Source organism: Streptomyces tateyamensis (assembly GCF_003205575.1).
GTDB lineage: Bacteria > Actinomycetota > Actinomycetes > Streptomycetales > Streptomycetaceae > Kitasatospora > Kitasatospora tateyamensis.
This window is the reverse complement of the sequence record NZ_PYBW01000094.1, coordinates 1-44470: the sequence shown is the minus strand read 5'-3', so window position 1 is coordinate 44470 and position 44470 is coordinate 1. Positions and strand designations below refer to the sequence as shown.

General features: G+C 71.5%; 34 protein-coding genes. 13 read left to right on the top strand and 21 right to left on the bottom strand.

Annotated features, from left to right (window positions below; translation table 11 throughout):
* Positions 1–600: 600 nt before the first annotated feature.
* Positions 601–1866, bottom strand: a complete 1266-nt coding sequence (tyrS, locus tag C7C46_RS23915; RefSeq protein WP_110671973.1) for a tyrosine--tRNA ligase — start codon at positions 1864–1866, stop codon at positions 601–603.
* A 107-nt stretch (positions 1867–1973) separates the two neighbouring features.
* Entirely contained in the window at positions 1974–2606 is a 633-nt protein-coding gene (locus C7C46_RS23910; protein ID WP_110671969.1) for a DNA-3-methyladenine glycosylase, read from the bottom strand.
* 131 nt (positions 2607–2737) lie between these two features.
* On the opposite strand from C7C46_RS23910, the gene C7C46_RS23905 reads away from it, so the two are divergent.
* Positions 2738–3250, top strand: coding sequence for an HNH endonuclease (locus C7C46_RS23905; protein ID WP_110671968.1), 513 nt, complete (start codon positions 2738–2740; stop codon positions 3248–3250).
* Between the two features lie 39 nt (positions 3251–3289).
* Here C7C46_RS23905 and C7C46_RS23900 read toward each other — a convergent pair whose 3' ends face one another.
* From C7C46_RS23900 to C7C46_RS23875, 6 genes are all read right to left on the bottom strand, one after another.
* Positions 3290–5152 (bottom strand): outer membrane protein assembly factor BamB family protein, encoded by a 1863-nt coding sequence (locus tag C7C46_RS23900; RefSeq protein ID WP_110671967.1) that lies wholly within the window; start codon positions 5150–5152, stop codon positions 3290–3292.
* Positions 5153–5230: 78 nt separating this feature from the next.
* Entirely contained in the window at positions 5231–5527 is a 297-nt protein-coding gene (locus C7C46_RS23895) for a 4a-hydroxytetrahydrobiopterin dehydratase (protein WP_110671966.1), read from the bottom strand.
* A gap of 119 nt (positions 5528–5646) precedes the next feature.
* Positions 5647–6405, bottom strand: a complete 759-nt coding sequence (locus C7C46_RS23890; protein ID WP_110671965.1) for a sulfite exporter TauE/SafE family protein — start codon at positions 6403–6405, stop codon at positions 5647–5649.
* Between the two features lie 202 nt (positions 6406–6607).
* Positions 6608–7660, bottom strand: coding sequence for an SPFH domain-containing protein (locus C7C46_RS23885; protein ID WP_110671964.1), 1053 nt, complete (start codon positions 7658–7660; stop codon positions 6608–6610).
* A gap of 79 nt (positions 7661–7739) precedes the next feature.
* Positions 7740–8162 carry an NfeD family protein gene (locus tag C7C46_RS23880; protein WP_245984771.1) on the bottom strand — a complete coding sequence of 141 codons (423 nt, stop codon included), beginning with the start codon at positions 8160–8162 and terminating at the stop codon, positions 7740–7742.
* A 99-nt stretch (positions 8163–8261) separates the two neighbouring features.
* Complete coding sequence (locus tag C7C46_RS23875) at positions 8262–9053, bottom strand: ABC transporter ATP-binding protein (protein WP_110671963.1); 792 nt, start codon at positions 9051–9053, stop codon at positions 8262–8264.
* 169 nt (positions 9054–9222) lie between these two features.
* Between C7C46_RS23875 and C7C46_RS23870 the strand changes: the two genes are divergently transcribed.
* The gene (locus C7C46_RS23870; RefSeq protein ID WP_181442492.1) at positions 9223–10032 is read left to right on the top strand and encodes a hypothetical protein; all 810 of its coding nucleotides are present in this window, start codon (positions 9223–9225) and stop codon (positions 10030–10032) included.
* A 28-nt stretch (positions 10033–10060) separates the two neighbouring features.
* On the opposite strand, the gene C7C46_RS23865 is transcribed toward C7C46_RS23870, so the two are convergent.
* From C7C46_RS23865 to C7C46_RS23840, 6 genes are all read right to left on the bottom strand, one after another.
* Positions 10061–10711, bottom strand: a complete 651-nt coding sequence (locus C7C46_RS23865) for a response regulator (RefSeq protein WP_110671961.1) — start codon at positions 10709–10711, stop codon at positions 10061–10063.
* A complete protein-coding gene (locus C7C46_RS23860; RefSeq protein WP_110671960.1) occupies positions 10704–11864 on the bottom strand; it encodes a GAF domain-containing sensor histidine kinase in 1161 nt (386 codons plus the stop codon). The genes C7C46_RS23865 and C7C46_RS23860 overlap by 8 nt, the downstream gene beginning before the upstream one ends.
* Positions 11865–12014: 150 nt before the next feature.
* Positions 12015–12341: a hypothetical protein gene (locus C7C46_RS23855; RefSeq protein WP_110671959.1), complete on the bottom strand. Its 327-nt coding sequence runs from the start codon at positions 12339–12341 to the stop codon at positions 12015–12017.
* Between the two features lie 141 nt (positions 12342–12482).
* The gene (locus C7C46_RS23850; protein WP_110671958.1) at positions 12483–12677 is read right to left on the bottom strand and encodes a hypothetical protein; all 195 of its coding nucleotides are present in this window, start codon (positions 12675–12677) and stop codon (positions 12483–12485) included.
* A gap of 109 nt (positions 12678–12786) precedes the next feature.
* Positions 12787–13464, bottom strand: a complete 678-nt coding sequence (locus tag C7C46_RS23845) for a hypothetical protein (RefSeq protein ID WP_146259192.1) — start codon at positions 13462–13464, stop codon at positions 12787–12789.
* Between the two features lie 11 nt (positions 13465–13475).
* The gene (locus C7C46_RS23840; RefSeq protein WP_110671956.1) at positions 13476–19742 is read right to left on the bottom strand and encodes an RHS repeat-associated core domain-containing protein; all 6267 of its coding nucleotides are present in this window, start codon (positions 19740–19742) and stop codon (positions 13476–13478) included.
* Between the two features lie 1005 nt (positions 19743–20747).
* Here C7C46_RS23840 and C7C46_RS23835 point away from each other — a divergent pair.
* The 3 genes from C7C46_RS23835 (at position 20748) to C7C46_RS23825 (ending at position 28264) form a co-directional block, all read left to right on the top strand.
* Entirely contained in the window at positions 20748–25607 is a 4860-nt protein-coding gene (locus C7C46_RS23835; protein ID WP_146259190.1) for a ricin-type beta-trefoil lectin domain protein, read from the top strand.
* Between the two features lie 268 nt (positions 25608–25875).
* Positions 25876–27402: an MFS transporter gene (locus tag C7C46_RS23830; RefSeq protein WP_110671954.1), complete on the top strand. Its 1527-nt coding sequence runs from the start codon at positions 25876–25878 to the stop codon at positions 27400–27402.
* Between the two features lie 100 nt (positions 27403–27502).
* Entirely contained in the window at positions 27503–28264 is a 762-nt protein-coding gene (locus C7C46_RS23825; RefSeq protein WP_110671953.1) for a TetR/AcrR family transcriptional regulator, read from the top strand.
* Between the two features lie 2 nt (positions 28265–28266).
* On the opposite strand, the gene C7C46_RS23820 is transcribed toward C7C46_RS23825, so the two are convergent.
* Positions 28267–29796 (bottom strand): helix-turn-helix domain-containing protein, encoded by a 1530-nt coding sequence (locus tag C7C46_RS23820; protein WP_110671952.1) that lies wholly within the window; start codon positions 29794–29796, stop codon positions 28267–28269.
* An 89-nt stretch (positions 29797–29885) separates the two neighbouring features.
* The gene (locus tag C7C46_RS23815) at positions 29886–32444 is read right to left on the bottom strand and encodes an FHA domain-containing protein (RefSeq protein ID WP_245984769.1); all 2559 of its coding nucleotides are present in this window, start codon (positions 32442–32444) and stop codon (positions 29886–29888) included.
* Positions 32445–32678: 234 nt separating this feature from the next.
* Between C7C46_RS23815 and serB the strand changes: the two genes are divergently transcribed.
* The gene (gene serB, locus C7C46_RS23810) at positions 32679–33923 is read left to right on the top strand and encodes a phosphoserine phosphatase SerB (protein WP_110671971.1); all 1245 of its coding nucleotides are present in this window, start codon (positions 32679–32681) and stop codon (positions 33921–33923) included.
* Positions 33924–33957: 34 nt separating this feature from the next.
* Here the strand turns inward: serB and C7C46_RS23805 are convergent, their stop codons facing one another.
* From C7C46_RS23805 to C7C46_RS23800, 3 genes are read right to left on the bottom strand one after another with little or no spacing between them, the layout of a single operon-like run.
* The gene (locus tag C7C46_RS23805; protein WP_110671950.1) at positions 33958–34482 is read right to left on the bottom strand and encodes a SixA phosphatase family protein; all 525 of its coding nucleotides are present in this window, start codon (positions 34480–34482) and stop codon (positions 33958–33960) included.
* 48 nt (positions 34483–34530) lie between these two features.
* On the bottom strand, positions 34531–34653 hold the full coding sequence (locus tag C7C46_RS37395) for an SGM_5486 family transporter-associated protein (RefSeq protein ID WP_281278581.1): 123 nt from the start codon (positions 34651–34653) through the stop codon (positions 34531–34533).
* A 26-nt stretch (positions 34654–34679) separates the two neighbouring features.
* Positions 34680–35975 (bottom strand): MFS transporter, encoded by a 1296-nt coding sequence (locus C7C46_RS23800; RefSeq protein ID WP_181442491.1) that lies wholly within the window; start codon positions 35973–35975, stop codon positions 34680–34682.
* A 77-nt stretch (positions 35976–36052) separates the two neighbouring features.
* Between C7C46_RS23800 and C7C46_RS23795 the strand changes: the two genes are divergently transcribed.
* The gene (locus C7C46_RS23795) at positions 36053–36727 is read left to right on the top strand and encodes a FadR/GntR family transcriptional regulator (protein ID WP_110671948.1); all 675 of its coding nucleotides are present in this window, start codon (positions 36053–36055) and stop codon (positions 36725–36727) included.
* Between the two features lie 107 nt (positions 36728–36834).
* On the opposite strand, the gene fabI is transcribed toward C7C46_RS23795, so the two are convergent.
* Positions 36835–37602: an enoyl-ACP reductase FabI gene (fabI, locus tag C7C46_RS23790; protein WP_110671947.1), complete on the bottom strand. Its 768-nt coding sequence runs from the start codon at positions 37600–37602 to the stop codon at positions 36835–36837.
* A gap of 5 nt (positions 37603–37607) precedes the next feature.
* Positions 37608–38327: a 3-oxoacyl-[acyl-carrier-protein] reductase gene (fabG, locus tag C7C46_RS23785; RefSeq protein ID WP_110671946.1), complete on the bottom strand. Its 720-nt coding sequence runs from the start codon at positions 38325–38327 to the stop codon at positions 37608–37610.
* A 256-nt stretch (positions 38328–38583) separates the two neighbouring features.
* Here fabG and C7C46_RS23780 point away from each other — a divergent pair, with 256 nt between their 5' ends.
* From C7C46_RS23780 to C7C46_RS23755, 6 genes are all read left to right on the top strand, one after another.
* A complete protein-coding gene (locus C7C46_RS23780) occupies positions 38584–39732 on the top strand; it encodes an MBL fold metallo-hydrolase (RefSeq protein WP_110671945.1) in 1149 nt (382 codons plus the stop codon).
* Positions 39733–39848: 116 nt separating this feature from the next.
* On the top strand, positions 39849–41435 hold the full coding sequence (locus C7C46_RS23775) for a TldD/PmbA family protein (RefSeq protein WP_110671944.1): 1587 nt from the start codon (positions 39849–39851) through the stop codon (positions 41433–41435).
* A complete protein-coding gene (locus C7C46_RS23770) occupies positions 41435–42850 on the top strand; it encodes a metallopeptidase TldD-related protein (protein ID WP_110671943.1) in 1416 nt (471 codons plus the stop codon). The genes C7C46_RS23775 and C7C46_RS23770 overlap by 1 nt, the downstream gene beginning before the upstream one ends.
* Positions 42851–42864: 14 nt before the next feature.
* A complete protein-coding gene (locus tag C7C46_RS23765) occupies positions 42865–43422 on the top strand; it encodes an RNA 2'-phosphotransferase (RefSeq protein ID WP_110671942.1) in 558 nt (185 codons plus the stop codon).
* 145 nt (positions 43423–43567) lie between these two features.
* Entirely contained in the window at positions 43568–43915 is a 348-nt protein-coding gene (locus C7C46_RS23760; protein ID WP_425470111.1) for a DUF3099 domain-containing protein, read from the top strand.
* A 287-nt stretch (positions 43916–44202) separates the two neighbouring features.
* Complete coding sequence (locus tag C7C46_RS23755) at positions 44203–44454, top strand: hypothetical protein (RefSeq protein WP_110671940.1); 252 nt, start codon at positions 44203–44205, stop codon at positions 44452–44454.
* The last annotated feature ends 16 nt before the right edge of the window (positions 44455–44470 follow it).

Genomic DNA, 44470 nt, shown 5'->3' with positions numbered 1-44470 from the left:
CCCCGGAATAAGGCGGCCCCGTGCACTGCGTCCTCGCTAGTGTTTTACTTCAAAAGGAATCTCCAACCCCAATCAAAAGACTGAGGCCGGGGATGTCAACATATCTGGCGTTGACTTTTGGCACGCTGTTGAGTTCTCAAGGAACGGACGCTTCCTTTGCGCTGATCTCTCAGCTCTCCGGGCGCTTCGTTCTTTCGTGTTTCCAGCTTATCAGATCCGAGCGTCGTGCTCTTTCCCGACTTCCTGAGCTGGTCAGGGCCGCCATTTCTGCTTTGCGACGACCGCCACTCTACCGTATTTCCGGACCAGGTCCGGACCATGCTGATTCCAAAAAGAATGAGCGAGGCTTGAAAATCAGTAAATGTGATGGTCGCACCACTCGGGTTCCGGGACGATCTCTCGTTGACCCTGCTGCCCGTGCGGTTCAGGCGACTCGGTCAACACTAGGCCAGCTCGGCGAGCACGTCAAACACGACGGGGCCAGATCTGTCCAGATCTGGCCCCGTAGGGGTATTCTCCCAGCTCACGGCCGGTACGTTTCAAGCCACCTGATGACCCCTCAGCAACCCTCGGCGTGAGTCGCCATCAGTTCTCGATCCGTCAGCCGCGGACCAGCTCCACCGCGGCCAGGTTCCGCTTGCCGCGGCGCAACACCAGCCACCGGCCGTGCAGCAGGTCAGCCTCGGTCGCGACCGCGTCCTCGTCGGTGACCTTGGCGTTGTTCAGGTAGGCGCCGCCCTCCTTGAGGGTGCGGCGGGCGGCCGAGCGGCTCGGGGCCAGTCCGACGGCGACCAGCAGGTCGGCCATCGGGGCCAGCTCCGCGACCTCGGCCCGCGGGAGCTCGGCCAGCGCCGAGGCCAGCGTGGCCGGCTCCAGCTCGGTCAGCTCGCCCTGGCCGAACAGCGCCTTGGAGGCGGCCACCGCGCGCTCGTACTGGTCGGCGCCGTGCACCAGCGTGGTGAGCTCCTCGGCCAGCGCGCGCTGGGCGAGCCGGGCCTGCGGACGCTCGGCGGTCTCCCGCACCAGCTCCTCGATCTCCTCCCGCGAGCGGAACGAGAAGATCCGCAGGAAGTTGGCCACGTCGCGGTCGTCGGCGTTCAGCCAGAACTGGTAGAACGCGTACGGCGTGGTGAGCTCCGGGTCGAGCCAGATGGTGCCGGACTCGGTCTTGCCGAACTTGGTGCCGTCAGCCTTGACGATCAGCGGGGTCGCCAGCGCGTGCACCGAAGCGCCCTCGGCCTTGCGGATCAGGTCGGTGCCGGCGGTCAGGTTGCCCCACTGGTCGCTGCCGCCGGTCTGCAGGGTGCAGCCGTAACGGCGGTTCAGCTCCAGGAAGTCCATGCCCTGCAGGATCTGGTAGCTGAACTCGGTGTAGCTGATGCCCGCGTCGGAGTTGAGCCGACGGGCCACCGCCTCCTTGGCGATCATGTTGTTGACCCGGAAGAACTTGCCGATGTCGCGCAGCAGGTTGATCGCGGACAGGTCGGCGGTCCAGTCCAGGTTGTTGACCATGCGGGCCGCGAACGGACCGTCGAAGTCGAGGAACCTCTCGATCTGGCCGCGCAGCCGCAGTACCCAGTTGGCCACCGTCTCGGGGTCGTTGAGCACCCGCTCGGCGGTGGGCTTGGGGTCGCCGATCAGACCGGTGGCGCCGCCGACCAGGCCCAGCGGCAGGTTCCCGGCCTGCTGGATCCGGCGCATCGTGAGGATCTGCACCAGGTTGCCCAGGTGCAGGCTCGGCGCGGTCGGGTCGAAGCCGCAATAGAACGTGACCGGGCCGTCCGCGAACGCCTTGCGCAGTGCGTCCTCGTCCGTGGAGAGGGCGATCAGCCCGCGCCACTTCAGCTCGTCGACGATGTCCGTCACGGTCACGGTTCTCCTTGGTCCGACCGGGCCGCCCGGCAGCGGCCCGCTGTTTCAGATGAGTGCTGGGTACAGCGTGTCCGAGAGTACGCGGTCCGCGCCAGCGCGTTTCATTTAGCCGCCCGGCGGCGCGGGGCGTGGGCGCGGTAGGGGCTGACCGTGGGATCGCCCTCGATCCAGAACCGCCAAGGCGTGTCGGCGGCGGCGGCGACTCCGGTGCGCGGACCGGTGCGGATCTGCCCGGGGGCCGGCGGGGTCCCGGGCAGCAGCCGGAAGACGGGGCCGGCCACCACGTCCTCGCCGTCCTGGGTGCGGTCCACGCCGAGCGCGACGGTGAGCCGGGCGGGGCCCTGCGCCAGGTCGTGGTCCCGGCGGCTGCCGGGCCGGCGGCGCCGGGCCGAGTCGATGCCCTCGGTCACCCGGCCGGCCCTCAGCAGCACCCCGCCGGGGTGCAGGGCCGGGCCGCAGACCAGGTTGAGGCAGAAGTGCATGCCGTAGGTGAAGTACACGTACGCGTGCCCGGGCGGGCCGAACATCACCGCGTTGCGGGCGGTGCGGCCGCGGTAGGCGTGCGAGGCGGGGTCGTCCGGGCCGGTGTAGGCCTCCACCTCGGTCAGGCGCAGCTCGACGGTGCCGGTGGGCAGCGTGCAGCGCAGCAGCCGGCCGAGCAGGTCGGGTGCCACCTCGGGGGACGGGCGGTCGAAGAAGGCGCGGTCGAGTGCGGCAGCGGGGTCCTCGGTCACGGGGCGAGCGTAGCCGCGGGGCCGGACAACCGGGCTGAGCGGCGGAAATTCCGTTGTCCGGCACGCGCTTCGACGGTCACAGTGGTCGGGTCCGCCAGGGCGGCGGCCAAGGCCTGGGAGGTGCCCCCGAGATGCGCAACACGCTGGTGCTGAACGCGAGCTACGAGCCGCTGTCCACGGTGTCGCTGCAGCGAGCGGTGGTACTGGTACTGCAGGACAAGGCCGTGGTCGAGCAGGCCCATCCGCTGCGCGTGATGCGGGCGACGGGCCTGGCGGTACCGGTGCCCCGGGTGATCAGACTGCGGACATACGTCCGGGTGCCGTTCCGACAACGGGCGCCGTGGTCGCGACGGGGCGTCCTGGTGCGTGACCAGCACACCTGCGCCTACTGCGGCCGGCGGGCCACCACGGTGGACCACCTGGTGCCGAAGTCGCGCGGCGGCGCCGACAGTTGGCTGAACACCGTGGCCGCCTGCGCGGAGGACAACCAGCGCAAGGCCGACCGGACGCCGGAGCAGGCCCAGATGGTGCTGCGGCGGCGTCCGTTCGAGCCGACCCCGGAGGCCTCGCTGCTGCTGGCGCTGGGCCTGCGGGCGGGCGAGGCCGCCGAGCTGGCGGACTGGCTGCAGCCGATCTCGGCCTGACCGTGGCCTGACCGGGCGCGGCCCTGGGCCGGCAGTGGGTCAGCCCTTGGCCTGGAAGGCGGTCGCGGTGCCGAAGTGCGTCGAGTGCTCCGGTACCGCGACCACCCGGCCACCGCCGATCAGCACCCGGCCCGCGGTGAGCAGCGAGCCGGTGTCGCGGGGGAAGCCGCCGCCGATGCTCTCCTGACCGTTCGTCAGGGCGAACCGGCTCAGGTGGGCGGGCAGGCCGACCCGCTCCTCGGTGGCCAGCACCAGCGCACCGCCGTCCAGCGCGACGGCCCGCACGCCGCCCTTCTCGCTCACCGGGCTGCGCCACAGCGCCTTGCCGCCGGCCAGGTCGAAGGCGGCGGCCGAGGTGGCGCCGTCGCTGCCGGTGAGCGTGGTCACCAGGCTGTGGTCCTGGAAGAAGACGCCGGGGGTCGGGTCGAAGCTGCCGTGGCCGACGTCCAGTTGGCCGCCGCCGTCCTGGGCCAGCGGGATGCTGCCGGTCGCATCGCCGTTGGCCGCGAAGCCGAGCACCTTGGAGTCGGCGGGCTGGTCGCCGGTGGTGAGCACCGCGGCGGGTTCGGCCGAGAGCACGGTGACGGTCTTGGGCTGGCCGTCCAGGCCCTTGGCCCAGAGCACCTTGCCGTCGGCGGCGCCGAGCGCGACCAGTTGGTTGCCGGGGTTGCTGTCGGCGCAGTTGCTGTCCACCAGCACGGTGGCGCCGGTGGCGCTGCCGGTCAGCGTGCAGAACTTGCCCTGGCCGCCGTACTGCCAGGCGTCCTTGCCGTCGGCGCCGGCCCATGCCTGCACCTTGTCGTCGCCGACCGCGATCACCTTGTCCTCGGTGACCGCGACGTGCGCGGCGTAGGAGTTGGCGGTGTCGGAGAGCTTCTTGGTCCAGGCGGTCTTGCCGGCCTTGGTGTCCACGGCGGCGAGCAGGGTGCAGGGGCTCTTGGGGTCGGCCTGGGTGCGGAACAGCGCGCCGCCTAGCCCGGCGCCGTTGACGGTGGGCGACAGGCCGCAGGGCACGGCGCCCTGGGCGGGCGCGTCGATGCTCCAGCCGGGCTTGCCGTCGGCGAGCTGGTAGGCGTGCACGCCGGTGCTGTCGGCGCGCACCACGGCGTCGCCGAGCAGCCAGCTGCCCACCAGGGTGTCGTCGGTGCCCTGTTGGGCAGCTGGCTGGGCGACCCAGATCCGGTTGTGCGCGACCGCGAAGTTGGTGTCGCCGCTCGGGGTGCCGGCGACCGGGGCCGGGTGGTCGGAGTGACCGCTGGTGGCGACGATGCCGGCGGTGATCAGCACGCCGAGGGCCGCGACGCCGGCGCCGGCCCGGATCAGCAGGGCCCGCCGGCCGGGGCCGCCCTCGGTGTTTAGCACGCCCTGGGCGGCGGCCTTGGCGGAGTCGCGGGCCCGGTCGATCAGCGAGCCGCCGGCGGCGGTGCGCGGCGCGGCTCGGCGCGAGCGGGGGGCGGTGGGAGCCTGCTCGGCGTCAGTGCCGGCCGCCGGGGCTCGCGGGTCTGCCGGGTCGGCGGGGTCGGCCACGTCCACCGGGTTGACGGCGGGCTCGGCCTCCTGCTGGACCCCGGTAGCCTGCTCGGCCGGCAACTGCTGGTACTGGTCGGAGGCGTACTGCTCCGGGATGTGCTGCCGGGCGTACTCGGGGCGGTGCTGGTCCGGGCTGTACTGCTCCGGGCTGTACTGCTCCGAGTTGTACTGCCCCGGGTTGTACTGCTCCGCGCCGGGCTGCTCCCCCGCGGCGGGCGCGTACGGGTCCACGTACGTGGCGGGCTGGTACTGCTGCTCCTGGTAGCCGCCCTGGGGGTACTCCTGCCACTGCCAGGGCTGCTCCCCAGGCTGCGGCTGCTGGTCGGTCCCGGGGTACCAGGAGTGCTGGTATCCGTACCCGTCCTGAGTCATGCGTCCCCTTTGTCCCGACTGCGGCTGGCAGCGGCCAGCATCTCACGCCGCCCGGGACGGCTCGCCGGCTTCGCCGGATCAGGCCTCGCGCAGTGACCGGTCGATCCGTGCCGCCATCGTCAGGTCCAGGCCGGTCAACCCGCCCGCGCTGTGGGTGGACAGGACGAAGGTGAGGGTCCGCCAGCGGATGTCGATGTCCGGGTGGTGGTCGAGCTCCTCGGCCGCCTCGGCCACCTGGTCCACCACCCGGATCGCGGTGCGGAAGTCGGCGGTCTCGGCGGTGCGGCGGATGGCGCCGCCCTCACGCTGCCAGTCGGGCAGCGCGGCCAGGCCGGCGGCGATCTCGTCCTCGGTCAACAGGGTCCGCTTGCTCATGGCGTCCAGCGTAGGGCGGGTCCGGCCGATCTTGGCGGATCAGCGCGCGGCGCCGGGCAAGATCGGCCGGACTGGCCTGGGCGAGCGGCAGGGGAACTGACGCAGGCTCAGGCTCAGGCTCAGGCGAGCAGCAGCTTGACCACCGCGACCAGTCCGACCACCACGATCAGGGCACGCAGCGCGCTCGGCGGCAGCCGGCGGCCGATCTTCGCGCCGAGCAGGCCGCCGAGCGCCGAGCCGACCGCGATCAGCAGCGCCACCAGCCAGTCGATGTGCGCGGTGAACATGAAGAAGACCGCCGCCACCGCATTCACGATCAGCGCCAGCACGTTCTTGACCGCGTTCATCCGCTGCAGGTCGTCACGGAGCAGCATCCCCATCAGGGCCAGCAGCAGGACGCCCTGGGCAGCCCCGAAGTAGCCGCCGTAGACACCGGTGGCGAAGACGCCGGCGATCAGGCCCCAGCCGCCGTCGGGGTGGGCGGCCGGGCCGCCGCGGGCGGCCACCGCGCGGGCCACCCGGGGCTGAACGACCACCAGCACCAGGGCGAGCAGGATCAGCGCCGGGACGATGGCGGCGAAGGCGGAGCCGGGCAGCTTGATGAGCAGCACCGCGCCGAGCAGGCCGCCGAACAGCGAGGCGGTGCCCAGCCGCAGCAGCCGTCCGCGCTGGTCGGCCAGTTCCCGCCGGTAGCCGATCACGCCGCTGAACGAACCGGGCACCAGGCCCAGCGTGTTGGACACGTTGGCCGTCACCGGCGGCAGTCCGATCGCCAGCAGGACCGGGAACGTGATCAGCGTCCCCGATCCCACGATGACGTTGATGGTGCCGGCACCCGCACCGGCGGCGAAGACCGCCAGCCCTTCCCAAGGAGTCATCGACCCGTCCCTACGTCTCGCGTGTCCGCCCCCGCCCGCTGCGGGTGGCGGCAAAAGCGATCATCCTGGACGACGCTGCTTGCTGACAGCGTCATCCAGGATGAGAGACATGGATCGCACCCGACCTGCGGGCACTTCCCCGCGGACCACCGTCCGCGAGGAAGTGCCCGCGGACCGGTACCCGCAGCTCAGTGTCGGCTGATCACTCCGGGTCGATCTGCGGGTACTCCCGGGTCGGGTTGACCCGGGGCCGGGCCGCGCCCGTCTCGTCGGTGTCCAGCGGGCGCGGGCCGCCCGCGGCGCCGACCGGGCGGGCGCCGTTGCCGTCGGCCGGAACCTGCTTGGGCAGGTCGGCGACGGTGGGGGCGGGGCCGCCGCTCTGACCGGTCAGACCGCCGAAGGCACCGCCCAGGCCCTTGAGGGCGTCGCCCACCTCGCTGGGGATGATCCACAGCTTGTTGGCGTCGCCCTTGGCCAGCTCGGGCAGCGTCTGCAGGTACTGGTAGGCGAGCAGCTTCTGGTCGGCGTCGCCGTCGTGGATCGCCTCGAAGACCGTACGGATCGCGGCAGCCTCACCGTCGGCGCGCAGCACGGCGGCCTGCGCCTCACCCTCGGCGCTGAGCACCGCGGCCTGCTTCTCGCCCTCGGCACGCAGGATCGCGGCCTGTCGCTGGCCCTCGGCGGTGAGCACCGCGGCGCGCTTGTCCCGCTCGGCCCGCATCTGCTTCTCCATCGAGTCCTGGATGGAGGTCGGCGGCTCGATCGCCTTCAGCTCCACCCGGTTGACCCGGATGCCCCAGCGGCCGGTGGCCTCGTCCAGCACCCCGCGCAGGCCGGCGTTGATCACCTCACGGGAGGTCAGGGTGGACTCCAGGTCCATCGAGCCGATGATGTTGCGCAGCGTGGTGACGGTGAGCTGCTCGATCGCCTGGATGAAGCTGGCCACCTCGTAGGTGGCGGCCCGGGCGTCGGTGACCTGGTAGTAGATGACGGTGTCGATGTTGACCACCAGGTTGTCCTGGGTGATCACCGGCTGCGGCGGGAACGGGACCACCTGCTCGCGCAGGTCGATCCGGTTGCGGATGGTGTCCACGAAGGGCACGACGATGTTGAGGCCGGCGTTGAGCGTGCGCGTGTAGCGGCCGAACCGCTCCACGATCGCCGCGCTGCCCTGCGGGATCACCTGGATCGTCCGGATCAGTGCGACTAGCGCCAGCACGACCAGAATGATCAGCACGATGAGGACGGGTTCCACGGTGTCTCCCCTGGACAGCTCGGACGCTGGGACTACTCGGACTGACTGCTCGTACGACTGTGCCGGCCGGTTCGGCCGGCTAGTCGACCAGGGCGGTGGCGCCCTGGATTTCGATCACATCCACCTGCTGGCCGGGCTCGTAGACACGGTCGGGGTGCAGCGCGCGGGCCGACCAGATCTCGCCGTTGAGCTTGATCCGGCCGCCGTGCTCGTCGACCCGTTCCTGCACCAGGGCGCGGGAGCCGGGCAGGGCGTCGATCCCCATCCGGACCTGCGGTCCCTTGCGCAACTTCCGATAGGCGAGCGGGCGCACCGCCCCCAGCATGGCGATCGAGACCACCAGGAAGACGGCGAACTGCCAGACCACGCCCGCCCCCAGCCCGGCCGTGATCGAGGCACCCACCGCGCCGACCGCGAACAGCCCGAACTCCGGCAACGCGGTGGCCACCAGCGGTACGCCCAGTCCGACGGCGAGCAGGAGCCACCACAACCAGCTGTCCACAGACCCATCCTAGGGAGGAAACGACATCCGGTGTGGTGGGTTCCCGCAGGTGGACGGAGGGAAACCGGTCAACTGTGCGCGCCTGCGCACCAGGAGCGGTCAGCCGAACGGCAGACCCTGCGCCGACCAGCGGTCGCCGTGCCGCTCCAGGGTCAGCGGCAGGCCAAAGCAGAGCGAGAGGTTGCGCGCGGTCAGTTCGGTGTCGATCGGTCCGGCGGTGAGCACCTTGCCCTGACGGATCATCAGCACGTGGGTGAAGCCGGGGGCGATCTCCTCGACGTGGTGGGTGACCATCGCCATGGCCGGCGCGTACTGGTCCTGGGCCAGCGCGCCGAGCCGGCGGACCAGGTCCTCGCGGCCGCCCAGGTCCAGGCCGGCGGCCGGCTCGTCGAGCAGCAGCAGCTCGGGGTCGGTCATCAGGGCGCGGGCGATCAGGGTGCGCTTGCGCTCGCCCTCGGACAGCGTGCCGAAGGCCCGCTCCTCGTAGCCGCCCATGCCGAGCCGGTCCAGCAGCAGCAGGGCGCGCGCGGTGTCGGTGGTCTCGTAGGTCTCGTGCCAGGTGGCGGTCATCCCGTAGGCGGCGGTCAGCACGGTCTGCAGCACGGTCTGCTCGCGCGGGATCCGGTCCAGCAGCGAGACGCCGGCCAGGCCGATCCGCTGGCGCAGCTCGAAGACGTCCACCTCGCCGAGCTTCTCGCCCAGCACCGCCACCTGCCCGGCGGTCGGGTGCAGGTAGGTCGCCGCCACCTGGAGCAGGGTGGTCTTGCCGGCGCCGTTCGGTCCGAGGATGACCCAGCGCTCGCCCTCGGCCACCGACCAGGAGACCTGGTTGATCAGCGCGCGCCCATCGCGGACAACGGAAACGTCAACCAGCTCCAGCACGTCGCTCATGCCTACGCTTCTCCCAATCCAATGCAGCTACTCGTGCAGTTCTCGGCCGTCGGTGCGGGCGGGCAGCCTACCGGGTGTGCCTTGTGGGCGGTCGGGGAGCGGCTGGCACGCACAGCGTCAGGGCAAACCTACGCCACGCGGGTGGCCGCCTTGTCCGTAGGCTGGCTGGATGCCGCCGACTCCTGCCGAGATGCCCGCTGCCGATCCGTTCGCCGAACCCCGTTCGGCCCGTCTGACCGCCTGGGGGAACTCCCTGCTGGCCGGTTTCGCCCCGCCGGACCAGGCGGCGGACGAGATCGTCGGCGCGGACGAGCGGCACCGGGTGGCCGGACTGCCGGGCGACGCGGCGGGCGACCAGCACGGCTGGAGCTGGGCGCTGGGCCGGCTGCGGGTGCTGGGGGTGCAGGGGCTGCGGCTGGCGCTGCCCACCGAGGGGCACCCGCTGGGGCTGACCGGGCCGGCCGGCTTCAACACGGCGGCGCTCGCGGCCGGCGAGGCGGTGCTGGCGGTCGGGCTGCCGCTCGGCTTCGTGCCCGAGGTGACGGTCTACGGGCCGCCCGGGGACCAGTCGGCCACCGTGCTGTGGCGCTGCACCGAGGTGCGCGAGGCGCCGCCGGCCGACGTGCCCTTGCTGCACGAGGCCGAGCGGGAACTGGCCGAGGGGCTGCGCGAGGCCACCGCGCTGCTCTCCCGGCTGGACGTGGCCGGGGCCGGGCCGCAGGCGCTGCGCGCCCTGGAGCAGTACCGCCGGCGGGCGCACAGTCAGCTGCTGGCCCCGGGCTACCCGCCGCGCGCGGTGCGGGTGCTGGAGTCGGCCCGGCAGGTCTCGGCGCTGCTGGCGATCGCGGCCGACGGGCACGGCGCGGCGGTCAGCGCGGGCGAGATGGCCGCCCGCGACGCGGCGCTGGCGCCGCTGCGGCGCACCGCCCGGCGGGCCCAGGTGGCCGCCTACAACGCGCTGGTGGACGAGCGGGTCTGACGGGGGTTCAGCCGGGGGTGGCCGGGCTTCAGCCGGCGCCGTGGCGGACCGCCCACAGGGCGGCCTGGGTGCGGTCGGCCAGGTCCAGCTTCATCAGGATGTTGGAGACGTGCGTCTTCACCGTCTTCTCGGAGAGGTTGAGCGCACGGGCGATCTCCCGGTTGGACTGCCCGTCGGCGATGTGGCCTAGCACCTCGCGCTCGCGCTCCGTCAGGGTGCCGCCGCGGCCCTGCGCGGCCCGTGGCGAGTCGTCGGCCAGCAGCGCCCCGGCCAGCTCGGGCTGGAGCAGCACGTGCCCGGCGTGCACCGAGCGGATCGCCCCGGCCAGCGCCTCCGGGTCCACGTCCTTGTAGACGTAGCCGGCCGCGCCCGCGCGCAGCGCCGGCACCACGGTGCGGTGCTCGGTGAAGCTGGTGACGATCAGCACCCGGGCCGGGTTGCCCTCCTCCTTGAGCCGGCGCAGCGCCTCGATGCCGTCCACGCCCGGCATCTTGAGGTCCATCAGCACCACGTGCGGGTGCAGCTCCTGGGCCTTGGCCACGCCCTCGGCGCCGTCGGCGGCCTCGCCGACCACCTCGATGTCGTCCTGCACCTCCAGGAAGGTGCGCAGGCCACGGCGGACCACCTGATGGTCGTCGACCAGCAGGACGCGGATGGGTGCTGTCGTCCCGTCAGGCACCGGGGACCTCCAGTTCGATGACGGTCCCTCTGCCGGGGGCCGAGGTCAGGGTGAGGTGGCCGCCCACGGTCTGGGCGCGGTCGCGCATCGAGACCAGACCCAGGTGGCGGCCGGCCCGGCGCACCGACTCGGGGTCGAAGCCGCACCCGTCGTCGGTGACGCGCAGCAGCGCGCCGCGGTTGCGGGTGCCGCGCAGGGTGACCTCGACCCGGCGGGGCCGGGCGTGCCGCAGCGCGTTGTGCAGCGCCTCCTGGGCGATCCGCAGCACCGCCGCCTCCTGGGCCGGCGGCAGGGTGCGCACCCCGCCGTCCTCGTCGAAGACCACGGTGGCGGTGTGCGCCCGGTCCAGCACCTGGACCTGGGAGGCGAGGGTGGCGACCAGGCCGTCCTCGTCGAGCGCGGCGGGGCGCAGCTCGATCACCACGGCGCGCAGCTCGTCGGCGGCCTCGGCGGCCAGCCTGGCCACCTCGTGCAGCTCCTGGCGGGCCCGGGCCGGGTCGCGGTCGACCAGCGTGGCGGCGGCCTTGGCGGTCAGCCGCAGGCTGAACAGCTTCTGCGAGACCGCGTCGTGCAGGTCATGCGCGATCCGGGCCCGCTCGCCGGCCAGGGTCAGTTCGCGGCTGCGCTCGTAGAGGTTGGCGTTGGCCAGCGCGAGCGAGGCGTGGGCGGCCAGCATCCGCAGCAGTCGCTCGTCGTGGTCGGTGAAGCCGCCCGGTTTGTTGGCCAGGAAGACCGCCCCGAGGATCTCCTCGCCGTCCAGGATCGGCATCCCGAGGAAGTCCTTGAGCTCCGGGTGAGCCTCCGGCCAGCCCCCGAAGGCCGGCGCCTGGCGGACATCGGCGAGCCGGGTGGGGGTGTACTCGTGCAACATCGTGGCCAGCACCCCGTGCTGACGCGGCAGCGGCCCGATCGCCCGCCACTGCTCGTCGGTCACCCCGTCCACCACGAACTGCGCGAACCCGCCGTGGTCGTCCGGCACCCCGAGCGCGGCGTACTCGGCCCCGAGCAGGCTGCGCGCCGACGCGGTGATCCGCCGCAGCACCTCGCGCACCTCCAGGTGCCCGCTCATCGCGAGCACGGCGGCACTGACGGCTTCGAGCCCGTCGAGGGCGGCGGCGTCGAGCGCCGGTGGTGGGGTGGAACCGCTGGTCATGGGGCCACCGTACCGCCGGGCGACCGGTCCGGCGTGGGGCCCTGGGCGGGGCGGGCGTGAGGCGGGGGGCTTAGGACTGAGGACGGAGGACCTCGGGCTCGGGCCCCGCCGTGGGGAACCCGAGCCCGAGGTGTTCGTACCGGTCGAGGGCTAACCGAGGCTGTTCACTGCCCTGGCCGTGGTGCGGTCCCAGAACTCGGTCATCCCAGCCCGCTCGACGCGCTCCAGGAGCACCTCGGCCAGTGCGGCATCCGGATACCCGGTGTCGGCGCCGAAGGTGTCGGCACGCAACTGGTTCAGGATCACCATGCGCAGCTCATTGAGAAAGCCGACGGTACGAAGCGCTGATTCCGCCTCCTCGGTGCGGTCCCGGTAGCTGCCACGCTCCGCCATGGTCAGCTCGTGGACGAGGCTGACCAGGAATGGAATCCGCCGGTTGGAGGCCAGGGCCTGGGTGAATTCGGACTCTCCTGACATGTGTGTGCACTCCTCGGATCTGGTGGAGAACCGGGCGTGGACACCATCCAGATTCCGGGCGAGCTCTACCAGAAGATTGGCACCACGCTGCCGCCCACTGCGGCAGAGGACGCCGACCCGATGTGGTTCATCAAGTAGTCGTCACTTCTTGGTGTCCTGGCCCTCCCAGTACTTCATCGATGCCTTTGAGAACGAAGTCTCGTCGTGGATGAAGTACTTGGCGAAGACCGCCGACATGCTCCTGTCGACGTTCTGCCAGTGGCAGCCGTCCGGCAGCAGCCCGCGGGCCCACCCTCCCTGAACGTCATCGATCTTCTTGCTGAGCTCGCCGACCATCTTTGCGAACGAGTCGCTGCAGGGGCGGTCGATCCGAAGACGGGGCCGCCACAGGAAGTGGCGGCCCCGTTGATGCCCCTGGGTGGGAGTCGATCGACGCGGGACTGCGTCAGCAGGACCCGTGCGCTTCGGCGTAGAGCAGCAGGCTGTCGGCCGCCGCCGCGCCGGCACGCTGCACCCGGGCCGTGTAACTGCCCCCGGTGTGACGGTCGATCGCAGCGAGGTAGAAGGTGCGGCGCACCCCGTTCACCTCGAATTCGGCGACCTGCTGCGGCACGACCGTGGCCGGGCCGCAGGAGAGCCGGGCCACGGTCTCCCCGTCAGCCCGGAAGAGCACCTCCAGCAGCTGACCGTCGGCGGTCGGCAGGGCGTCCCCGAAGACGTGCAGCCCTGGCGCGGTGCCCGCGCCGAGGTCCGCCGCCTTCAGGCACCCGCTGGCCACCGAGCCCCCGGACGGTTCGGCCCAGCAGACGTCTCCGGTCTGCTCCGCCTGCCAGAGCAGGCGTGCCGTGTTCCCGGGCGCCGACTGCACGACGACCGCCTGGTCCGCCCGCGGGCTCTCGCCCGCGTGCGCGGCCCAGTCCATGGCCGCCTGCCGCTGGGCCGCGGGGATACCGGCCACCGGGGAGGCCGACGGAGTCGCGGAGTTCACGGCTGACGGGGAGCTGATCGGGGTCGCGGTTCCGGCTGCGTGCCCGGCAGAGCCGGTCGCCCCGGGCGAGCAGGCCGCCAGTGCGGCGAGCAGCCCGGCGGGCAGCAGCACTGCGGCTGCCCGCCGGAGTGACATGTCGCGCCGCGTCACGGAGCGATGGCCGGTGGCGGCGAGTTGTCACTGTAGGTGACGGGATCCCAGCTGGTGATCTCGAAGGTTCCCCAGTCCTTGGTGGTCGTCGAGCCGTCGGCGTGCTCGTAAGTGGTCCGGTACTTGGTGACGATGCCGGTGGGCGAGTAACCCCAGTGCTGGCCGGCCTTCACCGTCAGCTTCTCGGTGAAGCTCTGACCGTGGGTGACGGTGCTCTGGTCGGTGTCGGTCCAGCCGAAACTGCCGGTCACGCCGACGGTCAGGTCCACACTGCCCTCCGCGACGAACGGGATGTCAGCCTTGCCACTCGCCTTGACCGTGACGCTGGCACCGAACTGCTTGGTGAACTGGTGGGTCTTCTGGTCCGAATCGGTGGTGGAGATGGTGAGCGAGAGATCCTGCGCGTTCTCCGCCATCCGGTACTCCTTCGAGATCTGGTAGTCGGTCCAGGAGTCCCGGCTCTCGGTCACCGTATAGGACGTGACCACATCGTCGCCCCCGCTCGGCACCTTGGAGGACACAGCCTGCGGCAGCAGATCGCCACAGCCGTCGCAGATGTGGTGCTTGACCGAGTTCGCGTTGGCCTCGGCTTCGTCGGCGGCCTGCTTGTCGATCGCCCGCTGCTGCGACTGGATCGCCTCCGGGATCGCCGCCGGGTGCTCGGTGTAGTACTGCTCGACCTGCTTCGCGGTGCCGAAACCGAGCCCGGTGATGTCGTCATGGATCATCTTGCCGTCGGCATCCATGGTGTTGGTGGGCTTGTTGTTCGCGTAGGCGTAGCCGTTCCACTGCTGCGGGTCGTCGTTGGCCAGCAACGGGTCGGGGCTGATGAAGCGTCCGGTGCTGGGCTGGTACTCGCGGGCCCCCAGGTTGGTCAGTTCGCTGGTGGTGTCCTTGGTACCGCCGACGAAGCCGTGATCGCCCGCCCAGCCACCGGTCGCGGTGGTGGTGGTCCGCTGATTGCCGAACGGGTCGACCGGGTTGCGCGTCTCTGTCAGCGAACTGGCGTCCAGCGAGAGAGTGTTGGTGCCGTGTGGGTCACCGACCTGGTAGGTCTTGGTGCTCGCGGTGGCGACCAGGGACAGCCCGTCCGGCATCGCGTAGTAGCGGGTGCCGGTCACCGCCTTGCTGGTCTTGTTGTAGGTGAGCTCGTCGCCGGTGGCGCCGATGGCGATGGTGTTCTGGGTGGGGTTGCTGCGCTCCAGCAGGTTGCCGTCGGCGTCGTAGACGTAGGTCGTGGTGACCCCGCCGCGGGTGGTGCTGGCGAGCTTGCCCTCGGCGTCCCAGGTCAGGACCGAGGTGTTGCCCGCGTCGATCCCGTTCCAGGTCTGGGTGCTCCAGATCGGGTTCTGGTTCGGCGCGGAGGCGCTCTTGTAGACGACCAGGTTGCCGTCGTCCTGCAGGGCCAGGTAGGCACCGGAGTTCGGGTAGGTGCCGGCGGCCCAGAGCGGGTTGCGGTTGGTGTCGTAGACGACGAAGTTGCCGTCGGTCTGCATGGTCGCGTACGCGCCGTTGTGGCCGTAGGTGTGGCTGGACCAGGTCACCGCACCCGTGCGGAGCGAAACCAGGACCAGGTTGCCGTCCGCCTGCATCGACAGGCGGCTGCTGTTGGAGGTGATGCTCTGCCCCGACGGCAGCACCCAGCCGCCGTTAAGGCTCCGCGTACCGGCCGGATCCACGATCTTCGTCGTGTTGCCCGCCGCGTCGTACTGGTCGCTCCCGGCCGCGCTCCACCCACCAGTACCGGAGTTCTGGGTGGCGGTCAGGGCGTGGGGGCCGCCGTTGCCGTTGCCGTTGTTGACCGTGCCGGCAGCCGGGAAGGTCTGCGTGGTCGTCAGGTCGTTGGCGGTGTTGCCTCCCGCGTCGTGCTGGACCAGCTGGGTGCGGTTGCCCGTCAGGTCGTAGGAGTAGGACTGCCAGTACGCAGCCGGACCACCCACCGTGGTCTTCGCCGGGGCGACCGCGCCACTGGTGGGAGTGCTGTTGGCGCAGTTGCCGATCGCGCCCACGCTGGGCTGCGGGGCCATGGTCACCGCACCGGTGTCGCTCCACGCGGTGGTCAGGCGGCCCAGGTAGTCGTAGCTGAAGCACTGCCGGTCGGTGCTGCCCGGGGTGTTGTCCGGGATGCTCGTGACCGCAGTGACCTGGCCGGCCTGGTTGTAGGCGTACTTCGTCTGCTGGACCGCGCCGGTCTGCGAGGTCTGCTTGTCCACGAACTGCGAGACCTGACGGCCGGTCGGCTCGTCGAAGGTGTCCGTGAGCACGATCTGCGTGCCCCACGGGTTGGTGGTGGTGCGGATCGCTCGACCGTAGGCGTCGTAACCCGTCGCCTGGTCGTACATCCACTGCGACCCGAACTGCTGGCCGTAACTGGTCATCAGACCGCGCGAGTCGTACGAGTACTGCAGCATTTCGCTCGGCAGGTCACCCAGACCACCGCGGTTCGTCCACTGCACCGAACCCGTGATCGGGTAGTACGCCGACTGCTCGCTGTAGCTGTACGGCGTCGTCTGGTTGACGTCCGCCCCGGGGAGCGTCTGGGTCACCGAGGTCGCGTGGTACGCGGCGTCGTACGACCCGACAGCCTTGGTGTACGCCGAACCGCTGGTCCCGCCGACGTACCGGGTGGAGCTGGCCGGCTGGCCCTTGCCGCCGGCGACGGTGTCGTAGGTGTAACCGGTCAGCTGCTTGGTCGGGTCGGCCGCAGTGCCCGCGTACTCGGCGGTCTTGCGGCCCAGCAGGTCGTAGCCGAAGGTCAGCACCTGACCGCGAGCGTCGGTACTGCTCGCGAGCCGGCCCGCGGCGTCGTACACCGAGGTCGCGGTGCCGGCGTCGGGGTCGGTGGCGGTGGTCTGACGACCGCGCAGGTCGTAGCCGTAGGACCAGGTGTTGCCCGCCGCGTCCACCCGGGTGGCCGGCTTGTCGGTCGGGTTGAAGGTGTATTTGGTGACGTCCGCGTCACCGGCGTTGCCGGTCGCGGTGGCGGTGCGGTACTGCCACAGCTGGACGCTGCGACCACGCGCGTCCTTGACCGTGCTGGTCGGCGTGCCACCACTGGGCGGGGTCACGTCGGTGCGGTCCGCGCCTGGGTAACTGGTCGTGCTGCTGCTCTGGTGAACGTCGTACGCCCGGAACTCGCTGGTGATCTCCCGGCCCAGACCGTCGAAGGTCTTCAGCGTGGACGACGGGACGTGCGTGGTGTCCGCGTCGAACCAGGTCGTGCTCGGCGCGCTGGTGCTCTCGTAGTAGGTCGCATTGGTCCGGGAGACGTGACCCGCGGCGTCGTAGAAGGTGTCGGTGACCAGTCGGCCGTTGTACCCGGCGAAGGCCGGCGTGGCCTGGGTCTGAACCGTCCGGCCGAGGCCGTCCATGACCGCGACCGAGGTGCTGTACCCGTTGTCGTCGTAGTGCAGCGTGTTCGTCGTGACCGAGGACGAACCGCTGGTGCCGTTGACCGCGTAGCTGAACGTCTGCGACGCGTGCTGGCTCGTGCTGCGCCCGGCGGGCCAGGCAGCAGTCAGGCGGCCCAGCGCGTCGTAGGACTTGGTGACCGTGTTGTTGTTTGCGTCCGTCACCGTCAGCGGCAGCGCCCGGGCGATGTCCAACGCGGTGGTGGTTGTCCGGCCGCCGGCCGCGTCCGCGGCACCGGCCGGGGCCGGGGTGGTGACGGTGGTGCTGTTGGGCAGCTCACCGGCGTTCGCCGACGCGTACGCCGTCGTGGTGGTCGCACCGTTCGGGTGCGCGCTGTCCGTCGCGTTCGGGTCGGTGCTGGTGACGGCGCGACCGTACTTGTCGTAGGTGGTCACTGCCGTGGTGACGTAGACCGGGTTGCCGCTCGCATCGTAGTGGTCGAGCGCCTGACGGCTGGTCGTGTCGCCGACGGCGCCGGCGTTGCCGTAGCCCTGACCGTCGAACAGGTTCCGGCTGCCGGAGACCGTGTTGGCCGCCGTCGGGGTCGCCGTGCAGGCACCGGGGCCGGAGACCACCAGCGACTGGGCGCCCAGGGTGACCATCTGCGCGTTGGTGCTGGTCGCGTAGGAGGCCCGGGTGCAGACGTCCGGGGTGTTGTCAGCGGTGCTGAGCGAGGTCAGCATCCGGTTGGCGTGCGCGAGGTCGGAGTCCGTGGTGACGACCGTGCCGGCCGACTGCCAGGAACCGTCCGCCTTCAGCGTCTTGGTCACCGTGGTGCTGGTGGTGGAGGTGAAACGGGCCACCAGGTCGGGCAGGCCGCTGCGCGGGTGGTCGGCCGTGGTGACCGGGCCGGCGGCGGTGTGCACCAGGTAGGACGCGAGCGGGCCGTTGACGCCGTTGTAGGTGTCGGTCTCCAGCGTGGTGCCGGAGAGCCAGTCGTCGTCGCTGACCGCTCCGCTGCGGTCGCCGGCCACAGTGGCGCCCATGCCCTGGTAGTACGAGGTCTTGGTCTGGGTCTGGGCACTCGTGTCGTTGGGCGAGCCGGCCACCGTGGTGACGGAAGCGTAGCCGCGGAACTGGTCCCAGGTCCGCGACTGCGGGTCCGCGACCGAGCTGTCGTTGTGGTGGTACGCCGGCAGGCCGTACGTGTAGCTCGTGACCTGCGGCTTGTCACCCAGCGCCAGCTTCGGGTCCACCGTCACGGTGGCCACCGGGTAGCGCTGGAACCAGTCGTCGATCGGGGCGGTGCCTCGCGTCTGGTTCGGCTGGTACCACTTGACGTTGTAGCAGTCCTTGGTGTCACCGTTGGCCTGGGCCGGCAGCGAGCTGGAGGTGCAGCGCTGGGAGCCGGTGGTCTGGTAGACCACGCCGATGGTGCCGCCGGTCTCGGTGGTGACCACCGTCAGCCGCGGGCGGTTGTAGTCCGGGCGGGTGAGCAGCGCCGGCACCCGGTTCGGGTAAAGCATCCACCCGAACGAGACGGCCGGCAGGGTAATCGCACTCTGGCCGTTCTGGTTGTCCTGGCCGGTGCGCTGCACCGAGGCCAGCCACGGGACCTGGGTGTTCTCCGTCTGGTTCTGCACGTTCACGAACACGTGGGTCAGCGCGTAGTTGTCCACTGTCCGGTAGCTGCCGTTCGAGCGGACCTGGGAGGCGATCGAGTTCAGCCACCGCGAGGTCCAGAATGACGGCGAGGCATTCGCGCAGTTCGTGGTCGTCTGGTCGCACTGCTGGTCCAGCGGCACGTCCGGCCAGTTGCCCGCGTTCGCCACCGTGCGCTGTGACGGGTCACAGGCAGCGGTGGAGGTCACGCACCGCTCACCGGCGGAGAACACGACGCGAGCCGCGCTCTGGTAGGTGCCGCCGGCGGCGATCTGGTCGGACAGCAGCTGACCGTAGTCGATCTCGGCCGGCGTGCCGCCACGGGTGTAGGAGCCGGTGGTCGCCGGATTGCCGCCACGTGCGTACCAGTTGGCCTCGGCGTTGTACTTGTACGTGGTCAGGTTGCCGTGGGTGTCCACCACCGCATCCAGGTTCCACCGCCAGGCCATCTGGCACCAGGACTGCTGACCGGTCGAGGAGCTGTAGCACGGGTCGCCCGAGTTCGGCGAGAACACCGGCACCGTCCACGCCGACTGCGCGTCCGGGCCGAGGCTGCTCGCCTTGCCGTCGGCACCCGGCAAGTGGCTGGCGCCGAAGTAGAAGACCATCCCCGAGGGGTCGGTCATGCGCAGGTAGGAACCGTTCCAGGTGCCGTTGCTGGCACCGGTCAGGAACTCGATCTTCGAACCGTCGTCGTTCTTCAGGTGCCAGGCGCAGGCCGACTGCTCCGTGTTCCCGGAGGAGTTGCTGCAGGAGGAGTCCACCGGCACCAGCTCACCCGAGTGGCCCGCCAGCGACATCGTCAGGTTCGCACCCGCCCAGCAGTCGTCCACGGAGCTGGCCATCCCGTCCCGGGCGCACGGCTGGAAGGACCGCTCTACGTACCCGGTGTTCAGGTCCCAGCCGTCACCGATCCACGACGCCTGCGAGTTCGTCGACGAGGTCTTGCCGTCCACGGTGGATGAGTCGTACGACAGGCCGACGTTCGGCACGCCGCCGCCCAGGGTCGGGGGCACCGAGACCGGGTAGTTGTAGGTGAACGAGCCCGCTGAGCCACCGCCGGTCCAGTTGGTGCTCGGGTTGAGCGAGCTGGCGCTGTAGGTGCCCGCACCGGAACTCGTGCCCGAGACCACACCCAGCGTCATCGGCGCCGCCGCAGCCTGGACGGCCATCGCCGCCGGGTGCGCCCCGCCGGGTACCGTGACGTCCGCGACCAGCCGCTTCGCCGCCGCGTCGTAGTGCGAAGCCACCGGCGTCGACTTCTGGCACTCCGCCAACTTCGGCGTCGTCAACGCACACGCGGGAAGCGACACCAGGCGCGCCCGCCCGGCGAAGTCACCACCAATACCGCTCAACTGCGACAGGTCCAGACCCACCCGCAGCGTCGATCCCGGCTTCGCACCATCACCGGACAGCGCCACCGCACCACCCGGAGCACCCGCCGCAACAGCAGCCCCCGAGTCCGCCACCGACACCGACACCGAACCACCGGCAACCGGAACCGGCGCCGCGTCACTCTGCGCCTGCGCCTTCGCGCCGCCATCCGCAGCAGGCACCACCGCGCTCAACCACACCGGCAGCGAACCCGCCTGCACCGAAGCACCCACAGCCGCGGCCGGCACCGCATCAGCCGCAGCCGCAGCCGCAGCCGCGCCAGCCTGCGGCACCACACCACCGGTCGAAGCCGCCGGCACCGTCACCGTCGCCCGGCCGCCCTTCACCCCCTTCGCACCAGGCGGCGACCACACCTGTCCCGCCGGGAACGACGGCTTGGTCGCCGCCAGCACCTGCCTGCCCTTCCCCGACACCGAAGGCGTCTTCGGCAACGGCGTGCCCGGCGACCAGATCCGATGATCCCCGCCGGCCGTCAATGCGAAAGCGGGGGTGGACAGCATCGCCGTCACCACCCCCAACGCCCCCACCACCGCCACTGAGCGCAACCCTCTTCGTCGCCCGGCCCCCGACCGGCCGACAGTGCGATCTACCACCAAATCCCCCAAGTGTGACGGAGCATCAAACGTTCTTCACGAACGTGAACCCATCGATAGGTCGGCCCGAAACTAGCGCCCCGCCGCCTACCTGCGGGATCATCTGAGCATTATCTGATGGTGATTCAAATCACATGAGGGCAATGTCCGCCAATGTCCTGAAGGTGCATCAAATTCGCTTGCCATAACCCTCCGGGTCCCCGAGCGTGTGCGCGTGCTGTGCACCACACGTGCCTACAGCACACGGATCCACCCGGGAGGGGAGTCATGTTCCGAACACCGTCGGTCACAGGCCGACGCAAAACCCGCACCACACCGACCCGTTGGCCGGCCGCGGCGAGCATCCTGGCGCTGACCGCAGGCATGCTCGTCACCCAGGCCGGCCTCGCCGCGCAGCCCGGTGTGGCCGCTGACCAGGCGACGCTGCCGACTGCCGCGCAGGCGGCGGCGATCGACGCCCAGCACGCCAAGGACCAGAGCCCGCCGAGCCGCTACGCCAAGCAGTTCGCGCAGGCGAAGAAGACCAACCAGAACGTGCTGGTCGACGAGCTGAGCACGGAGTTCAGCGAGACCTACGCGACGCCGCAGGGACACCTGCAGCTGACCAGCCACCCGGACCAGCAGCGGATGAAGTCCGGCGGCCAGTGGAAGAACCTGGACCCGAGCCTCAAGCAGCAGCCGGGCGGCGGGTTCGCCCCTGCGCAGACCCCCTCCGGTGTGGTGCTGTCCCCGGGCGGGTCGGGCCCGCTCGCCACGCTGACCTCGGCGGACGGCAAGAAGCTGGCGATCAGCGCGCCGTTCGCGCTGCCCGCCCCGCAGGTCGACGGCAGCAGCCTGCTCTACCCGTCGGTGCTGCCCGACACCGACCTGAAGGTCACTGTCGGCAAGAGCGGCAGCGTCAGCACCGTCCTGGTCGTCAAGACCGCGGCGGCCGCGGCCAACCCGGCCCTGAAGACGCTGCACTTCGGCACCGGCGCCGACGGCGTGACCATCAAGGCGGACGCCGACCACAAGCTGAGCGCCGACGCCGCCGACGGCCCGCGCTGGACCGCGCCCGCCCCCACCATGTGGGACAGCAGCGCGACGCCGGCCAAGTCGGTGGCCCGGGTGGCTGGTTCGGAGACCGGCGCCGACCTCGCCGGCTCGCCCGCGACAATCGCGGGGGCCAGCAAGTCGCAGGGCCAGGTGCGCAGTTCCACCGAGGGCCCGGGGGACGGGGCGAAGGTCGCCACCATGCCGGTGACCGCCGCCAAGGACGGCTTCGACCTGGTCCCGGACCAGAAGCTGCTGGCCGGCGCCCAGTTCCCGGCCTACATCGACCCGGCCTGGATCCCGTACCAGACCGGCAGCAACGGCAACACCTTCGTCCAGTCCGCCTACCCGAACGACACGCACTACAACGTCAACGGCTCCGCGGACCGCGACCACCTGGGCGTCGGCTACTGCGACAACAGCTACGCCAACGGCGGCGGTTGCTCGCCCTCCAGCCTGTACCGCGCGTTCTACCAGTTCGACACCAGCGCGCTGGCCGGGACGATCATCAACTCGGCCCGGATCGACCTGTCCGAGTACCTGTCGGCCGACTGGAGCTGCTCCACCACGTACGGTGTGGACCTGTTCTGGGAGAACGGTCCGATCGGTCCGGGCACCAACTGGGGCAACCAGCCGCAGCCCGGCAGCAGGCTCGACAGCACCCAGGTCGGCGGCTCGGGCCACACCAACTGCTACAACAACGTGCCGGTCGCCTACTGGAACATGGGCTCCGGTTTCAGCAGCGGCATCGGCAGCAACAACGCGGTGACCATCGGTCTGCGCGCCAGCAACGAGGGCCAGGCGATGGCCTTCAAGCGCTTCGATTACGGCGCCACGCTGTCGGTGACCTACGATCGGGTGCCGAACCCGCCGAACGACCCGGCGCTGCACCCCGTGCCGTCCAGCGTCACCGGCGGTGACAACCAGGGCTGCGGCGCCGGCTGGGGCCAGTGGAGCTGGATCGGTGCCGGCAGCGACGCGCCCGGTGCGGTGACCCTGGCCGCCACGGTCTCCAGCCCGGCCCCGCAGGACCAGTTGCAGACCCGCACGCTGATGTGGGACTACACCAACAACAACGCCGGCCTGCCCGGCGACGGCATGTCGCCCTGGGCGCCGAACGGCCAGAAGGCCACCTACACCGTCCCCGGCGGCTACATCCAGAACGGCCACATCTACGGCTACCACCAGCAGACCACCGACCTGCTCTCCGGCTCGTCCTGGTCCGGCTTCGGTCCGCAGTGCCTGTTCGCGGTCGACCAGACCCCGCCGCAGGTCAGCCTGCCGGGCTGGGTCGGCGACCTCGCGCACGAGTTCCCGCCCTCCGGCAACGGCCAGAACACCGGCCTCTTCGCCGGCCAGCAGGGCTACATCGTGGCCACCGCCACCGACCCCGCGCCGGGCAACGGCCTGGCCTCCTCCGGCATCGCCTGCCTGCGCTGGAGCTTCGACCCGCAGCTGAACAACGCCCAGTGGCAGTGCGGTGGTTCGCTGCCGGCCACCGAGTCGGCCAACAACTACAAGCTGGCGGTCACCCCAGGCCACTGGGGCACCAACATCGTCTACGTCCAGTCGATGGACAACGCCAAGAACCTCTCGCCCATCGCGCAGTACCCGTTCTACGCGCCCTGGAACCCGAACGGTCCGCCGCCGGTCTTCGGCGACGTCACCGGTGACGGCGCGCCCGACATGGTGACCGCCGGCACCGACGGCAACCTGCACGCCTACAACGTGCCGGGCAACGCCACCGCGACCAGCCCGTCCACCTCGGTGCTCTCCTACGGCGCCGACAGCCCGGACGGAAAGAGCTGGGCCGACGTCCACCAGCTGACCCACCGCGGCTCGACCCGCGGCGGCACCAACGCGGACGACGTCATCGCCCACGGCGACAACTCGCCGAACCTGTACGTCTACCCGAACGGCACCACGGCGGACGGCATCATCGGCCACTTCGCGCCGAAGGTCAGCCTCACCAAGCCGGGCTGCCAGACCACCAACGTCACCACCGCCGCGACCTGCGCCACCTACTACGGCGGCAGCACCGGCGGCGGCAGCCTCGGTGACTGGTCCAAGGTCGTGCAGATCGCTTCCCTGGGCGACATCTCCACCACCAACCTGGACCCGACCCACAAGTTCAAGAACGCCGCCAGCCTGGTCACCGAGGAGGTCGGCGCCGACGGCGCCCTGGGCCTGTGGTTCTACCCGGCGGCCGGCAGCAACACCTTCGCCGCGCCGATCAAGCTCAGCAGCAGCGGCTGGAGCGGCCTGCACCTGATGTCGCCCGGCGACTGGGCCAAGCAGGGCCACCCGGGCCTGTGGGCCGTCGACGCCGGCGGCAACCTCAGCGGCTACACGCTGACCCTGGGCCAGGACGCCTCCTTCTTCCCGACCACCCCGCCCGCCCCCACCGGCAACTACCCGGTGGTCACCGCGATCAGCGCACCGGTCGCGATCGGCTGGGTCGACCCGAACAAGTACAACGTCGCGACCATGCAGTCCGACGGCGACCTCAGCGGCCGCGGCAACGGCGGCTCCGCACTCTGGGACACCGACAAGGGCAACCCGGTCTCGTCCAAACTGACCACCTGGTTCGGCACCCCGTACCTGGACGGCAACGGCAACCCGACCGGCTACAACTGGGACATCCAGCAGTACGGCGCCGGCAACATCTCGGCCCCGGGCGAGCAGTGGCCGATCGGTGTGATGGACCGCACCGACAAGACCAAGATCACCGTTGACGGCAGCGACACCCTGGGCATCAACCCGATGACGGCGGTCGGCTCCGGTGTCAGCTTCAGCAACGACCACCCGCCGGCCACCCCGGAGCTCGGCTCGGTCAACTTCACCGGCAACGGCCTGCTCACCAGCCTCCCGCAGGGCGGCGGAACGCCGTTCAACCTGACCACCGGCACCACGCTGGCCTCCGGTCAGCAGGTCTCCTCGCAGAACAGCACGCTGCTCATGCAGGCCGACGGGAACCTGGTGCTCACCGCGAAGAACTCCGGCCGGCCGCTGTGGAGCGCGGGCACCTGGGGCCACCCGGGTGCTACCGCGACCATGCAGGCCGACGGCAACTTCGTCATCCACGACACCAGCAACACCGCGCTCTGGTCCACCAACACCGGCGGCAACAGCGGTGCGCTGCTCAGCCTGCAGAACGACCGCAACGTGGTGGTCTACAAGGGCTCCACCCCGCTGTGGAGCAGCCAGACCTACCAGGCGGATCCGCCCGGTGTGGCGACCGACGCCAGCTGGTCGGCCTCGGCCTGGGTCAAGCTCAACGGCGGTACCGGCACCGACCAGACGGTGCTGTGCCAGCAGGGCAACAACGTCCCGTCGATGAACCTGCTCTACCGCGACTCCACGCACTCGTGGGGCGTCTACACCCCGACCCAGGACTCCACCACCAGCGCCAACTGGGTCTTCACCGGCTCGGCGGGCTGGTCCGGCTACGCGGGGGCCTGGACGCACATCGCGGCCACCTACTCCGCGGACGCCCAGGTGCTGGCGTTCTACGTCAACGGCACCGAGGTGAGCTCCACCCAGATGTCGCCGGCCTGGGCCGCCAACCGCGAGACCACCATCGGCGGCTGCTACTTCAACAACGACCACAGCAAGATCGTCAACCAGCTCAACGGCGAGGTCTCCGACGCCCGCAGCTACCCGTACGAGCTGACCAGCCAGCAGGTCGCCGGGCTCTACAACGTGCCCAAGCAGGCCCTGGTCAACACCGCCGCCAACAAGTGCCTGGACGACTACCAGAGCAGCACCACCGACGGCACCCCGATCGAGATCTTCGACTGCAACGGCACCGCCGCGCAGCAGGTCTCGGTCACCGGTGACGGCAACCTGCACATGGTCGGCAAGTGCGTCGACGGCAGCACCGGCACCCAGGGCACCCTGCTCAAGCTCTGGGACTGCAACGGCACCGGACCGCAGAAGTTCAGCCTGTTCGCCGACGGCTCGCTGCACTACGAGCCCAACGGCACCGACTCCGGGCTCTGCGTGGACGACCCGAACGGCAGCACCAGCAACACCACCCAGTTGCAGCTGTACGGCTGCAACAGCTCCAACCCGCAGAAGTGGACGCTCCAGTAGCGTCCGGCGCGGGATGACCGCCGAGCCCCGGCCCGAGGCGAGTGCCTCGGGCCGGGGCTCGGCCCGTTCCGGGCGTGCAGCTGTCCGAGGCTGCGTCAGGTGGTCGGCGACCGGAGTTGACCGGCCGTCAGCCCCGGCCTCTGGACGGGGAAACCGGCTTGCCGCGACTCGCCTGTACGGTGTAGAACTCCTCTACGCCGTACAGTCATGTGCCCAGGCGCCCTCGCCGGCCAGCCAGAGGCGCCCAACCCGTCCAGGGGGAACCCGCATGTCCGACACCGCACCACCCCCCGCACCGACCCGCCGGCCCGACCGGTGGCTGGTGCTCGCCGTGATCTGCCTGGCGCAGCTCGTGGTGATCCTCGACAACACGATCCTCAACGTCGCCGTCCCCTCGCTCACCACCGAGCTGGGCGCGACCACCTCCCAGACCCAGTGGGTGGTCGGCGCCTACTCGCTCGCCCAGGCCGGCCTGCTGATCGCGGCCGGCGGCATGGGCGACCGCTACGGGCGCAAGAAGGTCCAACTCCTGGGCCTGGCGCTGTTCGGCGTCGGCTCGCTGGGTGCCTCGCTGGCCGCCGGCCCGGGCCAGTTGATCGCGGCCCGGGCGGGCATGGGCGTGGGCGGCAGCCTGCTGCTGGCCACCAGCCTGGCCATCGTGGTGCGCACCTTCGACCAGGAGGAGCAGCCGCGGGCGATCGCCGTCTGGACCGCGATCGCCTCACTCGGCGTCGCGCTCGGCCCGGTGATCGGCGGCGCGCTGCTGGCGCACTTCTGGTGGGGCTCGGTCTTCCTGGTCAACCTGCCGGTGGCCGCGCTGGGCCTGGTCGCGGTGGCCCGTCTGGTGCCCGAGTCCAAGGACCCGCGCGGCGAGCGCCCGGACCTGCTGGGCTCGCTGCTGTCCACCGCCGGCCTGGTCGGCCTGGTCTACGCGATCATCCAGGGCCCCGGCGCCGGCTGGACCGCCCCGCGCACCCTGCTGGCCGGGGGCCTGGGCCTGCTCTTCCTGCTCGGCTTCGTGCTCTGGGAGCGCCGGATCGAGCACCCGCTGCTGGACCTGGCGTTCTTCCGCAACGCCCGGTTCCGCGGGGCGGTCTCCGGGGGTGTGCTGGTCAGCTTCGGCATGGGCGGCTCGCTCTACCTGCTCACCCAGCACCTGCAGTTCGTGCTCGGGTACGGCCCGCTGAAGGCGGGTCTGGCCACCGCGCCGATGGCGCTGACCGTGGTCGCGCTCAACCTGACCGGGGTCGGCATGCGGCTGACCATGAGGCTCAGGCCGCCGGCCGCGATCGCGCTGGGGCTCTCCCTGCTGGCCGCCGGGCTGGCCGCGATCGCCGAGTTCGGACACGGCGGCTCCTACCCGGGGATCCTGCTGGGCCTGGTGCTGATCGGGGCCGGGGCGGCCTGCGCCCAGCCGGCCATGGCCGGCTCGATCATGAGCTCGATCCCGCCGGAGAAGGCGGGCGTCGGGTCCGGCCTGATGGGCACCCTGAGCGAGCTGGGCAACTCGCTGGGCGTCGCGGTGCTCGGGGCGGTGCTCACCGCCGGGTTCGCCGGGGCGCTGCCGGCCGACCTGCCGGGCTCGGCGGCCCGCTCGCTGCCCGGCGCGCTGGCCGCGGCCGGCCCGGACCGGGCCCACCAGGTGCGCTCGGCGTTCGCCGACAGCCTGACGGACAGCCAGCTGATCGGCGCGGTCGCGGTGCTGGCCGGCGGACTGCTGGCGGCCTGGCTGCTCGGCCGTGCCGCGGCCCGGCCGGCGCCGGCCACCGAGCCCGCACCGGCCCGGGCGGCCTGATCCGCCAGCCCGGTCCAGGCTCTACGATCACTGCACGGCCGCCCGCCGCCCGCGGGCCGGCCGTGCAGCGGTACCCGGACCCGAAGGACAGTTGACCGCCATGGCAGGCAAGGCCGAGCAGCCCCACGACCCCGCTGTCAGCGTCTGGCTCGCTCCGCCCAGGCCCCCCAGGCGCGGCAGCGCACCCACCGGGCTGAGCCGGGAGAAGATCACCGCCGCCACGCTCGAACTGCTGGACGCCGAGGGGCTGCCCGCCTTCTCGATGCGCCGGCTGGCCGCCGAGCTCGAGGTCACCGCGATGTCGGTGTACTGGTACGTCGACAACAAGGACCAGTTGCTCGAACTGGCGCTGGACGCGGCCTTCGCCGACCTGGCCGTGCCGCCGCTGGAGGACCACGGCGACTGGCGCCGGCACGTCTACGTGATGGCCCACCAGTACCGCCAGTGCTTCCTGCGCCACCCCTGGGCGACCGAGCTGATCGGCCGCTTCCTGGCGATCGGCCCGAACGCGATGCTGATGTCCAACAGCGCGGTGGGCGCGCTGGCCCGCGCCGGGCTGAGCGGCGACGCGCTCGGCGGCGCGATCGCGCTGATCTTCCAGTACACCTACGGCTTCGCGCTGTCCGAGGTGCAGTGGGGCCGCCGGGTCAAGCTCGCCGGAGCCGGCCCCGAGGAGCTGTACCGGCAGATGATGGGCGTGCTGACGGCCAGTGACTCCCGGCACGCCGAATGGGAGAAGCTGCTCGGCCACGACCGCGAGGAGAAGCTGGAGGCGGCCGGCAACCGGCAGTTCGACGCCGGCCTGGAGATGGCGATGGCGGGCATCGAGGCCGCCATCGCCGCTCTCCCCCCGCAGCCATAGGACTAGATGTCGCGGAAGGTCTCGATCTTCGCGCCGACCGAGTTCAGCCGGTCCGCCAGGTCCTCGTAGCCGCGGTTGATCACGTAGACGTTGCGCAGCACCGAAGTGCCCTCGCTGGCCAGCATCGCCAGCAGCACCACCACGGCCGGCCGCAGGGCCGGCGGGCACATCATCTCGGCCGCCCGCCACCGGGTCGGGCCCTCCACCAGCACCCGGTGCGGGTCCATCAGCTGCACCTTGGCGCCCAGCCGGGTCAGCTCGGTCAGGTAGATCGCCCGGTTGTCGTAGACCCAGTCGTGGATCAGCGTGGAGCCCTGGGCGGTGGCCGCGATGGCCGCGAAGAACGGCACGTTGTCGATGTTGATGCCGGGGAACGGCATCGGGTGGATCTTGTCTATCGGCGAGCGCAGCTTGGACGGACGCACCGTCAGGTCGACCAGCCGGGTGCGGCCGTTGTCCGCGTGGTACTCCGGGCTCCGGTCGTAGTCCAGGCCCATCTCCTCCAGCACCGCGAGCTCGATCTCCAGGAACTCCACCGGCGCCCGGCGCACCGTCAGCTCCGAGCCGGTGACCACGGCCGCGGCCAGCAGGCTCATCGCCTCCACCGGGTCCTCGCTGGGCGCGTAGTCCACGTCGCAGCCGATCTCGGCCAGGCCGTGCACGGTGAGCGTGGTGGTGCCGATGCCCTCGATCCGCACGCCCAGCTTCTCCAGGAAGAAGCACAGGTCCTGGACCATGTAGTTGGGGCTGGCGTTGCGTATCACCGAGACGCCGTCGTGCCGGGCGGCGGCCAGCAGCGCGTTCTCGGTCACCGTGTCGCCGCGCTCGGTCAGCACGATCGGGCGCTCGGGGCTGACCGAGCGGTCCACCTCGGCGTGATAGACGCCGGTGGTGGCGGTGACCTCCAGGCCGAACCGGCGCAGCGCCGCCATGTGCGGCTCGACCGTGCGGGTGCCCAGGTCGCAGCCGCCCGCGTAGGGCAGCTTGAACTGGTCCACCCGGTGCATCAGCGGGCCGAGGAACATCAGCACCGAGCGGGTGCGCCGGGCCGCCTCCTGGTCCATCGCGGCCAGGTTCAGCTCGGCCGGCGGGGTGATCTCCAGGTCGGCGCCGTCGTTGATCCAACGGGTCTTCACGCCGATGCTGTTGAGCACCTCGAGCAGGCGGTAGACCTCCTCGATCCGGGCCACCCGGCGCAGCGTGGTGCGGCCGGTGGTCAGCAGCGAGGCGCAGAGCAGCGCGACACAGGCGTTCTTGCTGGTCTTGACGTCGATGGAGCCGGAGAGGCGGCGCCCGCCGACCACCCGCAGGTGCATCGGACCGGAGTAGCCGAGCGAGACGATCTCGCTGTCCAGCGCCTCACTGATCCGGGCGATCATCTCAAGGCTGATGTTCTGGCCACCGTTCTCGATCCGGTTGACCGCGCTCTGGCTGGTCCCGAGCGCCGCCCCCAGCTCGGTCTGCGTCCAGCCGCGGTGCTTGCGGGCGTCTCTGATGAGCTTGCCGATGCGCGCGAGATAGTCATCTGCCATGCGCAAGACGATATCTCATCCATGAGATACGGCTGCGGGCGGCACCCCCGACAGGAGGAACCGCCCGCAACCGCGCAGGTGAGGCCGGGTCAGCCCTTCTGCATGACCTCCGGCTCGTGCCGGCGCAGCAGTCGCAGCACCAGGAAGGCCAGCGCGGTCGACAGCACCACCAGCATCCCGGCGTTGATGGACCACTGGGCGATGCTGTGCGTCCACAGGCTGTCGTGCTGGTCCCGGTGCGCCGGGTCCAGGATCATCAGGTGGCCGAGGTCCACCGTGGTGCCGACCACACCGACGCCCCAGCGGGCCGGCATCAGCCAGGCGAACTGCTCCAGGCCGGCCTTGCCGAAGAGCTGGAACAGGCAGCCGGTGAAGACCACCTGGACGATCGCGAACATCACCAGCAGCGGCATGGTCTTCTCGGCCGTCTTCACCAGCGCCGAGATCACCAGGCCGAACATCATCGAGGCGAAGCTGAGCAGGATGATGCCGACCGCCATCTCGATCGCGGGCGCGCCCTTGATGATCAGGCCCTCGGTGGGCAGCTTGCGGGTGGAGAACCCGACCCCCGCGATGATCGTGCCCTGCAGCAGGCTGAAGAAGCCGAGCACGATGATCTTCGAGACCAGGTACGCGCTGCGGGACAGCCCGGTGGCGCGTTCGCGTTCGTAGATCGCCCGTTCCTTGATCAGCTCACGGACCGAGTTGGCCGCCCCGGAGAAGCAGGCCCCGATCGCCAGCACCAGCATGATGGTGCCGGCCGCGTTGTTGGAGCCCGCCGGGTTGGGCCGCAGGCCGAAGCTGGCCGGCACCACGGTGGAGACCAGGCCGAGCACCGCGGGCAGCAGCACCGACAGCGCCATGAAGCCCTTGTCGGAGGCGATCACCGACAGGTAGCGGCGGATCAGCGTCCACAGCTGCGCGCCCCAGCTCTGCGGCTTGGGCGGGATCACCGGCTGGTGCTGCACCGGCGCCTGCTGCACGGCCACCGCGTCCACGTCAGCGGAGTACTGCTGGTAGTGCACCGAGCCCTTGTAGCGGCCGGCCCAGTCGTGGTCCGGGTAGTTCTCGAAGGCCTGGAAGACGTCCGCCCAGGTCTCGTAGCCGAAGAAGTGCAGCGCCTCGTCCGGCGGCCCGAAGTAGGCCACCGAGCCACCGGGGGCCATCACCAGCAGCCGGTCGCAGATGGCCAGCTCGGCCACCGAGTGGGTGACCACCAGGATGGTGCGGCCGTCGTCGGCCAGGCCGCGCAGCATCTGCATGACCTCGCGGTCCATGCCCGGGTCCAGTCCCGAGGTGGGCTCGTCCAGGAAGATCAGCGAGGGCTTGGTGAGCAGCTCCAGGGCGACCGAGACGCGCTTCTGCTGGCCGCCGGAGAGCGCGGTGATCCGGTTCTCGGCCCGCTTGTCCAGACGCAGCTCGTAGAGCACCTCGTCGATCCGGCGGGCCCGCTCCTCCGGCTCGGTGTCGCCCGGGAAGCGCAGCTGGGCCGCGTACTTGAGGCCGGTGCGGACCGTCAGCTCCTTGTGCAGGATCTCCGACTGCGGCACCAGGCCGATGCGCTGGCGCAGCTCGGCGAACTGCTTGTAGAGGTTGCGGCCGTCGTACAGCACCTCGCCGCGGTCGGCCGGGCGGTAGCCGGTCAGCGCGCGCAGCAGGGTGGACTTGCCGGAGCCGGAGGGGCCGATCACCGCGATCAGCGACTTCTCCGGGACCCCGAAGCTGACGTCGTTGAGCAGCACCTTCTTGCCGCCCTTGTGCTCCACCTCGACGGTCAGGTGGTGCGCGGAGAAGGAGACCGGGCCGTTGTCGATGAACTCCTGCAGCTGGTCGCCGACCAGCTGGAACGAGGAGTGGCCGACCGTCAGCCGGTCCAGCGGGCCGAGCAGCTGACGCTGCACCGGCTGGCCGTTGACGAAGATCCCGTTGTGCGAGCCGAGGTCGACGATCTCGTAGCGGCCGTCCGCCAGCTGGCGCAGCTCCGCGTGGTGGCGGGAGACCTGCAGGTCGGAGACGACGATGTCGTTGTCGAGCGCGCGGCCGATCCGGATGATCCGCATCCCCGCCGTGAGGTTGCGGATCATCGTCGGGTTGCGCTCGCTGCCGAAGCCGGTGCCGCCGAGACCGCGCCCGAAGTCCTCGGCCGCGACGGGCTGCTGATAGGCCGGCGGCTGCGGGTACTGCCCCTGCGGCGGGCCCGGGTGCTGGTGCGGGATCGGCGGCTGCACCTGCTGCTGCACCGGCGGCTGCGGGTACGGCTGCTGGTAGCCCGCCGGCTGCTGCCAGCCCTGGGCGGCGGGGGTGTGGTGCCGGTGCGTCTCCGCCTCGTGCACGCTCAGCTGCGGGGCCGCCACGGCCGGGGCGGAGAAGGCCAGTCGCGGCCCGTTCTCACCGTTGCCCAGGTTGAGCACGGTGCCCGGGTGCAGCTGCACCTGCTGGGTGCGCACACCGCCGGCGAAGGTGCCGTTGGTGCTGCCGTGGTCCTCCAGCTGCCAGCCGGCGCCGTTGAACGAGATGGTGGCGTGCCGCCAGGAGACCCTGGCGTCGTCGAACGGGAAGTCCGCCTGCGGATCCCGGCCGATGGTGTAGGACTGTCCCGGCTCCAGTGTCCGGTGCTGCCCGTTGATCTCAAGTACGAGTTGCGGCACTGTCCGCCTGCCCCGCTCTCTCGGTCCCCCGGTGGCATCCCCGCGGTCGGGGAGTGAGGAATATCGCGTCTGACGGGGGGTAATCATTCCAGCTCGGCCTCTGCGGCGGAAAGTCGGGCCCGCGGACTGTGACCAGGCGGCAACGTTCCCGCGCAGGAGCCGTTGCCCGGCCGCGTCCACGGTGCGGACGGCACCCCGTTCCGGCAGCCGCCGCCCGGTAGCGTGGTGGTCACCATGAACACGCCTTCCGCGCAGCCCACGCAGCCCCGGTCCGACGACGAGCGCACCCTGCTGGTCAAGGTCTTCGGCAAGGACCGCCCCGGCATCACCACCGGCCTGTTCGCCACGCTGGGCGACTTCGGGGTCGAGGTGATCGACTTCGAACAGGTCGTCACCCGGGGCCGGATAACGCTCTGCGCCCTGGTCACCCCGCCGGCCGGCGGCCCCGGGGCCGAGGGCGCGCTGCGCGCCACCGTGCACCAGTGGACCGAGGACCACAAGCTGCAGGCCGAGATCATCTCCGGCACCGGTGACAACCGCCCGCGCGCCGAGGGCCGCTCGCACGTGACGGTGCTCGGCAACCCGCTGACCGCCACCTCGGTCTCCGCGCTGTCCGCCCGGATCACCGAGCTGGGCGGCAACATCGACCGCGTCTTCCGGCTCGCCAAGTACCCGGTGACCGCGGTCGAGCTCGCGGTCTCCGGCGTGGCCCCCGAGCGGCTGCGCGGTGCCCTGGCTATGGAGGCGGCAGCCCAGCGGGTGGACGTGGCGGTGGTGGCGGCCGGCCTGGAGCGGCGGGCCAAGCGCCTGGTGGTGATGGACGTGGACTCCACCCTGATCCAGGACGAGGTGATCGAGCTCTTCGCCGCGCACGCCGGCTGCGAGGCCGAGGTGGCCGAGGTGACCGCCGCCGCGATGCGCGGCGAGCTGGACTTCGCCGAGTCGCTGCGGGCCCGGGTCGCCCTGCTGGCCGGACTGGACGCCGGGGTGGTGGAGAAGGTGCACACCGAGGTCCGGCTCACCCCGGGCGCCCGCACCCTGATCCGCACCCTGCAGCGGCTCGGCTACCAGGTGGGTATCGTCTCCGGCGGCTTCACCCAGGTCACCGACCACCTGGTCGAGCTGCTCGGGCTGGACTACGCGGCCGCCAACACCCTGGAGGTGGTGGACGGCCGGTTCACCGGCAAGGTCACCGGCGAGATCGTCGACCGGGCCGGCAAGGCCCGCTGGCTGACCCGGTTCGCCGAGCAGGCCAAGGTCCCGCTGGCCCAGACGGTGGCGATCGGCGACGGGGCCAACGACCTGGACATGCTCAACGCGGCGGGCATCGGCGTCGCCTTCAATGCCAAGCCGGTGGTCCGCGAGGCCGCCGACACCGCGCTGAACGTCCCGTTCCTGGACACCGTCCTCTACCTGCTCGGCATCACCCGCGAAGAGGTCGAGACCGCCGACGAACTGCACGGCACGCCGGCCGAGTGAAGGTGGCGTGCCCCGGGGCGGTCGGCCGCCCCGCTCAGTCCCGCGGCGGCACCCAGTAGCTGACCAGCCTGGCGACCCCGGGTTCCACTGCGGACCAGGGGTCGTCGAAGGTCAGCACCGCGATGCCGGCGGTGGGGAAGCCGCCCTGGCGCAGCTGGGCCAGTTCGTCGCCCAGGCTCTCGTCGCCGGCCAGGACCTCGACCAGGTTCTGCACGCCGGGGTTGTGGCCCACCAGGAGCAGGTCGGCGACCTCCTCGGGCGTCTCCTTGAGGACCTCGATGATCTCGCCGGCCGTGGCGTCGTAGATCCGGTCCTCGAAGACGGTGCGCCTGGTCCGCTTGGGCAGCTCGTGGGAGGCCAGCTTCCAGGTCTCCCGGGTGCGCACCGCGGAGGAGCACAGCACGTACTCGGGGTTGATCCCGGAGTCGGTCAGCCACTGGCCGGCCTCCGGCGCCTCGTGCCGTCCGCGATCGGCGAGCGGCCGCTCATGGTCGGCCACCTGGGGCCAGTCGGCCTTGGCATGGCGGAGCACGATGATCCTGCGCGAGGTGTCACTCATTGGCTCAGCTTGGCAGAAAACCCGCCGGTAGGCGGCCGCTGTCGAAGATCAGCCCATCGCCTGGGCGATCGTGGCGATGACGGAGACGAGAACGACCACGCCGAGGATCAGTCCCATCAGCTGAAGCAGCTTCTTGCGGCCGTCGGTCGGTTCGGGTTCGAGAACTGGCATGCCGGAAGTCTCGCACCCGTGCCCGATCAGGCCGTCGCGGGGGTCACCTCGTCCTCGATGTGCCGGTTGCGGGCCGCCCGCAGGCCGATCAGCAGCTGCGGCACCAGCAGCGCGGCCATGAAGGCCAGCGGCAGCAGCCAGCCGCCGGTGCTCTGGTAGAGGGTGCCGACCAGGATCGGGCCGGGGATCGAGAGCAGGTAGCCGACGCCCTGCACGAAGGCGGACAGCTGGGCCACCCCGCCGCTGGTCCGGGCCCGCAGCCCGATCATGGTCAGCACCAGCGGGAAGGCGCAGTTGGACAGGCCCACCAGCAGCGCCCAGAGCCAGGCCCCGCCGGCCGGGGCCAGCATCAGGCCCAGGTAGCCGGCGATCCCGCAGGCGGCCAGCACCACCACGAAGATCCGCTGGTCGCCGCGGCGCACCGCCAGGTTGGGCAGCACCAGGGAGACCGGCACCCCGATCACCATGATCACCGCCAGCAGCAGCCCGGAGCGGCTCGCGCTCACCCCGGCGTCCTGGTAGATCTGCGAGATCCAGCCCATGGTCGAGTAGGCGCCGGTGGCCTGGCAGCCGAAGAACAGCGCCAGCGCCCAGGCGGTGCGGCTGCGCACGATCGGCAGCCGCTGCCCGCCCGCCGCTGCGCCGGCCGCACCGGTGGCCGGCCCCCGGCCGTCCCGGCGCAGCACCACGGTGACCAGCCAGACCACCAGCGCGACCGCCGCCGGCAGCGCCCAGATGCCCAGGCCCAGGCGCCAGCCGCCGCCCATCGCACTGGTCAGCGGCACGGTGACGGCGGCGGCCAGCGCGGTGCCGGCCGACAGCGCCATCGAGTACAGGCCGATCATCGGGCCGACCCGGTCCGGGAAGTACCGCTTGATCACCACCGGGATCAGCACGTTGGCCACCGCCACCCCGGCCAGCGCCACCGCGGTGAGCGCGAGGAACACCCCGGTGGACCCGGCGAACGAGCGGGCCGCCACGCCCGCGGCGATGGCGCCCGTCCCGGCGGCGACCACCAGGGTGGGCCCGAACCGGCGGGCCAGCGCGGGGGCGGCGAAGCCGAAGACCGCGAAGCAGACCGAGGGCACCGCGGCCAGCAGGCCGGCCACCGTGGGGCTCATGTGCAGGTCGCCGCGGACCCGGCCGAGCAGCGGGCCCAGGCTGGTGACCGCCGGGCGCAGGTTGACCGCGGCCAGCGCGACGGCGACGGCCAGCAGCGCGCCGAGCGCGTTGCGCCGAGCCGCGGAGGGCGGCCCGGCGGTGGTGGGAACGGGGGCGGTGGTCGCTTCGCGTGGGGTCTCTGTGGTCGGCACAGGAGCCATCATAGAATGATGGGATGAATTAAGGCACCCGGTTTCGGGGGGAAGATGGACCACCGACGTAGCGACCAAGGAGCCCCATGACACTGTCCTCGCCCCGGCGCACCCCGCTGGCCGACCAGGTGATCGCCCAGTTGCGGGCCCAGATCACCTCGGGCGAGTGGCCGGTCGGCTCGCGCATCCCCACCGAGGCCGCCCTGGTCGAGCAGCTCAAGGTGGCCCGCAACACGGTCCGCGAGGCCGTCCGGGCGCTGGCCCACAACGGCCTGCTGGACATCCGGCAGGGCTCGGGCACCTACGTGCTGGCCACCAGCGAACTGGCGGGGGTGATGCACCGCCGGTTCTCCGACGCCGACCAGCAGCAGGTGGCCGAGCTGCGCGAGCTGCTGGAGACCTCGGCCGCCACGCTGGCCGCCGGCCGGCGCACCGAGCGCGACCTGGTGCTGCTGGAGACCGCCCTGGCCCGCCGCGAGGAGGCCTGGTTCGGCGGCGACGCGGAGAACTTCGTGCAGGCCGACGCCGCCTTCCACCAGGCCGTGGTGGCCGCCGCCCACAACGACGTGCTGGCCGCGCTCTACGCCGACCTGGGCGAGGTGCTGCGGGCCCACCTGCGCCAGGACATCGGCCCGGTGCTCTCCCCCGAGCGCTACGTGAGCCACGACCGGATCCTGACCGCCATCCACGACCGCGACGGGGCCACCGCCGCCCGCGAGTCGGCCGCCGCGATCGGCGCCTGCGGGCGCCAGGAGGCCTGACCGCAGGTCGGCCGACCGCTCGTCAGCAGACCGCTCGTCAACAGGCCGCGGAACGGCACGACCCCGGCACACCTGAAGGTGTGCCGGGGGCGACTGCCGAGAGGCCGTCAGGCGCCGATCGCGTGCAGCCCGCCGTCCACGTGGATGATCTCGCCGGTGGTCTTCGGGAACCAGTCGGACAGCAGTGCCACCACCCCGCGGGCGGTCGGCTCCGGGTCGGTCAGGTCCCACTTGAGCGGCGAGCGGTGGTTCCAGGTGTCGGCCAGGTCGCCGAAGCCGGGGATCGACTTGGCGGCCATCGACCCGAGCGGGCCGGCCGAGATCAGGTTGCACCGGATGTCCCGCTCGCCCAGGTAGCGGGCCAGGTAGCGGCTGGTGGACTCCAGCGCGGCCTTGGCCGGGCCCATCCAGTCGTACTGCGGCCAGGCGAACTGCGCGTCGAAGGTCAGGCCGACCACCGAGCCGCCGTCCTGCATCAGCGGCAGCAGCGCCGTGGTCAGCGACTTCAGCGAGTACGCCGAGACGTGCATCGCGGTGGCCACCGACTCCCACGGGGTGTCCAGGAACTTGCCGCCCAGCGCGTCCTGCGGGGCGAAGCCGATCGAGTGCACCACTCCGTCCAGCGTGGGCAGGTACTCGCGCACCTGGTCGGCGATGCCGGCCAGCTGCTCGGGGTTGGACACGTCCAGCTCCAGCACCTTCACCGGGTGGGGCAGCTTCTTGGCGATCCGCTCGGTCAGCGTGGGCCGCGGGAAGGCGGTGAGGATGATCTCCGCGCCCTGCTCCTGGGCCAGCTTGGCGGTGTGGAAGGCGATGGAGGACTCCATCAGCACCCCGGTGATCAGGATCCGCTTGCCCTCAAGGATTCCACTCATGTTGCTCAGTGACCCATGCCCAATCCGCCGTCGACGGGAATGACGGCTCCGGTGATGTACGCGGCCTCGTCGGAGGCGAGGAACCGCACGGTGGAGGCGATCTCGGCCGGCTGGGCGTAGCGCCCCAGAGCCACCCCCGAGACGATCTCGGCGCGGCGCTCGTCGCTGAGCACAGCGGTCATGTCGGTGTCCACGAACCCGGGGGCGACCACGTTGACCGTGATGCTGCGCGGGCCGAACTCGCGGGCCAGCGACCGGGCGAAGCCGATCAGGCCGGCCTTGGACGCGGCGTAGTTCGCCTGGCCCGGCGAGCCCGTGGTGCCCACCACCGAGGAGATCAGCACCACCCGGCCCTTGCGGGCCCGCAGCATCTTCGCCGAGGCGCGCTTGACCACCCGGAAGGTGCCGGTCAGGTTGGTGTCCACCACCGAGGTGAAGTCCTCCTCGGTCATCCGCAGCATGAGGACGTCCTTGGTGATGCCGGCGTTGGCCACCAGCACCTCGACCGGGCCGTTCTTGGCCTCGATCTCGGTGAACGCGGCGTCCACCTGCGCGGTGTCGTTGATGTCGCAGCGCACCGCCAGCACGTCGTGCTTGGCCAGCGCCTCGGGCACCTCGCCGGAGCGGCTGGTGATGGCGACCTTGTCGCCCGCCTCGGCGAAGGCCTGGGCGATGGCGAGGCCGATGCCCCGGTTACCTCCGGTGACGAGAACCGAGCGGCTCAACGATCCACCTCTCCCTGATCAGCCCCGGGCGACGCGGGGCGGTCCACCGGTGCGGTGAACGGACTCAAGCGACGCTATCGGTCGACTCCGCAGCAAGCGAAATCGACCCTCCACAGGTCATCCACGTCGAAACTGTCGTCTTCTGACAATCGGTCCACCTGCGGCGGACCGGGAACACCGGGCGGCACACACCCGTTGCACCGTCGGCGCGGGGTCGGCCCGCGCGGCTCCTGCAACGAATCGGGCGGCACCTCCCATGAGCAAGGCAACCCCCGGATCCGGCACACGTCGGGGCCGGCTGCTCACCCTCACCACCGTGGCCGCCGGGCTCGGCGCCGCCGCCTGGGCGCTGCGGGAGGTGCCGGCCGCCTTCGGCCGCGACCCGGACGGCCAGGACGAGCGGATCCGCAACTCCCCGCAGTACGTCGGCGGCACCTTCCGCAACGCCCCCTCCGAAGCGGCCCGGGCCGGCACCGGTCCGACCCGCCCGGACCTGGACACCTTCAGGCGGCTGCTGCTGGAGCGGGACGGCCGCACCCCCGTGCGCCCGGTCCCGCTGGTCCGCCCGGCGCCGGCCGCCGGCCCGGCCCCCGCCGACGCTGTCTCGCTCACCTGGTACGGGCACGCCTCCGCGCTGGTGGAGATCGAGGGGGCCCGGGTGCTGCTGGACCCGATCTGGAGCGAGCGCTGCTCCCCGTCCGCGCACGTGGGCCCCAAGCGGCTGCACCCGGTCCCGGTCGAGCTGGAGGAGCTCCCGGCGGTGGACGCGGTGCTGATCTCGCACGACCACTACGACCACCTGGACATGGCCACCGTCAAGCGCCTGGTGCGCACCCAGTCCGCGCCGTTCGCGGTCCCGCTGGGCATCGGCGGCCACCTGCGCCGCTGGGGCGTGCCGGAGCACCGGATCATCGAGCTGGACTGGGACGAGACCTGCACGCTCGGCGAGCTGACCCTCACCCTCACCGCCGCGCACCACTTCTCCGGCCGCGGCCTGACCCGCAACACCACGCTCTGGGGCTCCTGGGTGATCGCCGGGCCCACCCGCAAGGTCTTCTACACCGGTGACTCCGGCTACTTCGAGGGGTACGCGGCGATCGGCGCCCAGCACGGGCCGTTCGACGCCGCGCTGGTGCAGATCGGCGCCTACGACCAGGCCTGGCCGGACATCCACATGACCCCGGAGGACGCGGTGCTGGCCCACCGCGACCTGGGCGGCGGGCTGCTGGTCCCGGTCCACTGGTGCACCTTCAACCTGGGCCTGCACCCGTGGGCCGAGCCGGTCGAGCGGCTGCTGGCCGAGGCCAAGGCGCACGGCATCCCCGTCGCGGTGCCGCGCCCGGGCGAGCGGATCGACCTGGCCGCGCCCCCGGAGCTGTCCGCCTGGTGGACCGGCCTGGCCTGACACGCCGGGACGCACTGTCAAATCGGCTGGTCTCCAACCCGGGTGACGGGACATGATGCGATCGGTGCTCCACGTCCCGGAGCCCCGCGCCGCCCCGCTCACCCTCAGGGAGTCCGATGCCGCCGACACCGAGCGCCCCGCCCGCCCGCTCCGTCGATCCACTCTTCCTCGCGCTGCCGCTGCGCCCGCTGGCCGCGGCCGCGCTGGACCGGGCCCGGCAGCTCGGGGTCAGCCACGCCGACTTCCGGCTGGAGCGGGTGCGCAGCGCGGCCTGGCGGCTGCGCGACGCCCGCCCGGCCGGCGGCTCCGACGAGGTGCAACTGGGCTTCGCGGTCCGGGTGGTCCTGGACGGCGCCTGGGGCTTCGCGGCCGGGGTCGAACTGACCGAGGCGGCGGCGGCCCGGGTGGCCGAGCAGGCGGTCGCGGTGGCCAGGCTCTCCGCCACCGTCTCGCGGGCGGCCGGCGGCGCGGACCTGGTGGAGCTGGCCGCGGAGCCGGTGCACGACGACGTCAGCTGGGTCTCGGCCTACCGGGTCAACCCGTTCGAGGTGCCGGACGCCGAGAAGACGGCGCTGCTGGCCGACTGGAGCAGCCGACTGCTGGCCGCCGACGGCGTCTCGCACGTGACGGCCAGTCTGCTCACCGTGCAGGAGAACAAGTTCTACGCGGACACCGCCGGCACCGTCACCACCCAGCAGCGGATCCGGCTGCACCCGTGGCTGGAGGCCGTCTCGGTGGACGAGCGGACCGGCACCTTCGAGTCCATGCGCACCGTCGCCCCGCCGGCCGGGCGCGGCTGGGAGTACCTCGCGGGGGTTCGGGGGTCGTCCCCCGACGGACAGAGCCTGGAGGGCGAGGGCTGGGACTGGCAGCAGGAGCTGGCCCGGCTGCCCGAGCACCTGGCCGAGAAGGTCAAGGCGCCCAGCGTCGAGGCCGGCCGCTACGACCTGGTGATCGACCCGACCAACCTGTGGCTGACCATCCACGAGTCGATCGGCCACGCCACCGAGCTGGACCGGGCCCTCGGCTACGAGGCCGCCTACGCCGGCACCTCCTTCGCCACCTTCGACCAGCTCGGCACCCTCAAGTACGGCTCCGAGCTGATGCACGTCACCGGTGACCGCACGGCCGAGCACGGCCTGGCCACCACCGGCTACGACGACGAGGGGGTGGCCACCCAGTCCTGGGACCTGATCACCGGCGGGATCCTGACGGGGTACCAGCTGGACCGCCGGATGGCCAGGCTGAAGGACCTGGGCCGGTCCAACGGGTGCGCCTTCGCGGACTCCCCCGCGCACGTGCCGGTGCAGCGGATGGCCAACGTCTCGCTCCAGCCGGTGGCCGGCGGCCCCGACACCGAGGGCCTGTTCGCCGGGGTGGAGAAGGGCCTGTACATCGTCGGCGACCGGTCCTGGTCGATCGACATGCAGCGCTACAACTTCCAGTTCACCGGCCAGCGCGCCTACGCGATCAAGAACGGCCGGCTGGCCGGGCAGGTCAAGGACTTCGCCTACCAGGCCACCACCACCGACTTCTGGGGCTCGATGGCGGCGGTCGGCGGCCCGCAGACCTACCTGCTGGGCGGTGCCTTCAACTGCGGCAAGGCCCAGCCGGGCCAGGTCGCCGCGGTCAGCCACGGCTGCCCCTCAGCCCTCTTCACCCAGGTCAACGTGCTCAACACGCAGCAGGAGGCGGGTCGCTGATGTCCGGTCGCAACACTGCCCACCAGCTGGTCGAGCAGGCCCTGGAGCTCTCCCGGGCCGACGGCTGCGTGGTCCTGGTGGACGAGGAGTCCACCGCCAACCTGCGCTGGGCCGCCCTGGACAACCGTCCCGGCGGCGCGCTGACCACCAACGGCGTCACCCGCGGCCGCCGGCTCACCGTGATCGCCACCGTGGACGGCGCCCAGGGGACCGCGGCCGGCGTCGTGGCCCGCGAGGCGGTCACCACGGCCGAGGTCGCCGAGCTGGTCCGGGCCGCCGAGGCCGCGGCCCGCGAGGCCGGCCCGGCCGAGGACGCCCAGCCGCTGCTGCCGCCCGGCGCCGCCTCGGGCGGGGACTTCACCGCCGACCCGGCCGAGACCTCGATCGAGGTGTTCGCCGACTTCGCCCCGCAGCTGGGCGCCGCCTTCGCCCGGGCCCGCGAGCTGGGCCACGCGCTCTACGGCTTCGCCCAACACGAGCTCACCTCCACCTACCTGGGCAGCTCCACCGGCCTGCGGCTGCGCCACGACCAGCCGACCGGCAGCGTGCAGTTCAACGCCAAGGGCGGCGGCTCCTCGGCCTGGCTCGGCGAGTCCACCCGGGACTTCGCCGGGCTCGAGGTGGCCGCGCTGCAGTCGCGGCTGGAACAGCGGCTCGGCTGGGGCCGCAAGCGGATCGAGCTGCCGGCCGGCCGCTACGAGACCCTGCTGCCGCCCAGCGCCCTGGCCGATCTGATGATCTATCTGACCTGGAGCAGCGAGGCCCGGGACGCCGTGGAGGGGCGCACCGTCTTCAGCCGCCCCGGCGGCGGCACCCGGCTCGGCGAGCGGCTGGCCCCACTGCCGCTGACCCTGCGCGCCGACCCGGCCGAGCCCGGCCTGGAGTGCGCGCCGTTCCTGCTCGCCCACTCCTCCGGCGACGACCGCTCGGTCTTCGACAACGGCCTGCCGATCGGGCCCACCGAGTGGATCCGCGACGGCGAGCTGGTCAACCTGCACTCCACCCGGCACGCCGCCGCCCTCACCGGCCTGCCGGTGCGCCCGATGGTGGACAACCTGGTGCTGGAGACCGCCGACCAGGCGGGTGCGCCCACCCTGGAGGAGATGGTCGCCCGCACCGAGCGGGCGCTGCTGCTCACCTGCATCTGGTACATCCGCGAGGTGGACCCGGCCACCCTGCTGCTCACCGGCCTGACCCGGGACGGGGTGTACCTGGTGGAGGACGGCCAGGTGGTCGGCGAGGTCAACAACTTCCGGTTCAACGAATCCCCGGTCGACCTGCTCGGCCGGATCACCGAGGCGGGCCGCACCGAGCGCTGCCTGCCGCGCGAGTGGGGCGACTTCTTCAGCCGCGCCGCGATGCCGCCGGTGCGGATCAGCGGCTTCAACATGAGCTCGGTCAGCAAGGCTTCATAGGGAAGGACAGCCATTTGGACGAGAAACGACTCGTCAAGACGTCGAAGATGCTCTCGAAGATCCTGCGCCACGACCCCGGCCGGATCGGGATCGAGCTGGACGAGGGCGGCTGGGTGCCGGTGGACACCCTGCTCGCCGCCCTCGCCGGCCAGGGCAACCGGCTCAGCCGCGCCGAACTGGACCACGTGGTGGCCACCAACAACAAGCAGCGCTTCGGCTACAGCGAGGACGGCCGGCGGATCCGGGCCAACCAGGGCCACACCGTCGAGGTGGACCTGGGCCTGCCGGCGGCGGTGCCGCCCGCGGTGCTCTACCACGGCACCGCCAGCCGGACCGTGCCGCTGGTCCTGGCCGAGGGGCTGCGGCCGATGAGCCGCCAGGACGTGCACCTGTCGGCGGACCGGGAGACCGCGGTGCGGGTCGGCGCCCGGCACGGGCGTCCGGTGGTGCTGCGGGTGGACGCGGCGGCGCTGGCCGCCGGCGGGCACGAGTTCCGGGTCAGCGCCAACGGGGTCTGGCTGACCGACTCGGTGCCGCCCGGGTTCCTCGCGGTGCTCGCCGAGGGCGCGTGAGCCGCGGCGCCTGAGCCGGGGCGCCGCCGACGCGCCGGGCCGGCCGCGCTGACCCGGTCTGCCCGGCGGCGCCGGCCCGGCGTACCGTGGAACAACCCGGGCGCAATCGGTCGCGTCCGGAGCCGGAGGCGAGGCGGCGATGCAGATGGGCAAGAAGGATCGGGAGATCCACCGGATCACCGGGGCCAGGACCAGCCTGACCGAGGACGTCCGGGGGCGGCAGCGCCGCTACGTGATCTCGATGCTGGTCCGTACCGTCTGCGTGCTGCTGGCGGTGGCGCTGTGGAACGTCCAGCGGTACGTCGCGGTCGGCGCGCTGGTCGGCGCCGTGCTGCTGCCCTACATCGCGGTGGTCGTCGCCAACGCCGGCCGGGAGCGGGCGCCCGGCCTGCCGAGCACCTTCGACGTGCCGGCCACCACCCCGCTGATGCTCGGCCCTGGTGGGACCGGTGGGTCGGGTGGGACAGGACGCGCTGACCCGCCGTCATCCTGACTCTCTGTGCCCGGGCGGGACAGGGGACACCCTCAAGTTTCATATGAGCTGCGCCCGTTTCGCCCCTTTTTATTGGCACTTGGCACCCCAGAACCTCAGGAGAAGCTCAAATTAATCTTGTCAGGTCTAGCCAACGCCTGGCCCCTTCGTGACATACTGCGTACGCGCTCCGCATCCCCCGTCGGAGCGACGGACCGACGCCGGGCGGCTCCCCCCGTGGCTGCCCGGCGTCGCCCTTTCCCCCTCCTCCCCCAGGCGGCTACCGCCGGGGTGAGAGACTGCGGATCATGAGCCTCGACTTCTTCGGCCCGGGCGCCGACGGCCCCGACGGTCCCCCCAAGTGCTCGGCCAAGGGCTGCCGGGCGGCCGCGAGTTGGGTGCTGGTCTGGAACAACCCCAAGCTGCACACCCCCGACCGCCGCAAGACCTGGCTGGCCTGCGGCGAGCACCGCGAGCAGCTGAGCCAGTTCCTCAGCGTGCGCGGCTTCCTGCGCGAGACGGTGGCCCTGGCCGACTGGGACGCCGAGAGCGAGGGCTAGACGAGTAGTTCCGATG

Bases quoted from the DNA above. Each gene is read 5' to 3' on its own strand.
- C7C46_RS23905 (WP_110671968.1), top strand. From the start codon at position 2,738: ATGCGCAACACGCTGGTGCTGAACGCGAGCTACGAGCCGCTGTCCACG.
- C7C46_RS23900 (WP_110671967.1), bottom strand. From the start codon at position 5,152: ATGACTCAGGACGGGTACGGATACCAGCACTCCTGGTACCCCGGGACC.
- C7C46_RS23895 (WP_110671966.1), bottom strand. From the start codon at position 5,527: ATGAGCAAGCGGACCCTGTTGACCGAGGACGAGATCGCCGCCGGCCTG.
- C7C46_RS23890 (WP_110671965.1), bottom strand. From the start codon at position 6,405: ATGACTCCTTGGGAAGGGCTGGCGGTCTTCGCCGCCGGTGCGGGTGCC.
- C7C46_RS23875 (WP_110671963.1), bottom strand. From the start codon at position 9,053: ATGAGCGACGTGCTGGAGCTGGTTGACGTTTCCGTTGTCCGCGATGGG.
- C7C46_RS23870 (WP_181442492.1), top strand. From the start codon at position 9,223: ATGCCGCCGACTCCTGCCGAGATGCCCGCTGCCGATCCGTTCGCCGAA.
- C7C46_RS23860 (WP_110671960.1), bottom strand. From the start codon at position 11,864: ATGACCAGCGGTTCCACCCCACCACCGGCGCTCGACGCCGCCGCCCTC.
- C7C46_RS23855 (WP_110671959.1), bottom strand. From the start codon at position 12,341: ATGTCAGGAGAGTCCGAATTCACCCAGGCCCTGGCCTCCAACCGGCGG.
- C7C46_RS23850 (WP_110671958.1), bottom strand. From the start codon at position 12,677: ATGGTCGGCGAGCTCAGCAAGAAGATCGATGACGTTCAGGGAGGGTGG.
- C7C46_RS23845 (WP_146259192.1), bottom strand. From the start codon at position 13,464: ATGTCACTCCGGCGGGCAGCCGCAGTGCTGCTGCCCGCCGGGCTGCTC.
- C7C46_RS23835 (WP_146259190.1), top strand. From the start codon at position 20,748: ATGTTCCGAACACCGTCGGTCACAGGCCGACGCAAAACCCGCACCACA.
- C7C46_RS23830 (WP_110671954.1), top strand. From the start codon at position 25,876: ATGTCCGACACCGCACCACCCCCCGCACCGACCCGCCGGCCCGACCGG.
- C7C46_RS23825 (WP_110671953.1), top strand. From the start codon at position 27,503: ATGGCAGGCAAGGCCGAGCAGCCCCACGACCCCGCTGTCAGCGTCTGG.
- C7C46_RS23820 (WP_110671952.1), bottom strand. From the start codon at position 29,796: ATGGCAGATGACTATCTCGCGCGCATCGGCAAGCTCATCAGAGACGCC.
- serB (WP_110671971.1), top strand. From the start codon at position 32,679: ATGAACACGCCTTCCGCGCAGCCCACGCAGCCCCGGTCCGACGACGAG.
- C7C46_RS23805 (WP_110671950.1), bottom strand. From the start codon at position 34,482: ATGAGTGACACCTCGCGCAGGATCATCGTGCTCCGCCATGCCAAGGCC.
- C7C46_RS37395 (WP_281278581.1), bottom strand. From the start codon at position 34,653: ATGCCAGTTCTCGAACCCGAACCGACCGACGGCCGCAAGAAGCTGCTT.
- C7C46_RS23800 (WP_181442491.1), bottom strand. From the start codon at position 35,975: ATGGCTCCTGTGCCGACCACAGAGACCCCACGCGAAGCGACCACCGCC.
- C7C46_RS23795 (WP_110671948.1), top strand. From the start codon at position 36,053: ATGACACTGTCCTCGCCCCGGCGCACCCCGCTGGCCGACCAGGTGATC.
- fabI (WP_110671947.1), bottom strand. From the start codon at position 37,602: ATGAGTGGAATCCTTGAGGGCAAGCGGATCCTGATCACCGGGGTGCTG.
- C7C46_RS23780 (WP_110671945.1), top strand. From the start codon at position 38,584: ATGAGCAAGGCAACCCCCGGATCCGGCACACGTCGGGGCCGGCTGCTC.
- C7C46_RS23775 (WP_110671944.1), top strand. From the start codon at position 39,849: ATGCCGCCGACACCGAGCGCCCCGCCCGCCCGCTCCGTCGATCCACTC.
- C7C46_RS23770 (WP_110671943.1), top strand. From the start codon at position 41,435: ATGTCCGGTCGCAACACTGCCCACCAGCTGGTCGAGCAGGCCCTGGAG.
- C7C46_RS23760 (WP_425470111.1), top strand. From the start codon at position 43,568: ATGGGCAAGAAGGATCGGGAGATCCACCGGATCACCGGGGCCAGGACC.
- C7C46_RS23755 (WP_110671940.1), top strand. From the start codon at position 44,203: ATGAGCCTCGACTTCTTCGGCCCGGGCGCCGACGGCCCCGACGGTCCC.